The sequence below is a fragment of the Sphingomonas sp. SP4 genome (genome assembly GCF_058313375.1).
Genome location: NZ_JBZFLE010000001.1, coordinates 958101 through 1013545, shown reverse-complemented (window position 1 = coordinate 1013545; position 55445 = coordinate 958101). Strand labels below are relative to the sequence as shown.

Sequence of the window (55445 nt, the reverse complement as noted above, 5' to 3'; positions counted from 1 at the left end):
GAGCAGACCGGCAAGGATCCGGCTCGAACTATCACTTATCTGCAAGTCGGATGCTCCTCGGTACGCCCACTAATCCGCCGCGCGATCTTGTCCGGTGACAGAACCGCGCAGGCGAGACCTGCTTCGAGCACTGCCCTCGGCATGCCCCACACGGCACTGCTCGCCTCGTCCTGCGCGATCACTGAGCCGCCGCACGCAACCATGCGCGAGGCGCCCTCGACGCCGTCACGGCCGATACCGGTCAGGATGACGCCCAGCGCACCGGTGTTGAAGACTGCCCCGACCGAGGCGAACATTGGATCGACAGACGGCATGCAGCCGCTGACGCTGCGGCCATGAGTCAGACGCACCGCCATGCCCTTGCCCGCCGGTTCGACGGTCAGGTGCGCGTCGCCCGGCGCGAGCAGGATGACATCGGGCCGAAGCCGCATGCCATCCTCGGCCACAACACATTCGCGGTTCGCGATCACTGCGAGCTGCCGCGCAAACACCGGCATGAAGGGGGGCGGAAGATGCTGCGTGACCAGGATCGGAACGCCGATCCGCTTGGGCAGGCTGTGAAAAAGTACGCCAAGCGAATGGATTCCGCCGGTCGATGCGCCGATCGCGAGAATGTCGATCGGATCGGCCGGCATTGCGCGCAGCACGGGCTTCGCACCAGGCTTCGACGCAGCTGCGCGCCCGATAACCGGCGCGGTCGCATAGCCGAGCGCCTTGAGCTTGCTCAGCAGGATTTCGGAAAAGCGGCCGTTGAACTGGCCTTTACCCGGCTTGGGCAATGTATCGGCCGCGCCCTGCGCAAGTGCGGCGATGGTCTGCTCAGCGCCTTCCTCGGCCACTGACGAGACGATCATGACCTTCGCACCGCCCGCAGCGGCAATGATCCTAGGAATCGATTTGAGACCGCCCGCACCAGGCATCTCGAGATCGAGAATGACGATGTCGACCCGGACCTGGTCGAGCGCGTCGATCGCGTCTTCAGCCGTACCGGCAACGGCGCAAATCTCAAACTCAGGGTCGCTTTCGACCATCCGCGACAAAACTGCCCGTGCGACCGTTGAATCGTCGACGATCATCAGGCGAATTCGCCTTCGTGACGGTCGCGGGTCCTGGAAGGGGTCCCGCGATCTGGCGAGCGCCCGATCCATCTTCAGCAGCTCAGGCTACGCCGACCAGCTGAAGCTTGATGTGAAGCGTCTCGCGATCGAAGGGCTTCATGACATATTCGTCGGCGCCTGCTTCCAGCGCCGCACGGATGTGCGCCATGTCGTTCTCCGTGGTGCAGAAGACGACCTTCGGTTGATCGGAATGACCGCGCTGGCGGAGGAGCTTCAGGAATTCCATCCCGCTCATGACCGGCATGTTCCAGTCGAGCAGCACGACGTCGGGCATCTTGGCTTCGCAGCGGGTTAGTGCTTCCTGACCGTCGCCGGCCTCTTCAACCTCGAACTCCAACGTTTCGAGGATGTGACGGGCAACCTTTCGGATCACCTTGGAATCATCGACGATCAAACAGCTCTTCATGCTTCGGCTTTCCGCTTCAATGGCGATGTCATTAAACTCGAAGGGTAACGAATAACTTAAGCTGCAGCCTTGGCCTCGACGCCGGCGACCAGGGCGCCCACATCGATCAGCAGCAACGGTCCCGTCTCGGTCTCGACCATGCCGAGCGAGACGCGCTCCCAGCCCTCGCCCATGGCTGCGCGGACGGCTTGCGGTTCGGAAACGGCTTCGACCACGTCTTCAACCAGGTCGACGATCAGGGCGTAATGATGACCGTCCAACTCGACGACCGCAGCTTCGCGAATGCCGTCCGAGCAATCGGTCTCGCCGAGCTCCAGGGAACGCATGCAATCCACGACCGTAAGCACGCGGCTGCGGAGCGCCGAAAGGCCGGCGATATGCGGCGCGGCGCGCGGAACCGGGATCAGGGTGTCGAGCTCCACCACGGACTCGACGGCGGCGGCCGGAAGGGCGACGCGTTCGCCCGCGATGGTCACGACCAGCAGAAGCTCGTTCACTTGCCCCTCCCTCCGCTGACCGACTTCAACGCAACCAGGAGGCCGGCGCGGTCGTAGCGATAGATGCTGTCGTCCGCCTTGCTTGCCGCCTCCGGCTCGGTGCGTAGCCAGATGGTTTTCTGGTTCGCCTCGTCCGGAAGGTCTTCACCCTGGCAGGCGATGACGATGTCCGCTTTCTCACTCTCGGTCTCATCGTCGATCACGCGATAGCCGACGGCCTCGACCAGCGGCCGCAGCATGTTCTGCATCCAGGGATCCCAGACCGGAACGAGACAAACGAGCTGCTCGGTCTTCCGGGCAGAAGCGCCGATGTGGCTCGAGAAGAGCCAGTGCGCGTCGACCAGCTCGGCCGGCTCGCCGTTGACGAGCGATACGCCACTGACCTCGCCCGGCCGCTCGGCATGAATCACGTCGTTGTCGATGGCGGCGAAGTCGATGACCTCGGCGAAGGCATAGCCGATCTCGTGCGCTCCATCGTTCAGGCGGAAGAGTCGAACCTTCTCGCCCTTGAGCTGATCCGGCTGAGCACCCGCCAGCGGCAGAAGGACGTCGCCCACCTGCACCCGGAGCTGACCGGCGGCCTCGCGGATGGCCGTCACCGGGACCTCCTCGATGCGGTCGACGACCGCCAGGCGAAGCGCGCGGCGTCCGCCGTCCAAGCCGCGGAACAGCAAGACGGGTGTGGCGAACGTTTCGTTCGACGTCGCGCTTTCCGCAATCCTCGCTGACCTCTCTTGCACCTCCAGACGAACGCCGCCGACTTCCGCCAGACCGGCAGGATCGAACAACAGAATTGGACTTCCGTCGTCAGCCAACGTCGTGCCGGCATAAAGCCCAGTGGCCATCACGGCCGGGGCAGCTGGCTTCACGACCAGCTCCTCGTGGTCATGGATGCGATCGACGGAGAGCGCGTAGACGTCGCCGCCCGCGGGACGGAGCACGATGAGCGTGCGGTCCTTCGGCTCAACGCGGCTCTCGAGGCCGAGAATGGTTGCCAGCGAGACCTCCGGGACGCGGCGGCCGCGGATGGTGGCTACCCCTGCCCCGCCAAGATGCTCGAGCGTCACCGATTCACCGTTGGCGCGAACGATCTCGTCGATTGCGGAGCGCGGGATCGCGAAATGCTGGCCTGAAATCGAGACCGTCAGCGCGGGGATGATGGTCAGCGTGAGCGGAACACGCAACGTCATGCGTGTCCCCTCGCCCGGCCGGCTATCGACCTCGACGATGCCGCCAATTCGTTCGACGTTTGAACGGACCACATCCATTCCGACGCCACGGCCGGAGATTGATGTGACCTGCTGCGCCGTCGAAAGTCCGGCCTCGAAGATCAGCGCCAGCTGCTCGCGTGGAGAAAGTTGCGCCGCGTCCGCCTTGCTGATGACGCCATTGGATACCGCCTTGTCGACGAGCCTCTTGCCGTCGATCCCGCGCCCGTCGTCCTGGATATCGATCAGGATCTGATTGCCCGACTGACGCGCCGAAACGGACAGAAGTCCGATCTCGCGCTTAGCTGCCTTCAGGCGTTCTGCCGGCGTTTCAATACCGTGATCGACTGCGTTTCGGATGATGTGGGTCAGCGGATCGCGGATCATCTCGATCATCTCGCGATCGAGCTCGACGTCGCCGCCCTCGATATCGACTAGCACCTGCTTATTCAGCTCGGCGCTGAGGTCGCGGACCATGCGCGGAAGACCGACAAAAAGATTCTCTATCCGCTGCATGCGGGTCCGCGTAATCGCGTCGCGCATTTCCGCGATGATCGTCGAGAGCCGCTCGAATGCGCCGTCCACGGGAACATCGGTCGCCGATTCACGAAGGCGGCGAGCCAGCTCGTTTCTGGCGAGCACCATGTCGGACACAGTGCTCATGACCCGATCGAGCAACTCGACGGAAAGCCTGATCGTACGTGGAGCGGAAGATGCTTTCCCCTGCCCTTCGACGGCGGTCACGACATGCGGAGCCGCAGCACCTTCAGCGCCGGGAGCCAGCGCCGCAATCAACGCGCTGTCGTCGCCGGCTGGCATGTCCTCGCCAGCCTCGATTGCACCGACCATCTCCGAGATGCGGTCGATGATGCCGAGCACCGCGCTAACCAGCCCGGCATCGGGAAGCCGGCGGCCCGCGCGGCAATCAGCCAGCGCATCCTCGGCAGCGTGGCTCAACGCCTCAAGCCGCGGGAATTCGAAGAAGCCGCAATTGCCCTTCACCGTGTGGACAAAGCGGAAGATGCTATCGAGGCGCGCGCGGTCGTTCGGCTCCGCTTCCCAGGCGACGATCTCGCCGCCCAGCGCTTCGAGCATTTCGCGGCATTCGGCTACGAAATCGGCAATCAGATCGTCCATCGGCGTAGAAAGCCCTCAGCGCTGCAACGCAGAGGCTTATGCCGAGCAGGTGTTAATGCCGCGTTATCCCTGTCAGTCGCGCAGAATGATTACCCCGACGCGATGCTCGCAGCTCTGGCGGACCTCGGCATCGCTAGGGGCACCGGGGTCCGCGAAGGCCGTGTGAAAAACATTCTGCGGCCTCGCGTCCGGTCGATCCTTCCAAAACTCGTTCAGCTTGAAGGCGATCAACTCGTCGCCCGTCACTTCCGGATAATAATACCACCGTTGGCCCGCATCGAACTTCAGCGACAGGTGGTTGCTGACACGCCCTTCGGGAGCAATGCCGGTCATGGCGCTCGGTAGGATGTCCGATCGCTTGATGCTGTTCGGCTCGCATAAGGCGAGCGGCATATGACGTAGCGGCTCCGACATGTTCGTGGTTCGCCAGAAGTCGATGGACATGAAGCCCTCGACCTCGTGGCGCTCGTATGACTTTCGCCACCAGGCCTCTCCCTCTTCTGAAGCGAAGGCACGCACGTTGAGCGCATAAGCTTCGGCGGTTAGCGGGCCGTCTGAGTGGACACCCGTCGCATAAAAGGGCGTCGTCGTGTCGCGACCGCGACGGGTAATCCGCGGGAATTGCTGAACTTCGATACGGCGGCCCGGAAGCAGACGCTCGCGAACGATCGTCTCAATCTCGGCGAGATAGATCGACGCGATATCGTTGTCCCAGTCCCTAACCGCAGTCGCATGGGGAAGCATAACGAAGCCATGGTCGGCGAAGAACTGCGCCTCGGACTCCGCCGTCGATTGAAGATCGCGCGCATCGCGGATCTCGAAGGGCGGATAGCTGCGCCTGTGTTCCGGCAGAGGCGCCGCGGTGACGTCGATCAGGGGCGCTGCGTCACCTTGATAATCAGGAGGTAGGAAGCCGTTGAGCTGAACCTGCACCATCAGGTCAGGATAATGGCGGAAGCGTCGCTCCGATCAAGAGTATCGGGCTGGAAGCGTCGGACAGCTGGATCGAGCCACCCGCCTCGGCCGCCAAGCTATGCGCAAGCCAAGCACCAGCTGCGCGCGGCTCAACGCCGCCGCCGTTGGCGCCACCGCGCGTCAGCGTTTCGCGAAGCACCGGATCGAGGAGGATCCGCGGGCCTTCGGCCCGGATGACCAGCTCGACAACACCGTCACGATTCTCGGCACCGACGTCCAAACGGCCGCCGCGAACCAAAGCGTCACCGGCCAGCAGGGCCAGGTTGAGCAGCAGCTTCACCGCGCCCTTCGGCAGCTTGCTCTCGCTGACCACCCAACCGAGTTCGATCCGCCGCTCCGGTCCGAAAACGCCTTCCAAGGCCACTTCAGCCTCGTGCGTGTCGATTTCTTCACCGAAGCCGCCCGCCGCGCCGAACGCCAGGCGGAAGAACTTCAGCTTGTTCGCGGATGCGCGCGCGCTGTCTTCCAGCAATTCCAGGCACTTCTCGCGCATTTCAGGATCTTGCTCGTCGGCGAGCAATTCGATGCCGTTATTGAGCGCCCCGACGGGCGACATCAGGTCGTGGCAAAGCCGCGAACATAGCAAGCTGGCGAGGTCGACCGCGTTCATCACTTCCGTGTCCATGGGGCAGACTTAAACAGCAAACAAGGTTAAGAGTTGTTTACCAACCACGGCATTGAAACGCCGGCGTTCCAACCCATATTATTGTTCGTGGGGGGTAGTCAGACGATCGACATTCGCCTGCAGCCTGCCCATGCAGGCTGGCGCCTGGACCGTGCGCTTGCCGACGCGGTCCCAACGCTCTCGCGTGAGCGCCTAAAGGCATTGATCCGAAGCGGAGCCGTTGAGAGCTCTGGCAAGTTGCTTCGCGACCCTGCTACGAAGGTCGCCGGCAACGAAAATTTCCGAGTTGAGATCCCGGAACCGGAACCCGCGCACAACGAGCCGCAAGATATTCCGCTGAAGGTGGTATTCGAAGACGAGCACCTTCTGGTCGTCGACAAGCCAGCGGGCCTGGTCGTCCACCCGGCAGCTGGCAATTTGGGTGGCACGTTGGTCAACGCCCTGCTCCACCATTGTGGGGGCAGTCTGTCAGGGATCGGTGGCGTGGCCCGCCCGGGCATCGTCCACCGGATCGATAAGGACACTTCGGGCTTGCTCGTGGTCGCTAAGACCGACGTGGCGCACGAAGGTTTGGCAAAGCAGTTCGCGGCCCACTCGATCGACCGGCGCTATCTGGCGATTCTAACCGGAGTTCCGAAGGCGAGCGAAGGAAAGGTCGACGCTCCGCTGGCCCGTTCGGCGACGAATCGCAAAAAGATTGCCATCGTCGAGGGCAGCCGCGGAAAACGAGCGGTGACGCACTGGAAGAGGCTTAACGTTCTGAAGGATGCCGCGCTGGTTGAATGCAGGCTGGAAACGGGCCGTACGCACCAGGTTCGGGTGCACATGTCATCCATCGGCCACCCTCTTCTGGGCGATCCAGTCTACGGCCGTTCGGGAAAGACGCACGGCAAACTGCTGAAGGATTTAGGATTTCATCGGCAGGCCCTGCATGCGGCGGAGCTTGGGTTCACGCATCCTGTGACGAAGCACAGGTTATCGTTCTCAAGTCCCATGCCGCCTGACATGCAGGAACTGTTCAATGCGCTTGGTGTATAGGAATTAACTCGCTAGGGCGGATCCCCAGTCTTATTGGGCCGCCCTTCGTAAGGGAGAAGACGGAAGAAAATGGCTAGTCAAAAAGGGATTGTCTCGCTCCCGGCGTCCGGCGGGGAGGCCGGACTCAACCGCTATCTCGCGGAGATCAAGAAGTTTCCGATCCTCTCCCCCGAGGAAGAGTACATGCTCGCCAAGCGTTGGCGTGAGCATGGCGATACCGAAGCGGCGGCGAAGCTCGTCAACTCGCACCTGCGGCTCGTGGCGAAGATCGCCATGGGCTACCGGGGTTATGGCCTGCCGGTCAGCGAGTTGATCAGCGAAGGCAATATCGGGCTGATGCAGGGCGTGAAGAAGTTCGAGCCCGATCGGGGCTTCCGCCTCGCCACGTATGCGATGTGGTGGATCCGCGCTTCGATCCAGGAATTCATCCTGCGCTCGTGGAGCCTCGTGAAGATGGGCACCACGGCAGCGCAGAAGAAGCTGTTCTTCAACCTTCGCCGCATGAAGAACCAGATCGACGCCTTCGAGGAAGGCGACCTCAAGCCGCAGGATGTTACCAAGATAGCGACCGATCTCGGCGTCAGCGAGGAAGAGGTCATCTCGATGAACCGCCGCATGGGAATGGGCGGCGATACGAGCCTCAACGCTCCTTTGAAGGGCGATGAAGGCGCGGAGAACCAGTGGCAGGATTTCCTTGTGGACTCAGGTCCGCTGCAGGACGAGCTGCTCGCCGAGGACGAGGAGAGTCAGGTTCGTCACGACCTGCTCGTCTCCGCCCTCGAGAGTCTCAACGATCGCGAGAAGCACATCCTGATGGAGCGTCGCCTCGCCGATGAGCCGAAAACTCTCGAAGAGCTGAGCCAGGTTTATGGCGTCAGCCGCGAGCGTATTCGTCAGATCGAAGTACGTGCCTTCGAGAAGCTGCAGGCCGCTCTGCTGCGACTTGCCGGTGAACGACGGCTGCTTCCTGCAGCTTAGGCCTGTAGGTTCTCCGAATAGACTTCCGACAGTGTGTGGGCGTTGCTGGTACCCGTACCAGCAGCGTTCATCGCCACTACTGTGGCAGCGAGGACCAGCAGCGTACTGATCATTGAGCCTAAGGTTCGAATGGTTGGGTTTCGCATCGGTTGCCTCGCATTTCCCCAGCAACAATATTATAGTCCGCTGCTCGCGAAATGATTTTGCGGAGTCAGGGCGTTCGCCGCACTCGGCGCAAGATCTATGCTCGAAAGCGGGCAAATGGACGCAATGATTGACGAGGCGGATCGGCGCATCCTTCGGGAGGTGCAACGCGACTCGTCACGGCCGGTCACCGAACTGGCCGGTGCGGTAGGCTTGTCCCACGCACCATGCTGGCGGCGCCTTCAACGGCTCAGGAGTGACGGCCTCATTCAGCGCGAGACGGCTGTACTCGATCCGACCAAGTGCGGCTTCGGCGTTGAACTGTTCGTGTTCGTTCGCATGAGCGCCCATGGCCGCGGGCGGATTGGAGAGTTTCGCGAGGAGATGACCGCGCATCCGCAGGTGATCGGCGCTTACATTCTCCTCGGCAGCATCGATGCGATGCTCCACGTCGTTGCCCGAGACATGCGAGACTACGAGCGCTTCTACATGGAGCATTTGGCGCAGTCGCAGTCGCTGGCCGAGATCAACAGCATGACCGTGCTTTCCCGGCTGAAGAACGGCGACCTGCCGATTTAGCCCTTCTCCTCAGCGACCTTCGGGGCTGCCTGGGTCAGCTTCTCCCCTTCCCTTTGCTCCTCCGGCCGATCCTGGACCGTGTCGTCGGTCGCCACATTATCTGCAGCCCACGCGCCGCGCTTGCCCAAGGGCTGCGGCGAGCCCGTCGTGCTGTCCATCGCCGTCTGGTGCTCGATCTCACTGTTGAGTTCTGCGCCCACGATGAACGTATAGGCTGAGAGATACATCCACGTGAGAAGCGCAACGACCGCGCCCAGCGATCCGTAGCTCGCGGCATAATTCGAGAAATGGCTGACGTAGAAACTGAAGGCGGCAGTCAGCAGCAGCCAGATCACCGAGGCGAAGGTCGAACCCGGCGTGATCCATTTCCACTTCGCATTCTCACGCGACGGCCCGAAGCGATAAAGGATCGACGCGATCAGCGCCGTGAAGAAGATGAGTAGCACATAGCCGAGGACCTTGCCGGCAAACACGATAGTCGGATCGACGTGAGGAAACAGCTTCTGCAGGAAAGCCAGCGCTGCCACTGCCGCCAGCGCGAGCAGAGCGACCATCAGTGCTGCCAACGTCAGGCCGATCGCGAGCAGATAGAAGCCTACGAGGCTTCGCGTCTCCTTTTCCTCGTATGCAATATTGAGAGCGGTGATCACTGCAGCTGAACCGTTCGTGCCGCCGTAGGTCGCGACGATGAACGCAACGACCAGGGCGAATCCCTTGGCGCCCTCCGATGCCTTCACGGCGGTCATCAGCTGCTCGCCGATGATCTGAGCGACATCCCTCGGCAGCACCGCGGTCAGCGTTTGCATATGCTCGATCACGGTCATGGGATCGGCGAAGAAGCCATAGGCAAGGACGATGAGTCCAAGCAGCGACAGCAATGCGAAGAAGCCGTAGAAAGCGACGCCGGCCGCAACGAGGCCGACATTGTCATCCCACACTCTCTTGTACGTGCGCGCCGCAATATCGAGCCACGCGCGCCGCGGCATTTCCGCGGGAGAGTGTGCTTGATGACCTTTTGCATCGACCATCCGGCCCTAACCTCCGCTCGCGCGACCGCGTTCCACGACGAACCGCACCGGAAGCGTAACGAGACCTCTTGCCAACAGTCAAAAACAGTCGGACGGTGGAAGTTTCCAGATAGGCGCCCGAGCGCCTCTGAGAGAGCGACTCGCGCGCCCGTGAACCGGACGAAGGGAGAGTCGCATGGCTGGAGAATCTGCAAAAGGCACCCGAGTAATCGCGCTGGTGGGACCCGCCGGCGCGGGAAAGACCAGCCTTGCCGAGGCTATGCTGTTCGCAGCCGGCGCCACCGACCGATTAGGATCGACGGCCAACGGCTCCAGCATCGGCGACTCGAGCCCCGAAAGCCGCCAGCGCGGCGGCTCGACCGAACTCAATCTCTACAACTTCCAATATCTGGGCGATGATTTCGCCATGCTCGACGTGCCCGGATCGATCGGCTTCGCCGCCGACGGCGCACGTGCCTTGGCAATCGCCGACGTCGCGATCGTAGTCGTCGATCCCGACCCCTCCCGCGCTCCACTCGCCGCTCCGGCACTGCGCGCGCTGGATGAGTTGGGCATTCCTCACCTCGTCTTCGTGAATCGCATCGATCAGGCCCACGGACGCGTCCGCGATCTGCTGTCAGCACTTCAACCGATGAGCGTCTCTCCCCTCATCGCCCGGCAGATTCCGATCTGGGACGGCGAGAAGGTCAGCGGCTTCGTCGACCTCGCCCTGGAACGCGCGTTCAAATATCGCGCCGGTCAGGAATCAGAGCGCATCGAGATCCCTGCCGAAGTGCAGGAGCGGGAGATTGAGGCGCGGACGCACATGCTCGAACAGCTCGCGGACCATGACGACGAGCTTCTCGAGCAGCTGTTGATGGACGAAGCCCCAACGCCCCAGAAGGTCTTCCAGGACCTGGCACGCGAAACCGGTGAGAGCCTCGGTGTGTCAGTCCTGTTCGGCTCCGCGGTCTCATCGTGGGGCGTGCGGCGTCTCCTCAAGGCTCTCCGACACGAAGTTCCGTCGGCTCAAGCTGCAGCTAACCGGCTCGGCGTGAGCGACCCTGCGATGTACATCTTCAAAGTCCTTCATGGATCGATCGGCCGCCTCGCGTTGGCGCGGGTGCTGGGCGGATCCGTTCGCGAAGGGTCCGACATGAAGACCGAGAGCGGCGAGCACGCGCGTGTCGGCTCGATCTTCAAGGTCCAGGGGGAGAAGACTCAAAAGATCAGCGAGCCGCGAGCCGGAGATGTGCTAGCCGTCGCGAAGATCGACAATGTGAAAGCGGGTGAATGGCTCGGCGCTGGTAAGCTGCCCTCAGCGGTTGAGATCGAATATCCTGCCCGGAATTGCGCGATCGCCATCCAGCCCGCTGACCGAAAGGATGACGTGAAATTGTCCGGGGCGCTACAGCGCCTGCTGGAGGAGGACGGCGGCCTGATTGTCGAGCATGACGACGCCAATCACGAAATCCGCTTGAGGGGCGTCAATGAAGAGCATCTGAACACGGTCCTTGCGCGGCTGAAGCGTCGCTATGGCGTGGAGGTCACCAGCTCGGCACCGACGGTCGGCTACCGCGAATCGATCCGCAAACCGATCCGTCAGCATGGACGACACAAGAAGCAGTCGGGCGGCCATGGGCAATTCGGGGACGTGATCATCGAGATTCGCCCACTCAGCCGTGGAGACGGCTTCATCTTCGAGGAGAAGATTCACGGCGGCTCGGTGCCGAAGCAGTGGATCCCTGCCGTCGAGGAAGGCGTCCGAGAAGCGATGGTCAAAGGCCCACTGGGGTTCCAGGTCGTCGACTGCGCCGTGACCTTGGTCGACGGCAGCTATCACAGCGTCGACAGCTCCGAACTGGCGTTCAGGCTGGCAGGGCGCATAGCCATGCAGGAGGCGCTCGCCGCGGCCCAGCCGCATTTGCTTGAGCCCATGCACAAGCTCACCGTAGTCTCGCCATCGAGCGCAACCAGCCGCATCACCTCAGCCGTCGCTGGCCGTCGCGGTCAGATGCTGGGGCTGGGCCCGCGCGATGGATGGACCGGCTGGGATCGTATCGAAGCGTTGATCCCTGAAGCGGAGCTCAGCGGCCTCGAAGCCGAGCTTCGTTCGCAGAGCCAGGGTCTTGCCACCTACGAGGCTGAGTTCGACCATTTGGCCGAGCTCAATGGCCCGCTCGCGGACAAGGTGATCCAGCAGCGGGTGCCCGAACCCGCGTGACAAGCGGGTAATTTGTCAGCCTAGCAGCGACCGTCTACGCCGACGGCCGTATGAAGCACTGGTTCAAAGACCAGCATTTCCGGTCGCTGCTAAAGAACAGCAGCTATCTCGCGATTTCGCGCGTGGTGGCGGCGATCGCGTCGCTCGCGACGGTCTCGCTCGCCGCCCACGGCCTCGGCGTAATGCTGTTCGGCGCACTGATCCTTATCACCAGCTACGCGAAGGCCGCGAGCGGGATCAGCAAGTTTCAGTCGTGGCAGCTGATCGTCCGCTACGGCGGCCGCGCGCTTCACGGCGAGGTCGAAGCCTTCAAGACGTCAACGGGTTTCGCGTTCGCGCTCGATGCGGTGAGCGGTGTCGGGGGGATGTTGGTCGCAGCGGCGATCCTCCCGTTGATCGCGCAATGGGTCGGCATCCAATCGGACCAGCTGTGGCTTGGCATGTTCTATTGCACGCTACTGCCGACCATGGGAGCCGCGACACCAACGGGAGTCCTACGCGCTCTCGACCGGTTCGACCTGATCAGCTGGCAGAGCACCGTCCAGCCGATCACCCGCGTGATCCTGGTGATCTTCGCCTATTTCGCGAACGCTCCCTTCGGCGTCTACGTCGCGGCCTGGTACGTCACCGATCTGGCCGGCGACCTTTACTTGTGGTTCCTTGCCTGGCGTGAGCTGAAGCGGCGCGGGCTGCTCGAAGGCATTCGCCCGACCCTGAAACCTGAGACATTGCCGGGCGCTTGGCGCTTTGCGATTCACGTCAACCTTAACGCGAGCGTACAGGCGGTTTGGGGACCGATTGCCCGCCTGGTCGTTGGCGGTTTGCTGGGGCCCGCGGGCGCGGCGCTGTTCCGGGTAGCATCGAGCCTCTCCGACAGCGCCTCCAAGCCAACCGATCTCCTCGCCAAAGCCTTCTATCCGCAAGTCGTCCGCATGGACCTGAAAACCAAGAAGCCGTGGAACCTCATGCTGCGCGGCACCGCCCTCGCCAGCATCGTAGCCGCCATTGCCATTCTTATACTCCTCTTCGGCGGAAAGCCGCTGGTCGGCTTCCTGTTCGGCAAGGAATTCCTCGGCGCTTACGAAGCCCTGATCATCCTGATGATCATCCCGTTCATCAACGTCTTCAGCTTTCCGCTCCCGCCGATGCTCTACGCGCTCGATCGCCCTGATGCGCCGGTCACGGCGCGGCTCATCGGAAGCCTTGTCTTCTTCATCGCCATTGCACCGCTGTGCTGGACGTGGGGCGTCATCGGAGCAGCGATCGCACTGGTCGTGGGAAACATCGCGATGGTCGCGATCATGATCGTCCAGCTGTGGCGCGAATATCGCCGAGTACGGCCGTTTCGCCCTGTGAGTTCGAACTAGGCCAGGCCCTCCACAACGCCAACAGGTTCCCAGCTTGGCAGTCCGTTCTTCTCCCCGAAGTCCTCCGGAAACGGCTCACCCGCGTGAATGCCGCCGGTCACGAAGACCGTGTCGAAGCCCATCCGTGCGGCACCCAGAATATCGGTCTGGAGACCGTCGCCAACGGCAAGCACCTCGTCACGCGGTGGGTCGCCAGCGTGGTGGAGCGCGTGGTGATAGATCGTGTCGTGCGGCTTACCGTACCAGGTCACCCGCCCACCCAACATCGCATAGAGGTCGGCGATCGCGCCCGCGCAGGCCTCCGGCACACCGCCTCGGATGACAATTCGGTCGGGATTGAGGCAATGCATATGGACGTCGCGCTCAACCCAGCGCTCCAGATCAGTGCGATAGTCCTCTGCACGCGGGCGCTCCTGCCTGACGCCCGTACACGCCAGGTCGGAGAAGCTCTCGTCCTCTGCGATGACGACGCCACGGCCTTCGAGGATCTCGCGATCTCCCGCAGTTCCGACGAACCCCACCGGCTTTCCGAGCGCCAGCAATGCCTCAATCCCGGCCTCACCGCTCGTAGCGACAAAGTCGTACGCATCCCGCGGTAGTCCGATGCGGGCAAGTTGCTGCTCGACAGCTTCGGCCGTGCGCGGAGCGTTGGTGAGGAGCACGACGCACCGACCCTCATCCCGCCATTGCTTCAGGCGTTCCGCAGCACCTGGATAGAGATTGACCCCATCATGCACGACGCCCCACACGTCACACAGGATCAGCCGGTATTTTGGATCGAGCGTGTCCCAGAAGGTCATTCGAGGCCGGCTTCGATCAGCGCCTCCTCGATCGGCGCAACATCCTCGGGATTGTTGAGCTCGCGCAAGGCGAACGGCGGCGTCGCCACATCGACAACCGCCAAGGGAACACCGGCAACCAGAAAGCGCAGCTGCTCCAGCCCTTCCAACGTCTCCAACTCGCTGACGGGCGTCGCGACGTACAGATCGAGTGCGCTCGGCCGATAGGCGTACACACCGACGTGCAACCGCACCGGCGATAGCTCGGCGTCGAGCGCTCCTGCCGGCAAATGAGGGATCAGCTTCTTCGAAAAGTACAGCGCGTGCCCCTGCCCATCGCGAACCACGCTGGTACCTCCGACGCGGCCCGCGGCCTCCTCGGCCTGCAAAGCTCTGACCTCGTCAGGACGCAGCTGCATGGCCGGGGTCGCAACCATCGCATCTTGGTCTTCACGCATGCGCTCGATCAGCGCCTCCACGAAACCCGGCGGAGTCAACAGCGCATCCCCCTGGAAGTTGATCACCAGATCGGGATCATGAAGCTGCGCCAGCGCCTCGGCGCAGCGCTCCGTACCGTTACGGCATTCGGGAGAGGTCATGATGACTCCGACGCCCGCTGCCGTGCACGCATCCGCAATACGGTTATCGTCGGTAACGACAAAAACGCCGGATACACCCCCCACTCGCCGGGCCGCCTCCACACTGCGCAGGATCAGCGGCTTCGCTGTCCCGCCCGCGCCCTTCAGCTCGACCAGCGGCTTCCCCGGATAGCGCGACGATGCGTAGCGCGCCGGAATCAGGATGACGCTGTTCATCGGACCGGCGGGCAATCGTGGATGTGAAGAACGCCGACCGGCTTCAAGCCACGTTCGTCCTGATTGACGACGAACAGCGCGGTGATCTTATTCTCCTCGAACAGGGTCAGCGCATCGTCGATCAACGCGTCAGGGGCGATCGTCTTCGGGTTCGGAGTCATGAACTCGGCGGCCGAATGATCGAGGCCTTCTTCCATGTGACGGCGCAAGTCCCCGTCCGTGATCGCGCCGAGGAGATAGCCGTTCTCGTCAACCACACCGATGATGCCCAGACGCTTCGCCGACATCTCGACGATCGTATCGTGCATGTCGCTGTCGGCCCGAGTTAGCGGCAGGGCTTTTCCTGAATGCATCAAGCGCCTGACCGGCTTCAGTCGTGCACCGAGCGACCCGCCAGGGTGTAGGCGACCGAAGTCGGTCTTTGTGAAACCCTTTTGACGCATCACCGTCATCGCCAGCGCATCGCCGAGGGCCAATGTCATGGTCGTGGAGCTAGTAGGTGCAACCGCCTCCGGTCCAACTTCTCGCCAATGCGGAAGCACCAGCGCCGCGGTCGACGCTTCAGCGAGCATCGACCCCGCGTTCCCAGTGATGGCGATGACCGGAATGCCGACGCGCGCAAAATGGTCGATGACCGGTTCGAGCTCGGCCGTCTCTCCGCTCTGCGAGATCAACATCGCGACATCGGCGTCGGCCGCCATTCCGAGGTCGCCGTGAATTGCTTCGGCAAGATGCAGGAATGTCGCGGTGGTCCCTGTCGACGCGAAGGTTGCCGCGATCTTACGCCCGATGTGTCCGGACTTGCCGAGCCCGCTAACGATCAGCTTGCCGCGGCAATCGAGGATAAGCCGAACGGCGCGCTCGAATGATTCTCCGAGGCTATCGGCAAGCGCATCGAGCGCCCGCGCCTCGTCGTGCAGGATCTCCCGCCCAAATTCCAAAACATCAGCAGTCATATGGCGCGCCCTAGCCGAAGCTTTCCTCTCCTGTGAAGCTTGACGCCGCCCTGCCCGCCGGCTTGGGTCGCCGCCGAAGGGATTTCGAATGGCGAAGAAACTGACCAGGTTCATCCTGCTGGCGCTCGTGCTCGGCCTCATTGCCGGCTGGGCGATCAATGCGGCGATCGATGACGGCACGCCTGAAAGCGCTGCGCAACTAAAGCAGATCGCCGATTACCTCAGCATCGTCACCGCCCTCTTCCTTCGCCTGATCAAGATGATCATTGCGCCACTGGTCTTCTCAACCCTCGTCGCGGGTATCGCGCACATGGGCGATGTCGCCGCACTCGGCCGCGTCGGCGTGCGCTCCTTGCTTTGGTTCATCGGCGCCAGCCTGGTCTCACTGACGCTGGGCCTTATCCTGGTGAACGTGCTTCAGCCCGGCGTCGGTCTGAACCTTCCCATGCCCCCAGCGAATGCGAGCAGTGGCGTAGAAACGGCAGCCTTCAACCTCAAGGACTTCGTCTCGCACCTCGTGCCGCAGTCGATCTTCGAGGCGATGGCCAACAACGAGATCCTGCCGATCGTTATCTTCTCCTTGTTCTTCGGGATCGCGCTCACGGCGGTCGGCGATAAGGGCAAGCCGATCGTTCACGGGGTAGAAGCGCTCGTAAAGGTGATGCTTCAGGTCACCGACTATGTGATGCGTTTCGCCCCCTTCGCGGTGTTCACTGCCGTTGCGAGCGCGCTTGCCGAACGCGGTCCGCAAATCATCGCGACCTTGGGCAAGTTCGTAGGCAGCTTCTACTTGGGACTCGCGGTTCTGTGGCTGCTTCTGATCGGCGCGGCCTTCGTGATTGTGGGGCCGCGGACTCGTCATCTGGTTCGCTATATCCGCGACCCGGTCGTTCTCGCCTTCTCGACCGCGTCCAGCGAGGCGGCCTACCCCCGCACGCTCGAAGCACTGGATCGCTTCGGCGTGCCGCCGCGCATCGCGAGCTTCGTGCTTCCGCTCGGCTATTCGTTCAACCTCGACGGTTCGATGATGTACATGACTTTCGCCACGATCTTCATCGCGCAGGCCTATGGCATCGACCTCAGCCTCGGCCAGGAGATCACCATGCTCCTGGTCCTGATGATCACGTCGAAGGGAATGGCAGGCGTTCCGCGTGCGAGCCTCGTCGTCATCGCTGCGACAATGTCGATGTTCCGGATTCCAGAAGCAGGATTGCTGCTGATCCTGGCCGTCGACCATTTCCTCGATATGGGCCGCTCGGCGACCAACGTCGTCGGCAATGCTGTGGCTGCTAGCGTCGTTGCTCGCTGGGAAGGCACGCTGGACGCTGAAAAACCGGCGGACATCGAGCCGCCGCATGCGCCGTCACATGTGAAGCTCGCGAAGCCGGTCGACGACCACTTCTGATCAGCCGAATGGCCGATCGATGCTCGGCGGCGGCTGGGTGAAGAACTTGGGGCCGCTCTCGGTCATGTGCCAGCAGTCTTCGAGGCGAACGCCGAACTTGCCTGGCAGATAAAGCCCGGGCTCGTCTGAGAAACACATGCCTGGCGCCAACGGCGTGGTCTCGCCGTGAACCAGATAGACTGGCTCGTGCACTTCCATGCCGATGCCGTGCCCGGTTCGGTGTGAGAGCCCCGGCAGACGGTAACCCGGACCATAGCCCCAGCTCTCATATGCCTTCCGAACGGCGTCATCGACTTCGCCCGCGGCCAATCCAACCTTCGCGGTTGTAATCGCGATCTGCTGTCCGCGATGCACCTGGTCCCAGACCTTGCGCTGCTCCGCGGTCGGATCGGCGTCGTAGACGAAGGTTCGGGTGATGTCGGCCTGGTAGCCATGAACCGAACAGGTGCAGTCCATCAACACGACCTCACCCCGGCGAACGCGCTGCGGCTTGTGACTGCCGTGTGGATAGGCTGAGGCTTCTCCGAGAAGGATCAGGCCACCGTCATAATCCCCACCGAGCTTCTTCTGAGCCGCGCCAATCATCGCGTCGATGTCGGCGGGCGTCATGCCCGCGCGAGTCCGCTGGCCGGCATAGCGCAACGACGCGAGCATGATGTCGTTCGCAGCCTGCATCAGGACCAATTCGGTCGGCGATTTGATAAGCCGCTGCGCGCGCACCACCGGGTTGGCGCTGACGATCCTCACGCCGGGAATTTGCCTCTTCAACCGATCCTCGATGAAGAAGCGGTTGGTCTCCTCGAAGCTGACGGGCTCGTTTGCGACGCCGCGCTCCTTCAAGAAATCCGCGATGAGCTTCAGTGGCTCCTCGTCCTCCTGCCAGGTGCGGACTTCGGCGGGGACTTTGAGGCTTTCCTTGACGCTCGGCGATTCGAAGAAGGGCGTGACGATGATCGGTTCGCCATGGGCCGGCACCACGACCCCTGTCAGTCGCTCGCTCCGCCACCATTGAACGCCCGTGAGATAGTCTAGGCTCGGGCCGGACTCGACGATGATCGAGCCAATGCCGTTGCGCTGCATCAACTCTTGCGCCCGCCGCAGCCTGCCGATGCGTTCTGCACTTGAGATCGGCGGCGGGACCGGGATCTTCGGAAGCTCAGCCGCCGCCTGAGCCATCACCCGCTCCAATGGAAGGGTTAACGTGGCTGCCAACGAACCGGCACCCTGAAGGAAGCGGCGGCGGCTAATGGGGGCGTGAATCATCGAATAGGTTCCTGAGTTCGAGGCCACTGTTGCACGCCAAGCCTGCATGGGCCAGCAGGCGCGCTCCCATGTTCGAATCGGCCTTTCAGGAGGGCGTGAAGCGCCCCGGCACAAGAGAGATGACGGCGATGCTCGCCGGCCTCATGGCGCTCAACGCCTTCGCCATCGACGCGATGATCCCTGCCCTGCCCGACATAGGACGGTCGCTGAACGTCGCCCAGGAGAACGATCGCCAATGGGTGGTGATCGCTTACTTCCTCGGCTTCGCGTCCACGCAGCTCTTATGGGGGCCACTTTCTGACCGCTTCGGCCGCAAGCCAATCCTTGCTTGCGGCGTCGGTCTCTACGGGGTCTTTGCGCTCCTATGCGCATTCGCAGGAAGCTTCCCGCTGCTGATTGCAGGACGCGCTGCAATGGGGGCATCGGCAGCGGTCACCCGAGTGCTGGTCATCGCCATGGTGCGCGACCTGTTCGAGGCAGAAGCCATGGCTCGCGTCATGAGCCTCGTCTTCATGGTCTTCATGCTGGTGCCGGTACTGGCGCCCAATCTCGGCCAGCTAATTCTGCTGTTCGCTCCTTGGCGGGCAATCTTCGTCGTGCTTGCGATCTATGCGATGCTGATGCTCGCATGGTCGTGGAACCGCCTGCCGGAAACCCTTCATCCCGAATTCCGGCGCGGCCTCGATTGGCGGGAGCTCAGCGGTGCTGTCGTCGAAACCATCCGTGACCGGCAGTCGCGCGGCTACACGCTGGCGCTGACGATCAGCTTCTCGGCACTGATCGCCTACATTTCATCGATCCAGCAGATCGTATTCGACGACTTTCACCAGGGCCGGCACATCGGCTTGGTCTTCGCATCGATCGCGGCGCCGATGGGGCTTGCTTCCTATCTCAACTCACGTGTCGTCGAGCGCTTCGGATTGAGGCGCGTCGGCCATACCGCGGCTGCAGCATTTGCGGTCGTCACCGCGATCCACGCCGCCATCGCGCTTGGCGGGCACGAGAGCCTGACCACCTTCATCATCATGCAGGGCCTGACCATGGCCTGCTTCGCCTTCACCTCGTCCAACCTTGGCACCCTGGCGATGGAGCATATGGCGCCGATCGCAGGCACCGCGTCGTCGGTTCAGGGCGTCGTGAGCACGATTGGGGCGTCGCTCATCGGCTTCGTCATCGGGCAGCAATTCAACGGCACCGTCACACCCTTCGTGATCGGCACGGCGCTGTGCGCTTCAGGAGGCTTCCTGATGATCGCGCTGACCGAACCAAAACGGCTCTTCGCGAAGATCCAGTCCCGCGAAGAGCCGCCCTGTATTCCTGAGGATCTCGGCTGACTTATTCGCCCAGGTCGTCGTCCGCGCCGGGGCCGACCATCAGCGCTTCGCCGACCTCTTCGGTCTTGCCGCGGATCGCATTTTCGATCCGCTGCGCGATTTCGGGATTTTCCTTCAGATAGACCTTGGCGTTCTCGCGGCCCTGACCGATGCGGATGCTGTCGTAGCTGAACCAGGCGCCAGACTTCTCGATCAGTCCAGCCTTCACGCCGAGGTCGAGAATCTCGCCGACCTTTGACACGCCTTCGCCGTACATGATGTCGAATTCGACCTGCTTGAACGGCGGCGCGACCTTGTTCTTCACGACCTTCACGCGGGTCGCGTTGCCGACGATATCGTCGCGGTCCTTGATCTGGCCGGTGCGGCGAATGTCGAGACGCACCGAAGCGTAGAACTTCAGCGCGTTGCCGCCCGTCGTCGTCTCCGGGTTACCGTACATGACGCCGATCTTCATGCGGACCTGGTTGATGAAGATCACCATGGTCTGCGAGCGGCTGATCGAGCCGGTGAGCTTGCGCAGCGCCTGGCTCATCAGTCGGGCCTGGAGGCCGACGTGGCTGTCACCCATCTCGCCCTCGATCTCGGCGCGCGGAACCAGCGCAGCGACCGAGTCCACCACCAGCACGTCGATGGCGTTGGAACGAACGAGCGTGTCGACGATCTCGAGCGCCTGCTCGCCGGTGTCCGGCTGCGACACAATCAACTCGTCGATGTCGACGCCCAGCTTCTTGGCATAGACCGGGTCGAGCGCATGCTCGGCGTCGACGAAAGCCGCCGTGCCGCCGTTCTTCTGCGCCTCGGCGATGGCATGCAGCGCCAGCGTCGTCTTGCCCGAGCTTTCCGGCCCGTAAATCTCGACGATGCGGCCGCGCGGCAGGCCGCCGACGCCGAGCGCGATGTCCAGCCCGAGGCTGCCGGTCGAGATCGTCTCGATCTCAATCTTCTCACGGCTGCCCAGCTTCATTGCCGAGCCCTTGCCGAACGCACGATCAATCTGGGCAAGCGCCGCTTCAAGCGCCTTTTGCCGGTCCATTCCTGCAGATGCCATTTCGCTACCGATGACTTTCAACTGGGCTGCCATGTCCCCTGTCTCCCTCGTCTTTGCAAGCGATCATTCGCCAAATCACCAGCGGCCAAGCTTCCGCCTTCGATAACCTTGCGTATCCTATTTGTTCACATGGAACAAGAGGAGAACATTTTTGGAGCCACCGAGCGCAGCGCAGCCGACGCGAAGCGGCGCCGAAGCAGGGCGTAGAGATGGCGAAGGCCGGCCAGCCTGCCGCGAAGCGGACAGGACTGACGTCATGCGATTCACTCGCATGACGGCCCCTCCTCTCCAACAATCTTCACGAAGTTGACGGCATCAATCGTGGCGCGGGTTCCAGACAAGGCTGCCTCATCCTCGAGATCGCCGACATGCCAGTCGAGCGCGCCCACCGACTCGTCGGGATCGGGGCCTTCATTTTCGCATCCGGGCACGATCAGCGGATGCGCGATCTTGGGGATTTCCGCAAAGCGGTGCGGGCGGCGGAAGCGCAACAGGAACATGGTCAGCCGCTCGTCATAATGACGATATTCGCCGACCTGCTCGCCCTGGTAGAAGATGGGCCGGGCAACGCCGTTGATCGCCCGCGACCAGGCCTCGTCCTCCACCATGCGCAGCGAACAATCGAGCGCCGCGTCCCAGGCACGGCGAAAGGCGGCGGCGGACGGGCGGTTGTAGAGCTGATAGGCGGACTCGCGGCTCAAGCCGACCGAGCGGCAGGCGTGCGTCACGCACCCGCACGCTGCCAGCGCTTTGAGGAAGGCTTCCTGCCGTTCGACGGTCCAGCCGTCATGGCGAGGCCTGCGAGCGGGGAGGTTTGGGGGTGCTGTCATTGTCGTCCTTCTGCTCAGGGCGACAGACCAGCTATCTCAAGCAGTGGGTGTAGGACAGATATTTCGAGCGCCCAAGCATAAGGGAGCGGTTGCGAGAGCAATCGTGAGCTTATGTCGAAGAGAGCGCGAGAGCCGGCCGACTGGTGCGAAGCGACCGGATCGACGTCACGGGATTTACTCCCGTGACGGATTGGCCAGAACTGCGTCTCTGATTTTCAATCTCACAGCGTCGTCGCTGGTCATCTCACACTCCCACAGCACAGCGACCTTCCAACCTAACTCGCGCAGCATCGCCATGGACTGGATATCTCTCGTGCGCGTTCGCTGGATCTTGGGACCCCAGTACTCTGTATTTGATTTTGGCCCCTTTCCGCCGCGCTTGCAGCCGTGACCGTGCCAAAAACATCCGTGAACGAAAATGGCGAGACCGTGCCGAGGAAAGACTAGGTCGGGGCGACCCGGCAAATCCTTTCTATGGAGTCTGAACCGTAAGCCCATCGCGTGTGCGATGCGCCGCGCGCGCATCTCGGGTTTGGTGTTCTTCGAGCGGATCGCGCTCATATTCGCAGAGCGACTGGCGGAGACGTCGTTCAATGTGAGTCCTTCGAGCCACAGTCGATGAACATCTGTCCGAACCGGATCGAAAGGTTATCCACAATGTTCTTCATATGTTCTAAGGCAGGTCTATGGCTAGTCAGCACACGCTTTGGCTAAACATCCGCAAGGGATTGGCCGCGATGAGCACGAAAACAGTCATTGATCTCTTTTGTGGCGCTGGGGGCCTGAGCGAAGGATTCCGCCAAGCGGGTTATCACGTTCTTGCTGGAAATGATCTCTTTGAAGCTGCTGGCGAAACGTACGCGGCAACGCATCGTGAAGCCAAATTTCTTCCCAATCCTATCGGCGATTACACTGCAGACGATTTTTTGAAAGCCGCGGGTCTGAAGGCAGGTGAACTCGATGTCTTGGTGGGGGGCCCGCCATGCCAAGGTTTTTCAGTCTATAACCATCAGCGCGGTTTACATGATGAACGCTCGTCACTTTATCGCGAATATCTTCGGATTGTTGATGGCTTACAGCCGAATTGGGTCGTGCTCGAAAATGTGACCGGCATGACTTCCGCGGGCGGCGGAGCAGCAGTTCATGCAATCATCCAAGGGCTAAATTCGCTCGGTTATGACGTTCGAGCCGAGATACTGCGTGCGGAGGAGTATGGTGTTCCGCAAGAACGTCGCCGGATCGTCTTCATCGGGAACCGGCTCGGACTGCCTATAACGTACCCTGAGCCGTCTCACGGCAGTGGCCTCCGGCCCCTAGTCACTGTGCGTGATGCTATCGCTGACTTGCCAATTCTCGAAAATGCTGAGGATAAAGGCGTACAGGCCTACTCGTTCGAAGCGCAGTCTGACTTTCAGCAAGAAATGAGAGCTGGATCAAACTCCGTAACCAATCACGGCGCGGCAACCCTGTCGAAGATCAATCTCGATAGATTACGTCACATTCCGCAAGGTGGGTCTTGGCGAGACATTCCGTTCGAGCTCCTTCCTCAGGGCATGAAGCGGGCGAAGCGTTCCGACCACACGAAACGTTATGGTCGTCTAAGCTGGAACGGTCTTGCCTCCACAATCCTTACAAAATGTGATCCGCATTGGGGTGCGTATTTCCACCCAGACCAGGATCGTACGCTCACAGTTCGCGAGGCCGCGCGACTTCAATCGTTCCCAGATTGGTTCGAATTCAAGGGTTCTAGGACAGACCAGTACGTTCAGGTCGGGAACGCCGTTCCGCCTCTACTTGGGCGAGCGATCGCCAAAGCAATCTCCTCACTAACGGTTGATTTTGAGCCTCAGGTCCTGGTCGCCGCCGAATAGTTACTTAGCGGCCTTTCTCAGTGCCTTCAGAACTGCCCGCTCGTAAACGCCCATGTCTGGCAAGTTAACTGGCGAAACGAAAGCATAAGCTACCTGCTCGACAGTCGTCGTGAAGGTCTCTCCTCTTATTAGAGTTCGTTGCTGGCCCAGACCTGGATCGTCCCCGAGGCGATATGCTTGGAACGTGATGGTTCCTGAGGCGATCGGGTAATCGAGCATGTGGGTGCTGAGACGTAAGCGAATCTTATCCAGGACCTGTTGCGGGCATACAAAAAACATCCCCTTTTCGCACAGGCGTTCCCTTCGCAGAACATACCCTTTGTAAATCAGCTGGGGCAGGATCCGCTTAGTAACGTTACTCCAATTCAACCCAGCTTTGGTCCAACCAGGATTGTTGCCCTTCCCATCTATGAAAGGTTTTCCCGCGAAGTACGCGGTTGATTGAGCTTTGTACGAATTCGTCGTGTCGATTGACTGAATCTCGACAGCCGTAAATGATTCAGGAGCGCCTGAAGGATCAAGCTTAGCTAGTATGTAATCAATGAAGAACGCGCCCTTGCCGATTAGCTCGGTGGCGAGACGAGGCTGGGGTATCGATAGCTCACTTCCAAAATACTTTCCGAAAACGACAACTTCGTTTCCGGTGATCGCGTTAGCGCCCTGCAATGCCTTCAGGTCCGACGCTTTAATTAGCCGCACGTTTGATCCGAATGCGTGCGCAGCTACGTCGAGCAAGACCTGATGATTATTTGCATAGAGGCGGTTTGGGCAAATTACGATCGGATCATTAGCGGTTTGTTCAAGCGAACACGCGCCATGCTTAGGTTTGATGCATTTGGCATCCACAAAGGGACAATGAATCTGAGAAGCTAGCGCAGACCCAATAGGGTCGAGTGGCTTATATCCAAAAAATTCGACGATTCTCGACGCCACGTACACCCCCCAACCCGAGCAGCCGCACCTTGGCGAGCGGGCACCCAAAAGAAAAGGGCCGCCGAAGCGGCCCTTTGATCTGATTGTTGGACTGGACCCCGGCCTGCGCCGGGGAACTGCGGGTGCCACTACGCCGGCGTCACATCCCCCGCACCCGTACCAGCATCATCGCCAGCATCCGGGCGCTTGTCGAAGACCTCGTCGATGATGCCGAAGGCCTTCGCCTCGTCCGCCTCGAGGAACTTGTCGCGGTCCATCGCCTTTTCGATCTCTTCGATCGGCTGGCCGGTGTACTTGGCGTAGAGCTCGTTGAGGCGCTGGCGCATGCGCAGGATCTCGCGCGCCTGGATCTCGATGTCCGCGGCCATGCCCTGGGCGCCGCCGGACGGCTGGTGAACCATGATGCGGCTGTTGGTCAGCGCCACGCGCATGCCGGGCTCACCCGCCGCAAGCAGGAAGCTGCCCATCGACGCGGCCTGGCCGATGCAGACGGTGCTCACCTTCGGGCGGATGTACTGCATGGTGTCGTGGATCGCGAGGCCGGCCGTCACCACGCCGCCCGGCGAGTTGATGTACATGAAGATGTCCTTCTTCGGGTTCTCGGACTCGAGGAAGAGCAGCTGGGCCGTGATGAGCGAGGCCATGTGGTCCTCGATCGCTCCCGTGATGAAGACGATCCGTTCGCGCAGCAGCCGCGAGTAAATGTCGAAGCTGCGCTCGCCCCGGTTGGACTGTTCAATGACGATGGGAACGAGCTGCGAGACGATGTCCTGATGATCAAGCACGGGAAGCGGATCCTTTGTTCTTAGGTCCGTCCTACATCGGCGCGAACTGCGGGGAGTTCAAGCTAGGGCCTGACCTGTCCTGTCCCGCGAACGACATATTTGAAGGTGGTCAGCTGTTCCGGCCCGACGGGTCCGCGCGCGTGGAGCTTGCCGGTGGCGATGCCGATCTCGGCGCCAAAGCCGAACTCGCCGCCGTCGGCATATTGGGTCGAGGCGTTCCAGATGACGATGGCGCTGTCGACCTTATCGAGGAAGCGCTCGGCGGCGGCGGGATCTTCGGTGACGATCGCCTCGGTGTGGCCGGTGCCGTAGGTCGCGATGTGCTGGACCGCCTCGTCGACGCCTGAGACGGTGCGGATGGCGAGGACGGGCGCGAGATATTCCGTGGTCCAGTCCGCTTCGGTCGCGGGCTGCATGGGCACGATGGCCTGGGCGGCCTCGTCTCCGCGAAGCTCGCAGCCTTCGAGCGCCGCGGCGATCTGGGGGAGAAGTCGAGGCGCCGCGTCGCGGTCGATCAGGAGCGTCTCGGTCGCTCCGCACACGGAGACGCGGCGGAGCTTGGCGTTGCGGACGATCTCGGCGGCCATTTGCGGATCGGCGGCGGCGTGGACGTAGGTGTGGCAGACGCCTTCGAGGTGGCCGAGGACGGGCACGCGCGCATCTTGCTGTACGCGTTCGACCAGGGCTCTGCCGCCGCGGGGAATGATCAGGTCGATCACGCCGTTCAGGCCGTTGAGGAGGAGGCCGACTGCGTCGCGGTCGGGCGTGGCGATCATTTGTACCGCAGCCTCGAGAAGGCCCGCCTCGGCTAGGCCACGGACGAGGGCGGCGTGGATGGCGAGGCTGCTCCGAAGGGCCTCGGAGCCTGAGCGGAGGATGACGGCATTGCCCGAGCGCAGGCAGATTGCGGCAGCGTCGGCGGTCACGTTGGGCCGGCTCTCGTAGATCATGCCGATCACGCCGATGGGCGTGCGGACGCGAGCGATGTCGAGGCCGTTCGGACGCTGCCAGCGGGAGATCTCGGCGCCGACGGGGTCCGGGAGGTCGGCGATCTGTTCGAGGGCAACGGCGATTGCTTCAAGGCGGTCGTCGTCGAGGCGGAGGCGGTCGTGATGCGCCGTGGCGGCGGCCATGTCCTGTTCGTTGGCGGCGAGGGTCTCGGCGCGGCTTGCTCGAAGCGCCTTCGCCATTGCGCGGATCGCGGCCGTGCGTTGCTCGGCAGACGCCGAGCGAAGCTCGGCTGCGGCGGCCCGCGCCTTCCGGCCCATTTCCATGAGGTCACTCTCAAGGCTCATCGCAGCACCAGATCGTTGCGGTGGATCACCGCGTCGCCGCGATTGTATCCGAGCCGTGCCTCGATGTCGCTTGCGCGCAGGCCGGCGATGGCGCGGCTTTCGTCGGCCGAATAGCCGGCGAGGCCTCGCGCGATCTCGCGGTCCTCGGGGTCCGTGACCGAAACGCATTCGCCGCGGCCGAACTCGCCTTCCACGGCGCGAATGCCGGCTGCGAGCAGGCTGCGACCGTTGCGCAGCGCTTCGGCGGCGCCGGCGTCGATCCCGAGCCGGCCCTTCGGGGCGAGCGCGGCGGCGATCCATTGCTTGTAGGCGCTGGCTGGCGAACCCTGTGCCGCGATGACCGTCGCGCGTGCTTGATCGTTGAGCAGAGCGCGGAGCGGATGATCCCCCTGCCCGCTCGCGATCACGGTTGCGCAGCCGAAGCCGCTGGCGATCCGTGCCGCTTCCAGCTTCGTGCGCATTCCGCCCGAGCCGACACCCTCGCGGTGTGCGGGTTTGGCTGCTTCCAGCAATTGGGAGGTCAACTCGCTAACGTACGGAATATGTTCCGCATCTCGCCGCGTCCGCGGGTTGGCGGAATAGAGCCCGTCGACGTCCGAAAGCAGCACCAACACGTCGCTGCGCACCATCTGAGCGACGCGAGCGGAAAGGCGATCATTGTCCCCGTAGCGAAGCTCTTCGGTCGCGACGCTGTCGTTCTCGTTGACGATCGGGACGGCGCCCTTGTCGAGCAAGGTCTCGATGGTCGCGCGTGCGTTGAGCCAGCGGCGTCGCGATTCCGTGTCACCGAAGGTCACCAGCAGCTGGGCTACCGGCACGTCATGGCGGGCGAATGCAGCTGCCCAGCTTTCCATCAGCAATGGCTGGCCGGTCGCTGCCGCCGCTTGCTTCATCTCGAGGCGCGCCGAGCGCGACAGGCCCAGGCGCTTGCGACCGAGCGCGACGGCACCGGACGATACGATCAGCAATTGCTTGCCATCCGCGCGTAGTGTGGCGAGATCCTCGGCAAGGGTACTCAGCCATTGGGTGCGCAGCCCATCGTCGCCGACCAGCAGCGACGAGCCGATCTTCACCGTGACGCGCTTGGCCCGCCTCAACAGCGCTCCGGCTGTGAGATCGGTCATCGGATGTTCGTCAGGGCGCTGCGTGCGCGAGGTAGGCGAGCCGTCGCACTTCGCGACGCCCGCGCGTAACCGTGTCGAGGATCAGCCCGGCGAAAAAGCATAGCACCGCGATGATTATCATACCGGTGATCAGAATGGCTGTCGGCAATCGCGGAACCAACCCGGTATTTAGATAAGTGACGACCAGCGGAACGGCGAGCACGAGCGCTGCGAGCACCAGAAGCAGCCCAATACCGCCGTAGAAGAGCACGGGCCGCTCGACGCGATAGAGGGTGCCGATGGTCTTCAGGATCTTCCAGCCGTCGGAATAGGTCGAAAGCTTGGACTGAGAGCCTTCCGGGCGTGCGCCGTAGCTTGTCTCCACCTCGCCCACTGGCATTCGGAGCTCCAGGGCGTGGACGCTCATTTCGGTCTCGATTTCGAAACCCGCCGAAAGAACCGGGAAGCTCTTCACGAAGCGGCGCGAGAACACTCGGTAACCGGAGAAGATGTCGCTGAAGCTGCGGCCGAAGAGCTTGGACAGTAGTCCTGTGAACACCTTGTTCCCGAGCACGTGGCCCCCGCGATAGGCCTCCGCCTGCTCGTGCTTGCGCGTGCCGACGACCATGTCGAGCTGCTCATCGACCAGCAAGCCGACCATCGCGGGCGCGGCCTTGGGATCGTAGGTCAGGTCGCCGTCGGCCATGACGTAAACGTCGGCGTCGATGTCGGCGAACATCCGCCGCACCACATGGCCCTTGCCCTGCTGGCGCTCGGTGCGAACCACGGCGCCAGCCCTGGCGGCGAGCTCACGCGTCCGGTCGCGACTGTTGTTGTCGTAGACGTAGATGGTGGCAGTAGGCAGCGCGGCCTTGAAACCGGCGATCGTCGCTTCGATCGCGGCTTCCTCATTGTAGCAAGGCAGAATCACGGCGACCCGGGGTTGCTTCTGACTTGCCACTCGTAACCCCCCGAACGTTTGCGCTGAGCCTGTCGAAGCGCTGCCCTTAACCAAGGAAGGTTAAGAACAAGAACAGCTTTTCGGCAAGCTCAGCGCGAACGCCTTATTTCTTCTTGGCGGGAGCCTTCTTTGGAGCCGGCTTCGCTTCGGCCTTTGCCGAAGGGGGCTTACTGCCCGGCTCGTCCTTCAGCGGCTTGGCTGGCTTCGGAGCCTTGGCAGCCTTTTCGACCGGACCCTTGGCCGGCTCTTCAGGCTGAGGCTCGGCCTCGGCCTTCTTGGCGACGGCCTTCTTCGCCGGAGCCTTCTTGGCCTTCGGCTTTTCAGCATGGTCGTGGCCGCAGCCCGGGCCGTGAACGTGACCCTCTTCGCTCTCGAGATCCGCCTCGAGCTCTGCGCGCGTTCCCTTGCGATCGCTGATGTCCGCCTTCGAGAAGAGGAAGTCGACGACCTTGTCCTCGTAGAGCGGAGCGCGCAGCTGGGCCGCGAACATCGGGTTCTGCTGAACCGCCTGCAGGAAGCGCTCGCGGTCCTGACCCTGATATTGCGACGCGGCCTGCATGATCAGGTTGCGCATTTCCTGCTCGGTGATCTCGACGCCATTCGCAGCGCCAATCTCCGACAGAAGCAGGCCGAGGCGGACGCGGCGCTCGGCGATGCTCCGATACTCGCCCGCTTCCTTCTCGATCTCAGCCAACGCCTCTTCAGGGTTCGCTTCGTGCTCCGCCTCGTGACGAAGCTGGGCGAGGATGTTCTGATGCTCGGCTTCGACCATCGATTCCGGAACCGGGAAGTCGTGGCGCTCCGCCAGCACGTCCAGAAGCTGGCGCTTCATGTGCGTGCGGGTGAGCTGGTTGAGCTCCTGGCTCTGCTGGTCGCGGATGAGGCCCTTGAGCTGGTCGAGGCTCTGCAGGCCGAGCGACTTGGCGAAGTCCTCGTCGACCTTGGTCTCGCCCGCGGTCTTCACGCCCTTCACCGTCACGGCGAAGAGCGCGTCCTTGCCCGCGAGATCGGCGACCGGATAGTCCGACGGGAAGGTCACCTTCACTTCGCGCGTATCGCCGGCCTTGGCGCCGACGAGCTGCTCCTCGAAGCCGGGGATCAGGCGGCCCGAGCCGAGCTCGACCGACATGTCCTCACCCTTGCCGCCGTCGAACGCCTTGCCGTCGACTTCGCCTTCGAAGTCCATGACGACGAGGTCGCCTGCGGCCGCGGCATGCTTCTTCGGCGCATCTTCCCAACTCTTGTTCGAGCTGGCGAGCTGCTTCAGCTGCTCGTCGATCGCGGATTCGTCCGCGTCGACCGTCAGGCGGTCGAGCGCGAGACCTTCGATCTGCGGCGCGGGAACGTCGGGCAGCGCTTCAAGGCGCACCGTGACTTCCGCATCCTTGCCCGGCTCGTACTTCTCGTCGAGCTCGACCTGCGGCTGCAGCGCCGGACGGATGTTCTTCTCGCTGAGCAGCTGCTGGACGCCGTCCTGGACCGCGCCGTTCAGCGCTTCACCCTGCAGGCTGTCGCCATGCATCTTGCGGATGAGGTTCGGCGGAACCTTGCCGGGGCGGAAGCCGGGCATGCGCACCTGGGGAGCGATCCGCTTCACTTCCTGATCGACCCGCGCTTCGATGTCCTTGGCGGGGATGGTCAGCATGAAGGCGCGCTTCAGGCCCTCGTTCTCAGTCTCGACGGTCTTGATGCTCACGTTTTACGTCCCAATGAATTTTGCTTGAGAGCCTGCCAGGAGGCTGGTGCGCGCGGAGGGAATCGAACCCCCACATCTTTCGATACTGGAACCTAAATCCAGCGCGTCTACCAGTTCCGCCACGCGCGCGGCTCAAGAAGGCGCGGCGTATAGCAAGGATCGGCCGCTGGGCAACCCGCCGCGACAGAGTTCGTTGTTCCAGCAGGAGAGCCACATGCAAGAGACACCCACGACACCCGAAACGCCGCCGCAGACGCCCGCCGAGCCGAGCCAGCCCGGCCAGCCGATCCAACCGCCGCCCGAAACGCCGCCGCAAGGGCCGGACGTGGACGTTCCCACCCCGCCCTCGCCGGGAACCACGCCTTCGCCGGGACCGATCTCGCCGGTCGGCTAGCCGAGCCGCTGCGCCGAAGCGACGATCGATTCGAAGTCGGGAAGCATCGCTTCGTAATAATGCGCCCGAGCGGCATCGAGCAGGATCAGGTAGAGTTTGCCGTCGATAACCACGCCGACGGCGCGGCCACGACGCCAGAGCTCATCCTGGTCGAGATGCTCATAGTCCCACTGGAAGCCGTTCGCGCCGAGGAACGGCCGCGGCTGCAATGAAACCGTCTTCAGCTCCACTGCCCCACCTTTGATGCGGTAAAGGCTTTCGAGCATCGCCGCGATCTCCGGCGGCGTCATGTCGGAACGGAAACGCGGCACCTGCTGGTCCGCGGTGCGACGCTGGCGGATCAGCTCGCGGTTATTCTTCATGCCGCTGACGAAGCTGATACCATCGAGGATCGGACCGTTCAGCGTCCAATCCTCCACGTCGCTGACGTCAGAGAAAAGGATCCGACGATGCCGGTTGTAATTGCGCGGAGGGACGACGCTCATCTGCCCGTCGCCGACGCGGACCCGCTTCACCTGCACCAGTCCATAGGGGCTTACGCCGGCCTCGCCCGTCCCGACGCCAGTGCAGCCGGAGAGGCAGGCCGCCGCGCTCGCAAGGGCGGCGAGGATGATTACGCGCTTCACTCTACTACCCTCCCCTAGCCGGCCATCTGCCGCACCCACGCGGCGTCCGGCGCATCCGGCTGAATCGTCAGATATCGCTTAAATGCCGCCTTCGCTTCGGAAGCCCGCCCTTGCTTCATGAGCGAGATGCCATGCCACCGCCATGCGTCTGCCGGAGCGTCAGGATAGACGACCGCGGCAGCGTAGCTTTGGGCTGCCCGAACATCGTCGCCAGGCCGATTCCGCAGCCGCCAGACTTCGCCTTCGTAGAAGCGCAGCAGGCCATTCCAGCCGTCCTGGGCGAGCGTCTGGATCAGATATTCGCTTGCGCCCGGGTCGTTCAGCTTCACCTGATCGTCGAGCAAGGTCGGCCTGATCTCGCCAATCATGGAGAGATATCGAGCGCGACCGCTGTCATAGACCTTGCCCGGTATGGTCAGCTCAGCCGCGTCGGCACGAAGATCGACCATGCGCGAACCTTCGGAAGGGTGCGTGTCGAAAATGGAGCCTGTACGGCGGTGCTTGCCGCGATAGCGCGCGCTCGCATTCTCCTCGCCGATAAGCTGCTCCCAGATGTTGGCCATCTCGATCGGAGGATAGCCGGTCTCGGCTATAAGCTTCGCACCCATCGCATCGGCTTCGGCCTCCATCGCGCGGCTGTACTGAAACAAGGTCAGCAAGGTGCCGAGTTGCGCCAGCTGAACGTAATTGCCGAGATAGACGCCGGCGCCGGCACCACCGACCCCGGCGAGCATTGCGCCGATCGCAAACAGGTCGGTCTTGCGCTTCATGTCGCGCCACGAGCGAATCATGTGGCGGCGCAGGAAGTGCCCCGATTCATGTGCAATCACGCCGGCGAGCTGCGCCTCGTTGCGCATGCGCAGCAGCAGCCCGGTGAAGACGACCGCGAAGCCGCTCGGAAACATCATCGCATTGAATTCGGGAATCCGCGCCAGATAGATGCGGAAATCCTTCGCGGCCGGACCGCCGACGGTCCCAATGATATTTTTGAGATAATTGGTCAGCTTCGGATCGTTGACCAGCAGGTTCGAGCCCGAGATTTCCTCCTCGGCTCGGTCCATCTCCTTCCACAGGCCGATCTCGTCGCGCTCAGTGGGCTTGTAGCCGGGGCCGACAAGCGGGACCATGTCCTGCGGTCGAACGCGTGCTTGGGCGACTCCTGTATGCAGAGCTGCCGTAGCGACCGCCCCGCCGACCAGCAGCGAGCGGCGGCTGATCTCGCAGCGGATGCACATCAGTGCGTAACCTGCGATTCAGGCGACATGACGACGCCCTTGCCGACGTCCTGCCCGGGCTTCATGCGGCCGAGGAGCCGATCGACCATCTGCGCGGCGCCCTTGGGCGTGCGGATGTCGCCGAAGCTGATGCCAGGCACCTGGCTGCTGGCGATGACGACGTTGAACCAGACTACCTTGCCGGTCTTGAGGTCGACCAACGAGGCATAGTCGAGCTGGGTCGCGCCGCCGATGTTGGGGGCGCAGAACCCCACGATGCAGCCGGCCAGTCCCAGGACGCCGAGGGCGATACGGCCGCTGGAAGCGACCTGATCCTCGGCGTGGAGGAACAGCGCATAATCGTAGCCGGTCTTTTGCCCGAGGCGGACCGCGTCCTGTCCGATGGTCCAGTCGAGCCCCTTGCCGCGCTTCGTCGGCAGATAGTCGCCGAGATATTTGTGGACGACGATGGATTCCGCGACGGCCGAGTTCAGCCGCTCGACATCGGCAAGTTCCTCGGGCGTGACGCCCGGCAGACCATTGCGCCGGTCCACGAAGGTCACCCTCCCGCCGTGCGTGCCCTGTTGATTGCGGATCGCATCGGTGATGCTGGAGCGTGCCTGATCAATCCAGTCGGCACGCGGCTCGACCATGCCGCCCGTCGTGATGGATCCGACAGTGACGTCAGGGCGCAGGACGAGCAATTTGTAGTCGCCCTGCGGCGGCGTGAACTGCACGTCCGCATATTGCTTCATCTGAACGCACGCGCTCGCCGACACGCTGACCGCCAGCGCAAGCGCCAGACCCCGGTTCCGCATAGCTACCCCTCCAACGGGGCACGCTCCCAGTGCCCCGCACTAACTATGCGGGTTATGCCTTAACGTCAGATGAAAGAAAAGTTCGTGTTTTTAGTGGCTTAGCGGTTAGCGCTAGTAGGAGGGCAAGTCGCGACTGTGCTGAGGCAGTGCCCGTCGATCGACCCTGTGACCGGCAGGCCGATCATCGCCGCGAGAGTCGGCATGATGTCCGTGGTCTCGACCGGATCCTGAGAAGCTACGGGCGCCATGCCGCGCCGCCAGAAGGCGATCGGCACGCGACGGTCGTAGTCCCACGGGCTGCCGTGGGTCGCGACATAGGTCGTCGGGTTCGGGATCGGCATGATGTGCTGCTTGAGCATCACGACGATGTCGCCGGAGCGCTCTGGATCGTAAGAGGCCCGGGCTCGCTGAAGTAGCGTCCATTGCACCGGATTGCCGGTCGGCATTGCGGTCCTCGCGATCTGCTCACGCGAGAAGGCCGCCTCGACTTGCGGGTGCGCGCGGTAAGTCGCCAGCGCTTCCTTCAGGACCCGGCCGCGCTCAGTCGGCTTGAGAGCCTCGTCGATGTAGATATCGCCAGCATAGTCGCCGATCAACACAGGCCCGGACAGGCCAAGCTTTTGTGCGATGACCTTGCCCAACGCCGTCGCGCCGAGGGCCGGATCGACCCGGGCGGCATCGCTCACGCCGTGCATCCGTAGCCGTTCCGGAATGTCCAAGCCGCCGTGGTCGGCGCTGAGAACCAAGGCGTAATCGATACCGGTTCTGTCGAGGAAGGTCAGAAAATCGCCGATCTCACGATCAAGCTCGAGTAGCTGGAGACACATCTCCTGCCCGCCCGGCCCGTAGGTGTGGCCGACGTAATCCGTCGCCGACAGGCTAATGGAGAGCACATCCGGACTGCTGCCGCGGCCGAGCTTCATATCTTGAACGAGGCCAGCCGCCAGCGCGAGCGTGGCACCGTCCAATGCCGGTGATGCGCGGAACCCGTTGGCATCGCCCGCGACCCGCGCCAGCGTTCCGTTTCCGACTACTTTCCCGCTCCCGTCGAGCGTAATCGGCTGCGCCCTCGACGCGCAGAAGGGGGTGGGCTGAAAGCCCTCGCCTGGCGAAGCAATTAGCTGCTGGACCGCTGCATTGGTGCGCGTCACCGACTGCGGCACCTGAGCGCCCGCGATGTCCGTGGAGTAGCGCTTGCCATCCCAATACCAGCGCTGGTCTGCGTGATGGCCGGACATCATCACCGCCGCGCGGTCCTTGCCCGAGACCGCCACATTGCGGGACGACGGCCATACCGCCTTCATCCGGTCGCCAAGCGTCGAGACCCGAAGGTGCAGGTCGGATACTTTGTAGGAGGTCGAGGAGCTGCCCGGTGCGTCCTCATTCTCGGCGCAGTAGACCGACTTGTCCGAACGGCTGAGCTTCTGATTCAGCCAATTGTTGGCGACGATGCCCGTCGTTGCCGGATGATCGCCAGTCATCAGCGTTGAGTGGCCCGGGCAGGTCTCTGTCGCGGCATGGCTCTGATAGCCGTTGTGGAACACCGTCCCGCTCGCGAAACGCGCCAGGCCGCCGGTGAACTGCGGGCGATACGTATCCCAAAGGTCTGCCGAAAACTGGTCAATCGAGATGGCCACGATCAGCTTGGGCGGAGCAGGCGTCTGGGCGGTGGCCTGGGTCGCGATAAGCGCCGCCGAGGCGGCCAGCAGGAACTTGCGCATAGGTGAGGCCGCTACTCCGCTTAGCGTGACTGGGTCATGACAGTTTCGCCCGCAGCCGCTCGTTGACGACCTGCGGATTGGCCTTGCCGGCCATGGCTTTCATCGTCTGGCCGACGAAGAAGCCAAACAGCTGCTCCTTGCCCGCCTTGTACTGCTCGACCTTGTCGGCATTGGCCGCGAGGATCTTGTCGATCTCGGCATCGATCGCGCCAGTGTCGCTGGTCTGCTTGAGGCCTTCACGCTCGACGATGGCGTCAGCGGGATCGCCGCTTTCCAGCATCTTTTCGAACACCGTCTTGGCGATCGTTCCGCTGATCGTTCCGTCGCCGACCAACTTCAGCAGCCCCGCGGCATGGGCGGGTGAGACTGGGCTTTCGGCGATCGACACGCCGAGACGGTTGAGAGCGCCGAACAGTTCGGCGACGGTCCAGTTCGCCGCCTGCTTGGGGTCGACATCATTATCGATGAGCGCGTCGAACCAGCCGGCGGTCTCGACCTCGGCGGTCAAGACGGATGCGTTGTAGGGCGAAATGCCCATGAGTTCGTAGCGCTTGCGCTTTGCGTCGGGCAGTTCGGGGATCGACTTCCGGCAATCCTCGAGGAAGGCATCGTCCAGCTCCAGCGGAAGCAGATCCGGATCCGGGAAGTAGCGATAATCGTGCGCATCTTCCTTCGACCGCAGTGACCTCGTGACGCCCTTGTCGGGGTCGAACAGCCGCGTTTCCTGCGAGACCTTTCCGCCGCCCTCGATGAGCTCGACCTGACGCTTCGCTTCGTGCTCGACGACCTGCATGACGAAGCGGACGCTGTTGACGTTCTTCGTCTCGGTGCGCGTCCCGAAGTCGTCACCCGGCTTGCGAACGCTGACGTTGACGTCGGCGCGCATCGAGCCCTCTTCCATATTGCCATCGCACGAGCCGACGTACCGGAGGATTGCCCTCAGCTTCCGAAGATATGCCCCTGCTTCCGCAGGCGAACGCATGTCCGGGCGCGACACGATCTCCATCAGCGCGACGCCGCTGCGGTTGAGGTCGACGTAACTCTTCGTTGGGTGCTGGTCGTGCATCAGCTTCCCCGCGTCCTGCTCGACGTGGATGCGCTCGATGCCGATGCGCTTGGCGGTGCTCTCGTCCTTCTCGTCGGTCAGGATCTCGATTTCGCCTTCGCCGACCAGCGGGTGGTAGAGCTGGCTGATCTGATATCCCTGCGGAAGGTCCGCGTAGAAGTAATTCTTCCGGTCGAACCGGCTCCAGCGGTTGATCTTCGCGTCGATCGCCATGCCCGTGCGCACCGCCTGCCGGATGCACTCCCGGTTCGGCACCGGGAGCATGCCGGGCATCGCCGCGTCGACCAGGCTCACCTGGGTATTCGGCTCGGCACCGAACGCGGTGGCTGCACCGGAGAAGAGCTTGGCGTTGGACACGACCTGCGCGTGGACTTCGAGGCCGATCACGACCTCCCATTCGCCGGTTTCGCCCTTGATGCGGAAAGGTGCTGCAGCGTCAGCCATGATTACCACCACTTGTCCGGTTTCGCCGTGAAGCCCGCGCGTTCTTCGATTGCGAGGCCGGCGTTGAGCACCGTCTGCTCGTCCAGCTCGTTCCCGATCAGGTGCAGTCCGAGCGGAAGCCCCTGCTCGTCCAGACCTCCCGGCACGCTCATCGCGGGCAGACCGGCGAGGCTCGCCGGAACCGCGAATACGTCGTTGAGATACATGGCCAGCGGATCGGTTGTCTCACCGATACCGAATGCGGCCGAAGGCGCGGTGGGCGTCAGGATCACATCGCACTGCTCGAACGCCTTGCGGAAATCCTGCTTGATCAGCGCCCGAATCTTCTGCGCCTTAGTGAAATAAGCGTCATAGAAGCCGGCCGACAGCACATAGGTGCCGATCATGATGCGGCGCTTGACCTCGTCACCGAAGCCGTCTTCGCGCGTCGCCGAATACATCGCATCGAGATTGCCGCCGGGAGGCGTGTCACGAAGCCCGTATCGCACGCCATCATAGCGGGCGAGGTTCGACGAAGCCTCTGCCGGAGCGATGATGTAATAGGTAGGCAGAGCATATTTGGTGTGCGGCAGGCTGATCTCGACCGGTGTCGCGCCCGCGTCCTTCAACCACTCAATGCCGCGGTCCCAAAGTGTGTTGATCTCAGCGGGAACGCCGTCGATGCGATATTCTTTAGGAATACCGACGCGCTTACCCCTGAGATCGCTCGATAAATTGGCTTCCCACTGCGGAACGGGAAGGTCGAGCGACGTGGAATCCTTCAGGTCGAACCCAGCCATCGCCTCAAGCAGGATCGCGCAGTCGGGGACCGTCTTGGCCATTGGTCCCGCCTGATCGAGCGAACTGGCAAAGGCGACGACGCCCCAGCGCGAGCAGCGGCCGTAGGTCGGCTTGATGCCGGTGATGCCGGTAAAGGCTGCAGGCTGGCGAATCGAGCCGCCCGTGTCCGTGCCAGTGACGCCAGGAGCAATATCCGCCGCCACAGCCGCGGCGGAGCCACCTGAGGAGCCGCCCGGCGTCAGGCCCACGTTGCTTCCCTTGCGACGCCAGGGACTGATGACGGGCCCGTAGGCGCTCGTCTCGTTCGACGAGCCCATGGCGAACTCGTCCATGTTGAGCTTGCCGAGCATTCCTGCGCCAGCCTTACGAAGGTTGGCGGTGACGGTGCTCTCGTACGGAGGCCGGAAGTTCTTGAGGATGCGACTACCCGCGGTCGTATCGACGCCCCGCGTCGCGAACAGGTCCTTGATACCAAGCGGAATGCCCGCCAGCGATCCAAGGTCTCCCGACCCGCGGGCATTGTCGGCTGCTTCAGCCGCGGCGAGCGCGTCTTCAGGCGTCTCGACCGTATAAGCGTTCAGCGACTTCGACGCCGCAACGGCAGCGTTGAAGCTCTCGGCGATCTCGCGCGCGCTGAACTCGCCCGAACGGAAGCCGTCGCGGAGTTCGGCGATCGTCTTAGCGTTAAGCTCGCTCACTCGATCACCTTCGGAACTGCGAAGAAGCCGTGCTGGGCCTCCGGCGCATTGGCGAGGATTTCGTCGCGGATATTGCCGTCGTTCACGACATCGTCGCGCAGGCGCTGCTTCTGCTCGATAACCGCGGTCAGCGGCTCGACGCCGTCGGTGTTCACTTCGCCAAGCTGCTCGACCCAGCCGAGGATATTGTTGAGCTCCGGCACCAGGCGCTCGATCTCCTCGTCGCTCATCGCGATTCGGGCGAGCCGCGCGATGTGGCGGACCTGTTCGTTCGATACTGACATGATGTCGCGCCGATAGCCCCGCCCTCGGCGAGCGGCAAGCTTGGTCGTCCGATGGAAAACCGCCGGTTAAGCGAACTGATTCGATCAGAGGATGCGCCGCCGTGAACCGGGATTCGCAACGATCATCGTTACTACGACGCTAACTATCCGCTTTCCCCTTCGGTCGCGGGTGCTTGGCTGGAGGCTATGACTGACGAACAGGGTTAAATTCACCTAAACCCCGTCTTTTCAATACGTTTTGACGCGCCGTTGGCATCTTGTCCGCCTCAGTTGAATTGTGGGGAATCAAGATGCGTTACACCAAGTTTCTCGCGGCCATTGCCGCAACAATCGCTGCGGCGAGCCCGGCTTCGGCCCAGCTGGTCACGGCAACCGGCAATCCAGTCGCGAAGGGCGTCGTCGTCCTTCCCCTGACGCTGGCTAAGAACACGGACCTCGATTTCGGTACCGTGGTTGCGAACCCGACCGTCGCCGGCACTGTAGCGATCAGCGCCGATGACGGCAGCCGTTCCGTTACGGGCGGCGTAGTCGGCGTTCTGTCGGCCACCGGTGGCCGCGCGCTGTTCACGGGTGCAGGCACGGCGAACCAGAGCGTCGTCCTGACCCTTCAGGCGCCGGCAGTGCTGACGAGCGGTTCGAACACCATCACCGTTCAGGGCATGACCTTCGACACCGCTGCCGCGAGCACGGTCGTCGCTGGTAACCAGACCACGACGCGCGTGATCGACGGGAGCGGATCGTTCACGGTCGGCGTCGGCGGCGTGTTCCAGATTAAGGCGAACCAGGCCAACGGCGTTTACAGCGCACCGTTCGTGGTGACCGCTGAATATCAATAAGCCCTAGGCTTATGGGAGGGGGCGGCCGCGGGAGCGATCTCGCGGCCGCCTTATTCTTTTTTAGGGGAAGAAAACCAGGCGCTGGGTCAGACGCGGCGTGGTGAAACGTTCGTCACCCTTGATCCAGTCGCCGACGATCTCGCCAGTGTGCGGCACGAAGCCCGGGTAGACAGCGAGGCGGTTGAAGAGGCCTTCGATCTTGCCGACCGGCGCATATTCCTCGCTACCTTCGACAAAATATCCGGCATGGTTTCCGTCCGGCTCAACGCCCGTTCGGTTGAAGAACAAGGTGCCACCGCGTTCGACAGGATTGAGATAAACCAAGCCGAAGATCGGAACCGGATCGACATGGGGCTTCCGCTGCTCGTCCGAAAGATCGTCCGGATGCACATCGGTAATCGCGAAATCGGAGAGCACTCGACGGAACTGGGAGATGGGCCGCCCATTCTCGGAGATCGGCGGTATCCGCGGAATATACTCTCGGTTCACTATGCTGAGCACCGTCGTGAGAAATGTCCGAAGTGACGGCTCATCCTGGTCGTGGTCGCCGAGCTTGCCCGGGTAAGGATAATTGGGCGGACGATAGTCGAGTTCGAGCGCCCTGTTTCTCAGCGCTTCGGGTCGGTCGAAAACGTCTTCGATCAGCAACACCGGGATTTGGCGGCCAATGATCTGAATATGAGCTCGCGCCTTCGGATTGATCCGGAAAAGCTCGCCGCTACTGAGATCCTCGTCTGCCATCTTCCTGCGAATTCCTAGGCGAAAATCGCCTCTGCGCAACGAGAGGCAGCGACCTTGCGGCCATTCCGAGCGTCACCTAGGGCGCCCGGCAATGTGCGCGCGACGATTCCTGATGGCGATCTTCATCCTCATCCTGCTCGTCGTCGCGGGAGCCTTCGCGATCTATCAATGGGGTGGCAGCCTGCTGCTGAAGACGCAGGGCACGCCGCAGGGCCACTTCGTCGCGGCCAAGGCGGGCGCAGGGCCTGACTATAATCTGCCGCAAAACTGGGTTGCCCATCCCGGACTACCCAATGACCCATCACGCTGGCTGCCGGACGGCATGGGTGCGGATCACTCAGGAAATGCGGCAGTCTTCTACATCCACCCGACGACCTACCTCTACACGGATCGCTGGAACGCGCCTCTCGAACCAGGCGGAGATACTGAATTTCGGACGCGCCTCTTCACGCAGAGCCAGGCGAGCGCGTTCAATGCGGCGGGTCAGGTCTGGGCGCCGCGTTACCGACAGGCGGCATACGGCGCGTTCCTGCTGAACAGTGCCGATGCGCAGAAGTCGCTGGACCTCGCCTACGCCGACGTGTCGGCGGCCTTCGACCAGTTCGTGAAGGAAGTCGGCGACCGGCCGATTATCCTTGCAGGGCACAGCCAGGGCGCACTTCACCTCGAGCGGCTGCTCAAGGAACGGATTGCGGCTAAGCCAATCGCGAACCGCATCGTTGCGGCCTATGTCGTTGGCTGGCCGATCAGTGCCACTTCCGACCTCCCCGCTCTTGGCCTGCCGGGCTGTCGAACGGAGCAGCAGACCGGCTGCATTCTATCGTGGCTGAGCTTTGGTGATCCGGCGAACGCCGACCTGGTTCTGGATCCGTACGAGCATAGCTCGGGCTTCTCGGGGGCTCCGCGGCGACGCGAAGACCTGCTGTGCGTCAACCCGATCAGCGGAACTCAGAACGGCGTCGCTGCTGCCGATGCCAATCCGGGCACGCTCGTTCCGACCGCCAACCTGCAGTCGGCCACGATCCAGCCGGGCACCGTCGGAGCGCATTGCGACAAGGGACTGCTCATCCTCGACGGGCAGATTCCGCCCCTCGGTCCCTACGTGCTTCCGGGCAATAATTATCACGTCTACGACTATGCACTCTTCTGGGGCGCAATCCGCAGGGATGCGGAGCGGAGGCTCGCTGCATGGCATCGGTGATCACAAACAACGCTGCGGAGTTCGCATCGGGGATGCCGGATGGGGGCAAGCTCGCCGCTCTCGATGTCGGCACGAAGACCATCGGGCTCGCCATATGCGATGCGGGCTGGCACTTCGCCGGCCCGGTCGAGACACTGCGGCGCGGCAAGTTCACGCAGGATCTCGAGACTCTCAGGACCTTCATCGGGCGTGAAAAGGTCGCTGGCTTAGTACTTGGTTTGCCGTTGAATATGGACGGCACGGACAGTCCCCGGACACAGTCCGTTCGAGCATTCGCGCGAAACCTTGCGCCGCTCGAACTTCCCATTCTTCTATGGGATGAGCGCTGGTCGACCCAAGCCGTTGAACGAGCAATGATTTCTGCTGACGTGAGCCGAGCCAAACGAGCGGAGAAGGTGGACGCCCTTGCTGCGGCTCACATTCTTCAGGGCGCCATCGATGCGCTAGCCAATCTTCCGGGTCCGCAATAAGCCGCCTGCTTGTGGACCTGCTTTCCGTCGATTCGCTGACTGACGCGCAGATCGCGACCCTTTTGGATCGCGCCGACGATTTCTTTACCGAGAATCGGAGCGGCCGTTCGACCGATGTTCTGGCCGGCCGGATTGTCTTTAATCTCTTCTATGAGAACTCGACCCGCACGGCGATGTCCTTCGCCACGGCCGCGCACCGGCTGGGCGCTTCGGCCATTTCGCTCTCCGTGGAGCATTCCTCGGTCAAGAAGGGAGAGACGCTCGAAGACACGGCGCGCACGCTGAACGCGATGCGGCCTGATGCTCTCGTCATTCGCCACCGCGAGAATGGTGCTCCAGCGTCAGTCGCGCTGATCATGGACGCGCCGGTAATCAATGCCGGCGACGGGACCAACGAGCATCCCACCCAGGCGCTGCTGGATGCAGTCACCATCCGCCAACATTTCGGGCGTTTGGAAGGACTTAAGGTCGCTATTTGCGGCGACATCAAACATAGCCGTGTCGCAAGATCCAACGCCAAGCTGCTGCCGCGCCTCGGCGCAGACGTACGGCTTGGCGGCCCGCTGGAGCTTCTTCCGGACGGGCTCCCTCGCCTCTCGATCGACGATGCAATCCAGGGCGCCGACGTCGTGATGATGCTCCGCATCCAGCGCGAGCGGCTTGACGAAGACCTAGGCGACAAGCCGGGAGAATATCTTCAGCGCTACGGCCTTACGCCGGAGAGGCTCGCGAAAGCGGCACCAGGCGCCGTGGTCATGCACCCCGGCCCAATGAACCGCGGCGTAGAAATCGATTCGCTGGTCGCCGACGATCCGGAACGCTCGCTGATCACGCTCCAGGTTGAGCTGGGCGTGGCGATGCGGATGGCGTGCCTGGAGCTTCTGGTCGGAGCTTAGCTGACCGAAGCGATGTTGACCGGGGCGTCGCCCGCAACGTTCCGGACGAAGCAGCTGCCTCCGGCGCGACGGAGCGACGAGCAAAGTGCGAGCGCCTCGTTGACGCTGCCGAAGCCCTTCACCGACAGGCGATAGAAGGTCCCCTTCCCCGTCGAGAAGCGAGCGCTCATCGGGGTATATTCCTGGAGCGAGCGGAACTTCCGCGCCTTGGCGTTCCAGGCCACTAGCACTCGGTCGGCGTTGCTGTACGAGCCGAGCTGGACCACCGCGCTCGACTTACCGCGAGCAGCCATGCGGACTGCTGCCGGCTTCGAGGCCGCGCGGGGTTTGGACTGCCCGGCGGTCGCCTTGGCGACCTTCGCCGGAACATTCACGTACGGCAGCGGCTCCGGTGGCGGAGCTGCTTCGGCAACGGCAACCGGCGCGGGGGCCGGCACGGCCTGCACAGGCGCGGCCACCGGGGGCGCAACTTGAGCAACTTGCGGTGCCGGAGCAGGCGCAGGAGCCGGCTGCGGCACAGGAGCGGCTTCAGCCATCATCGTGTCGGTCTTGCGGAGCGCAAGCTGGACCGGCTGACCCCGATCCACCGCCGCCGGCGTAATCCCCACGAGCGATGCAACCGCGGTCGACTGGCTGCCCGGCGTCGCCATCTGCATCCACTGCTGGATACGGGCGTCGAGCTGATCGCCCGGGACGTCCTGCGCCGCAACGGTGCGGGCATTGGTCCAGTCCCCGCTGAGAGCGTAGGCAAGTGCAAGATTCTGACGGACGCGAGCGTCAGCGCCCTCGGCACGAGCAGCAGGTTCAAGCACCGAAACCGCCTCGGCCGCACGACCAGCGAGAGCGAGAGCAAGACCGTAGTCAGCCGGATCGAGAACGTCGCGGCCAGCGTCAAGGAACGAGAGCGCCTCATTGTTCTTGCCTTGCGCGATCTCGACCAGCGCAAGCTTCAGGACGACCTGAGGCTGGTTCGAATAGAGAGCCAGCGAATCCTTATAAGCGGCCTCGGCAGACTTGAAGCGGCCGCCCGCGAAATAGGCGCTGCCGAGAAGAGCACGGAAACCCGCGTCGTTCGGCGTCTTCGCCACGGCACGCTCAGCGAAGTCGATCGCGGCTGGCACGTTGTTCGAGTTCAGCGCGGCCATCGCGCGGGTGGCGAGGCCGATTTCGCCGTTCGCTTTGCCGCCGAAACCGGCGCTGCTCACATGGTTCTGCGGAGATGCGCAGCCTGCGGTCAGTGATGCGAGGGCGATGAATGAGATTGCAGAGCCGAAGCGAAAAGCTCTTGCCATTGGATTACCCCTTCCGTTTGGCCTTTTGGGCCAGGGTATCCAGCTCCGGCATTGCAGCCAGAAGCTGGTCGACCGCGTCCGTGACGATCTGCTGGGCAGATCGGCCACCGACAGCGCACGCGAGTCGCAATTTGAGATGCCGCTCTGGGTCGAGTCGCAGCGTGAAAGCCGCCTTCCCCTTGCTGCCTGCGGCAGCTCGAGGCCTAGGCGCACGCCGACGAACCGGCTCAGCAGCGCGGACAGCGACTGGAGCAACGATCGTTCGGGTTTCTGGCTGAGCTTCTGGAACATAGGGCTCAGCAGTTTCATCGAACTCTTCGTCGCCGTCGTCAATGTTGAAACGGTCTTCAATTTCAGCCTGCTGCGAATGAACAGGCGAACCGACCGGAGTAAGACCAGTTGGATGAGCGCGCGGATGCTCGACAACGTCGTCGCCGAACGCGTCGTGATCCTCGTCGCGCGGTGCAGCCACGACCTTCGGCGGCTCGAATCCCATGTCGTTCCAACCGAGATCCTCGAGATTGCCGCCAACCTGGCCGAAGCCCTGCGGCCGCATCGCCGGGCGCGCAGCGCCCTTGCGTGCAAGGAGACCGGAAGAAAGAGAAGCGAAAGGCTTGGGCTCGTTCACTGGGGTCGGCTCCTTACTGACCGACGACGCGGCGACCGAAGCCGCCGACCGGACGCGGACTGGCCGGCGCGATGCCCGGCGCCGCACCCGGCGCAGCGAACACCGTCCGGCGGAAATTCTTTTCCAACCGATCTGAAATATATTCCCAAAGCTCTTGAACTTCCTTGGCCGAGCGGCCGTTCGGTTCGATCTCCATTACCGTCCGGCCGTCGATCATCGAGGCCGCGAAATCGGTGCGATGGTGGAGAGTGACGGGAGCAACGGTACCATGCTGCGAAAGCGCAACCGCTGCTTCATAAGTGATCTTAGCTTTCGGCGTTGCCGCATTGACAACGAAGATCAAAGGCTTGCCGGCGCGATCGCACAGGTCGACGGTGGCTCCGACGGCACGAAGATCGTGGGGGCTCGGGCGAGTGGGAATGACGATCAGCTCAGCGACCGCGATGACGCTCTGGATCGCCATGGTGATGGCCGGGGGCGTATCGACGACGGCAAGGCGGAAGCCCTGCTGACGAAGGACCTCAAGGTCAGAAGCAAGACGAGCGACGGTGGTCTGGGCGAATGCCGGCATATCTGCCTCCCGCTCGTTCCACCAATCTGCAAGGCTGCCCTGCGGATCGATATCGATCAGGCAGACAGGCCCGGCGCCAGACATTTGCGCCTGCACCGCAAGATGACCGGACAAAGTCGTTTTACCCGACCCGCCCTTCTGCGATGCTAAAGCCAAGACGCGCATGAAATTCCCCTCGACCAATGACGTCGTTCACCGGCTGAGTGGCACCACTTCCTCTAAAATCTGGTTAACACTGTTACGACGCTGTTTGAGGATAAGTCATGCCGCGCTACACCGGCGGCGAGTAGGAATAGGGATGATTCTGAGACACTTAGTAGTCGCTGTTTTGTTGAGCGTAATGGCGTCACAAATTTCTGCGCAGACCGTCCGGGCCGGCATCCAGGCGTGGCAACAGGCGGATTACGAGGGTGCCGTTCGCATCTGGAGACCCCTTGCCGAGAAAGGCAACAGCGACGCGGCCTTCAACCTCGGCCAGGCTTACCGCCTGGGGCGCGGCGTGCCGACGAACCTCTCTGCTGCGCAAACCTGGTTCGAGCGCGCGGCTGCAAAGGGACATATCGACGCGCAGACGACGCTGGGCCTGATGCTATTCGAGAACGGTAATCGCCCGGCGGGCCTCCGCTGGCTCAAGCTGGCAGCAGATCGGGGAGAACCGCGTGCGTTGCTGATCTACGGCACCGCGCTCTTCAACGGAGATGGGATAAAAAAGGACCCAATTCTCGGCTATGCGCTGGTCAGTCGGGCGGCGGCTCAAGGACTGCCGCCGGCCCAGGCCACGCTCGATCAGCTCAACCAGATTCTGCCAGTCGAAGCGCGCAAGAAGGCTTTGGCAATTGCCATGGCAAAAGCGAAACAAGCGCCGCCGCCGAGCTCAAAGCCGGCTCGTCCTGCGCCAAAGCCAATCCAAACCGTGACGGACAAACCTGCGAAGCCAGTTGCTGCTCCCGCGCCCTCGACTGCTCCAGTCCAAACTGCGACGGGTGGCGGCTGGCGCATCCAACTTGGAGCATTCTCGCAGCGCGGGTCGGCTGAGGCGCTGTTCCGTAAGCTGTCTGGGTCTCTCGGCGGAAAGCAGCCGGCTTATGTTTCGGCCGGTCCGGTGGTCCGCCTGCAGGTCGGGCCCTACCCTAGCCGCGCAGCCGCAGCTTCCGCGTGCGCATCCCTGCATGGACAGGCTTGCTTCCCAGTAGCCGCTAAATAGTCAGCCGCGAAACCAGTCGCGCCGCCTGACGCCTTGCACCCAGAGCAAGGCGTCGAGGCCGTGATACTTGAGTTCGGCATCGGCCACTTCGGCGAGCGCCGGCTTGGCGCGAAAAGCGACGCCGAGGCCCGCCTCCTCAATCATGAGCTTGTCGTTGGCTCCGTCACCGACCGACATGACATCTTCACGACCGAGCCCCAGCTCATCCCGCGCCTCGATCAGCGATTCGCGCTTGGCCGTAGCATCTACGATCGGATCTCCAACCTCCCCGCTCAACTTCCCACCCGCGAAGACCAGCCGATTCGCTTTGACGCGGTCGAACCCCACGGCTTTGGCGACGGGCTCCGCGAACGAGAGGAAACCACCCGAGACCAGGAGGCAGCTCGCCCCTCCTGCCCTCATCGTCTGGATTAAGGTTTTGGCGCCAGCGGTGAGTTCGACACGTTCATCCAGGCATCGGCTCAGCGTGCTTTGATCCAGCCCGGCAAGCAGCCGCACCCGTTCACGAAGCGCGCCAGGGAAGTCGAGCTCACCCTGCATCGCGCGCTCGGTGATCCGCGCCACCTTCTCCTTCAGGCCCGCGTAGTCTGCGAGCTCGTCGATGCATTCCTGGCCGATGATCGTCGAATCCATGTCGGCGACGAGCAGCCTCCGCCATCGAGGCTCGTCGGCCTGAACGACCACGTCCACACGATCCAGCGCGGCAAGCGCCCAACGAGCGATCTTGAGATCGCCTGAGAAGCTCAGGTCCGCCGCGTCCCCTTCGTCGATCCAATGACGAAAGCTCGCCTTAGGATCGATCTCTCGCAGCAGTCCCAGTGCGCGGTCGATCAGCCTGTCATCCAGTCGTCCCGCTGCTATCAGCGTCGCAATCGCCATGGCTTCGAAACCCAAACCTCCTGTCGCCTTAATTGCGGGACCGACCGCGAGCGGCAAGTCGGCATTGGCGTTAGCGCTGGCTGAGCAAACAGGCGGCGTCATCGTCAATGCCGATAGTGCGCAGGTGTACCGAGACCTTCCGGTGCTGAGCGCCGCACCCAGCTTGGAAGAACGGCATCGCGCCCAGCATCGACTCTACGGGTATCTAGATGGGTCCATGGCGTGCTCCGCGGCGGACTGGGCGAGTCGAGCCCGCGAAGAGATCGCGGAGATCCATTCGAGCGGGCGCATTCCGATCCTTGCGGGCGGGACTGGCCTCTACTTGCGCACATTGCTTGAAGGTATCGCGCCCGTCCCGCCGATAGACGAGACTATTCGACAGGAGGTCCGAGCGTCCCCTGTCGCCGTGAACCGTGAGAGGCTCGTCCACCTCGATCCGGAAGCTGCGGGAAGGCTCGGTCCTACTGATACGGCGCGCATTGCACGTGCGCTCGAAGTTGCACTTTCGACGGGCCGCCGCCTGGCCCATTGGCAGCAAGAAAGAGAGGGCGGAATTGGACGGGAGATCAACCTCCGCCCGATCATCCTGCTTCCGCCAAGGGACTGGCTCTACGGCCGCTGCGACGAACGCTTTTCGCAAATGGTTCGGCAAGGCGCGATCGAAGAGGTCCAGTTGCTTCTGGCCCGCAATCTCAATCCCCACTTGCCAGTGATGAGAGGGATTGGGGTGCGCGAGCTTGCCTGCCTCCTATCGGGTGACGCAACAGTGGAAGAGGCGGTCGCGGCCGGGCAGCAAGCCACCCGGCGGTATGCCAAGCGCCAATATACGTGGTTCGCGCATCAGCCCCCAGCTGAATGGCCGCGCTTTACCGAACCCATGGAGGATGCGTCCCTACCCCGGGCGCTGGAACTGCTTTCAACAACGGCCTAGTCCACGGCCATGGAACTGCTGCGCGACGCCGATATCGATCCCTCTGCGCTAAGGGGGAAGCGCGTCGCAATTCTCGGTTACGGCAATCAGGGGCGAGCGCAGGCGCTGAACCTGCATGATAGCGGCGTCGACGTGGTGGTTGGGCTTCGCGGTGGCTCAGGAAGCATGATCGAGGCTGAGGCTGCCGGCCTCGAGACCGCCCTGCTCGAAGATGCTGTTCGATCCGCGGATGTGGTGATGATGCTGGCCCCGGATGAGATCCACGGCTCGCTCTACGCCGAGGTGGAACCGCAGTTGCGGCGAGGTGCAGCGCTGGGCTTCAGCCACGGCCTGTCAATTCGGTTTGGGTTCGTTGAGCCGCGTGGGGACCTGGATGTGTTCCTGATCGCGCCAAAAGGGCCGGGGACGGCGCTGCGATCGCTCTACCAGCAAGGCAAGGGCATGATCGCCCTTTGGGCCGTCGAGCAGGACGCAACCGGAAACGCTCGAGACATCGCCCTCGCCTATGGGAAGGCGATCGGCAGCGGTCGTGCCGGTTTGATCGCGTCGAGTTTTGCTGAAGAAGCCGAAGCCGATCTGTTCAATGAGCAGGCGGTCGTCTGGGGCGGTGTTCCGGAATTGCTGATGGCTGGCTTCGAGACGCTGGTGGGCGGCGGCATCTCGCCTGAAGTCGCTTATCTCGAATGCGTAGGTGAGCTGAAGCTAATTGCGGAGCTGATCGAGGCGCGCGGGATCGCAGGCATGCGTGAGGCGATTTCCAATACTGCGGAACTGGGTGCCACGGTCGGCGGCAAGCGTATCGTCGACCGAGGCGTGAAAGCCAGAATGGAGGCGATCCTGCAGGAAGTTCGCGCCGGACGGTTTTCAGACCAGCTGAAAGACGAAGAAGCGCAGGGCTACCCGCGCTTGCGAGCCGCCCGCGATGAAGCGCGAGCTGCAATGATCGAGCAAGTGTTCGAGCGGCTACGCTCGATCTCCTGACGCGCCTCAACAGTTCACTGAACAAAGAAAAAGGCGCTGCGGCTGAGCCGCAGCGCCTTCCCCTTTTTGCACTTACCGTTCGGCCTTAGCCGCGCTCTGGCGCCGGCGGAGGCGGCGGAGGCGGAGGCGGCGGTGCCGGGCAGGTATCCGTCGCCAGGATCACCGAACCGTCCGGGCACGTCTGCGTCGCCGGAGGCGGCGGAGGCGGCGGGGGCGGCGGAGGCGGCGGAGGCGGCGGAGCCGCGTGGTTGAAGTGGTAACCCAGCGACAGGACGCCCTGCCAACGGGTCACACCTTCGTTGTAGTGCGAGTAACGGACTTCACCGCCGGTGTAGAAACCACCGCCGAGACCGACCTGGGCACCTGCACCAAGGCGCCAGCCGTGAAGCCAGCGCGAGCTGCCGTAGTTCGGAACCGGAGTGAAATCGACGAAATCCGGATCGAAATCGGTGGCCGGATTGAGGCGATCACCGGTCTCGCTGTCGTTGAAGACAACGCTACGGTTGACCTTCAGGCTCGTGTAGCCGCCCTTGATGTAGATATTGGCGTTCGGCGACACCGAGAAGCTGACGCGAGGACCGATGTACCAGTCCCACTTCGGCTTCATCTTGTAATGAAGATCCGCGTAATAATCGACGTAATATGTTTCGTCGTCTTCATCAACAAACGGACCAGCTCCGTTGTAGATGATCTGACCCGCAAAGCTCTTCGTCAGCTTGGCAGTGCTGCCGCTCACCTCACCGTCGATGCCGACGGCAATGGAGTTGCTGACCGGGAAGTCCCAGCCCACACCGAGGCCATAGAGGAAACCGGTGTTTTCCAACCGAACTTCCTGCCCCTCGACGATTTGGCCGAGCGGTGCCTGCGGAATGTCTTCACGAATATTGTCAAAGCCGCCGAAAATCTCGACGCGAGGCCCGGTTGGGGCCTCGGCTAGAGCGGGTGTCGCAGCAAGCGCAACCGCCGTAGCGATACCAGCATATAGAGTTTTCACTAGGATCCCCTTTCGATCGAAAACTAGTGGTCGCGGCCTACACCGGCTCGCGACCGCCCGACAATGCGCTGCGGCCATTTCGCAATGATTTTCCAGACGAGCGTTGTCGAACTGCAACATTTATCAAGGAGAGTTAATTGGCGATTCTTGCCTTCCACGATCCCCGTACGGGCACGTTCGAGATGACGCGCGCTGGAACTTACGATGCGCTTCCGCAACATCGCCCATTCCCAGCAGCTTGAGCCAGATCCTGCTCCTCAGCCTCACGTGCGCGACATGGATCAGGTTGCAATCCGCCATCTCCCAACTCCTGTTTTTGGTAGGCGCCGCGGCTAGTCAGAATTCGCGTTAAAAGTTTATGCGCCCGCTCCAGCCTTCTGCTGACGGCCGCGCTCAATCGCTTCGACAACGATGCGACGGGCATCTTCCGCATTGCCCCAATGACCCACGCGCACCCACTTCTCGGCTTCCAGGTCCTTATAGTGGGTGAAGAAATGCTCGATCTGGGCAAGGACGATCGACGGCAGGTCCTGCCTCTCGCCGACATCCGAATAATAAGGGAAGGTCGAATCCACCGGCACGCAAATCAACTTCTCGTCCCCGCCGTGCTCGTCCTCCAAGTTGAGGACACCGATCGGTCGCGCACGGACCACGCAGCCAGGAACGAACGGAGAGCGAGCGATGACCAGTGCGTCCAACGGATCGCCGTCGGGCGAAAGGGTGTGCGGAACGAAGCCGTAGTTGGCGGGATAGCGCATCGGCGTGTGGAGAATACGATCGACGAACAAGGCGCCCGACTTCTTGTCGAACTCATATTTGACCGGCTCGCCGCCGACCGGGACTTCGATGATAACGTTGAGGCTCTCGGGCGGGTTATCGCCGACGGGAATCAGATCGATATTCAAGGTAATGGAATCCTGCGTTCGAAAATGGCCAGCCCAAAGAAGAAGGCTGCAATACCCGCGCCCACCGAACCGATCACATAGCCGGCCGCGAGCGCGTAGCTGTTGCGCTCGATTAGAAGAGCAGTGTCGAGTGAGAAAGTGGAAAATGTCGTGAAACCACCAAGAATTCCGGTGGTGAGGAACAGGCGGACGTGCTGCGAGATTCCCGGGCGCAGAGCGAAATAGCCTGCGAGCGCCCCCATCACGAATGATCCGACGACGTTTACGATCAAAGTGCCGTAGGGAAGATTGTAGCCTAGCAGGCGCGCGGCAGCAGTGTTGGCGCCATGACGTAATGCCCCGCCAATTCCTGCGCCGACGAAAACGAGAAGATAAAGCATGTTCCTCCTACTGCATCACGAATGAGCCTGTAGGAGCCATCAGCCGATCGGCGGTTATAAGGGAGACCCCATTCCCTGAGCTCGGCATCTAACAATGAGTCGGCGCCGATCAAGTCTCACTTGCGGCCGAAGAGTTTCTCAATCTCTGAATGGCCGAGCTTCACCCAGGTAGGCCGTCCGTGGTTGCACTGGCCGGAGCGCGGAGTGATCTCCATTTCCCGAAGCAGAGCATTCATTTCGGCGACGGACAGTATGCGTCCGGCTCGGACGGATCCGTGACAAGCGATCGTGGCCGCCACCAGGTCGAGCTTGTCGCGCAGGCTCAGGGGGCCGCCGAGTTCCGCGATTTCCGAAGAGAGGTCCGCCAACAGCTCTGCAGCATCGGTCTTGCCCAAGGCGGCCGGCACCGCACGGACGATCATCGCCATTGGGCCAAAGCGTTCCAGCTCCAGGCCCATATCCGCCAGCTCGTTGGCGGCACCTTCGAGCCGGTCGCAGTCGGTCTCCTCAAGCTCGACAACTTCGGGGATGAGCAAGGCCTGGCGCGAGATTGTGCCCCCTTCCCTCGCAGCGCGCATGCGTTCAAGCACCAGCCGCTCGTGAGCCGCATGCTGGTCGACGATGACCAGCCCGTCCTCCGCCTCGGCCACAATATAAGTTGCAGCCACCTGCCCGCGCGCAACGCCTAATGGGTAGCTGGGGACGGGCTGCGTCGCGGGCTCGGCGCGCGCCAGAGGCGCGGGCTCGAACAGGCGCTTGGCCTCCGCGACGACTGCTGGGCCCGTTGAGGGGACCGGCCAGTCTGTCGCTCCCATCACACTATTAATTGGATGGCCATTGATCGCTTCGTCGTAGGTCGCGCTCGTCGTCCACATGACCGGAGTCGCGGCTTGCTCGCGTGCGGCGCTACGCTGGCTTTCGTCGTCCAGCGCCCGGCGGAGACCGCCAACGATGAGGCCGCGCACGGCTGCGGGATCGCGGAAGCGGACTTCGGTCTTCGCCGGATGAACGTTAACGTCGACCTCTTCGAGCGGCACCTCGAGAAACAGTGCTGCGATGGGGTGGCGATCCCGGGCGACAAGGTCGCGGTACGCGGCGCGAAGCGCGCCAACGAGCAGACGATCTTTCACTGGCCGCGAGTTGACGAACAGGAACTGCTGATCAGCAATGCCGCGGTTGAAGGTCGGCAGGCTGATGACGCCGGTCAGCCGCAATCCGTCGCGGGCGCAATCGATGCCCACCCCATGCCGATCGAGTTCGTGGGCAAGCAAAGCTGCCACGCGTGCAGGTGCCTCGGACGGCTGGAGCGTCAGGATCCGCCGTCCGTCATGATCGAGCGTGAAGCTTACGTCGCTCCGCGCCATCGCGAGGCGCTTCACCGAATCGAGGCAGGCCGCATATTCCGCGCGGGGCGAGCGCAGGAATTTCCGCCGCGCCGGCACCTTGTCGAACAACCGCTCAATGCGAATGCGAGTCCCGGGCGGGAGTGCTGCAGGTCCCTCCGCTATTTTTTCACCATGATCGACTTCGATGCGCCACCCGTCGGAACCTCGCGTTCGGCTTTCAAGGATGAAGCGCGAAACGCTCGCGATCGATGGCAGGGCCTCCCCTCGGAACCCGAAGGTCGTGACTCGATCGATGGCTTCGTCCGGCAGTTTAGAGGTAGCGTGTCGCTCAAGCGCGAGCCGCATCTCCTCAGGCGCCATTCCACAGCCGTCGTCGGCCACCTCGATGAGCTCGAGTCCGCCGGCCGACAGACGTACCGCGACCTGATTCGCACCAGCGTCCAAGCTGTTTTCAATCAATTCCTTAAGCGCGCTGGCGGGCCGTTCGACGACCTCGCCAGCGGCGATGCGATTGATGAGTTCCGGCGGCAGCCTTTTTATTGACATGTTAACCATTCCTAGCCCATCGAAGGGGCGCCGGCGAAGCACTGATTTTTCGCGGAAATTCAGAGCGTATTCAACGGAAAGAGTTCAATGGGAAGTTAAGCTGCGGACAGGGTGTCCGCCGCCTTCCGGGGATTAGGCGAAAGACGGGGAAATCAATGTTCTGGACGCGCTGGTTCAAGTGGATGTCGCACGATATGGCGATCGACCTGGGGACCGCTAATACACTCGTCTATGTCAGAGGCCGCGGAATCGTCCTGAACGAGCCGTCGGTAGTCGCGATCGAAACGATCAACGGCGTCAAGAAAGTTAAGGCTGTCGGCGACGACGCCAAGCTGATGATGGGCAAGACGCCCGACCAGATCGAGGCCATCCGGCCGCTGCGCGACGGTGTCATCGCCGACATCGATGTTGCCGAGCAGATGATCAAGCACTTCATTCATAAGGTCCACGGCGGCAAGATGCGCGCCTGGCGCTTCCCGGAAATCGTGATTTGCGTTCCGTCGGGCTCGACCTCGGTCGAGCGCCGCGCGATCCGTGACGCGGCTTCCAATGCCGGCGCCAGCGCCGTTTTCCTGATCGAGGAGCCGATGGCCGCCGCGATCGGCGCGGACATGCCGGTGACACAGCCGATCGGATCGATGGTCGTCGATATCGGCGGCGGCACGACCGAAGTCGCGGTCCTCTCGCTCCGCGGTCTCGCCTACACAACCTCGGTGCGCGTCGGCGGCGACAAGATGGATGAAGCGATCAGCTCCTACGTCCGCCGCAACCACAACCTGCTGATAGGCGAAGCCACCGCCGAGCGGATCAAGAAGGAAGTCGGAATCGCCAAGCCGCCCGTCGACGGCATCGGCAAAACGGTCCACATCAAGGGCCGCGACCTCGTCAACGGCGTGCCCAAGGAAATCTCGATCAACCAGGGCCAGATCGCTGAAGCGCTCTCCGAGCCGGTCGGCACGATCGTCGAAGGCGTCCGCATCGCGCTCGAGAACACGGCGCCGGAACTCGCCGCCGACATCTGCGATCAGGGCATCGTCCTGACTGGCGGCGGCGCGCTTCTTCAGGGACTCGACGAGGTCCTGCGCGACGAAACCGGCCTCCCCGTCACCGTCGCCGACGATCCGCTCACCTGCGTTGCGCTCGGCACCGGACGCGCGCTGGAGGAAGAGCAGTTCCGCGGCGTGCTGCAGACGGCCTAGCGGAGTAACGCCCGGTGGCGACCGCGCGTCCCGGCTGGTCGCGGCGAGCCCAGTACGGGCTCTTCTTCAGCTTTCTGGCCGTGATGGCCGGGATCATCGTAGGCGTCTTGCTGCTCGTCCTCTCGCTGGTCGCGCCGAAGACGTTCAATGGGGTCCGTGGGGCCGCGCTCGATGTGACTGCTCCAGTGACCGGCGCACTTCACGAAGTGACGGCAACCATGTCTGGCGTCTTCACGGGCGCAGGCGACTATTGGGACGCAGCCAACCAGAACGGCAAGCTGAAACGGGAGCGTCAGGCGATGCTTCGGCGGATGGTCGAAGCCAGGGCCATCTTCCAGGAAAATCAGCAGCTCAAGGCCACGCTCAACCTTCGGGAGCATGAGGAAGACACGGTCGCGACCGGACGCATCGTGGGCTCGTCGTTCAATAGCCCACGCCGCTTCGCCATACTCTCCGCAGGTACTACCGACGGCGTTCGTATCGGAATGCCTGTACGCTCGGCCGACGGTTTGGTCGGACGCATCATCGATGCCGGCGCCCTAGCCTCCCGCGTCCTCCTAGTTTCCGATCGCGCCAACATCGTCCCGGCTCGTTTGCTTCGAGGGGGAATCCCAGTGATCGCCCAAGGACGGGGCGACGGCACGATCGACGTCCGTCCGCTCGAAGTCGGCCGCAATCCGTTCAAGCGCGGCGACATCATTATCACCTCCGGAACCGGCGGCCTCTATCCGCCCTTGGTGCCGATCGCTCGCGTTGTGAAACTCGATGACGACGGCGCCGTCGCACTCCCGCTCGCGGACCCGTCAAACATCAGCTTCGCCATCGTCCAGCCACCCTTCGAACCTGTGGCCGTGGCTGCCGAATCTGCACCAGCCGCCGAGGAAGCCCCCTGATGGTCCGCGCGGCGCTGACCGGCAGGACCCGCATCGGCCGCGAGCCAGCGCCCTACGCACCTTATGTCCCTGCGGCATCGGTGATCGTGGCGTCGCTTCTTGCGGCGCTGCCCATCATTTCAAACAATGG

General features: G+C 62.7%; 56 protein-coding genes, 1 tRNA gene and 1 riboswitch (2 of these 58 cut by a window edge). Of the genes, 19 read left to right on the top strand and 38 right to left on the bottom strand.

The window, feature by feature from the left end; all coding sequences use genetic code 11:
• The 7 genes from AC4GYV_RS05045 to AC4GYV_RS05015 all read right to left on the bottom strand — a co-directional run.
• A protein-coding gene (locus AC4GYV_RS05045; protein WP_491099565.1) for a CheR family methyltransferase crosses the window boundary here: on the bottom strand, window positions 1–45 show its start. Its footprint begins 831 nt before the window's first position; only the first 45 of its 876 coding nucleotides appear in the window; its start codon is at window positions 43–45; its stop codon lies off the left edge, out of view.
• Entirely contained in the window at window positions 36–1076 is a 1041-nt protein-coding gene (gene cheB, locus AC4GYV_RS05040; RefSeq protein WP_491099564.1) for a chemotaxis-specific protein-glutamate methyltransferase CheB, read from the bottom strand. The genes AC4GYV_RS05045 and cheB overlap by 10 nt, the downstream gene beginning before the upstream one ends.
• An 82-nt stretch (window positions 1077–1158) precedes the next feature.
• Window positions 1159–1524, bottom strand: a complete 366-nt coding sequence (locus tag AC4GYV_RS05035; protein WP_116861842.1) for a response regulator — start codon at window positions 1522–1524, stop codon at window positions 1159–1161.
• Window positions 1525–1580: 56 nt separating this feature from the next.
• Window positions 1581–2021: a chemotaxis protein CheW gene (locus tag AC4GYV_RS05030; protein WP_491099563.1), complete on the bottom strand. Its 441-nt coding sequence runs from the start codon at window positions 2019–2021 to the stop codon at window positions 1581–1583.
• The gene (locus AC4GYV_RS05025) at window positions 2018–4366 is read right to left on the bottom strand and encodes a chemotaxis protein CheA (RefSeq protein WP_491099562.1); all 2349 of its coding nucleotides are present in this window, start codon (window positions 4364–4366) and stop codon (window positions 2018–2020) included. The genes AC4GYV_RS05030 and AC4GYV_RS05025 overlap by 4 nt, the downstream gene beginning before the upstream one ends.
• A 72-nt stretch (window positions 4367–4438) precedes the next feature.
• Window positions 4439–5302: a CmcJ/NvfI family oxidoreductase gene (locus tag AC4GYV_RS05020; RefSeq protein ID WP_491099561.1), complete on the bottom strand. Its 864-nt coding sequence runs from the start codon at window positions 5300–5302 to the stop codon at window positions 4439–4441.
• A 4-nt stretch (window positions 5303–5306) separates the two neighbouring features.
• Window positions 5307–5966 carry a histidine phosphotransferase family protein gene (locus tag AC4GYV_RS05015; RefSeq protein WP_491099560.1) on the bottom strand — a complete coding sequence of 220 codons (660 nt, stop codon included), beginning with the start codon at window positions 5964–5966 and terminating at the stop codon, window positions 5307–5309.
• 87 nt (window positions 5967–6053) lie between these two features.
• On the opposite strand from AC4GYV_RS05015, the gene AC4GYV_RS05010 reads away from it, so the two are divergent.
• The 3 genes from AC4GYV_RS05010 to AC4GYV_RS05000 all read left to right on the top strand — a co-directional run bounded on the left by AC4GYV_RS05010 (window position 6054) and on the right by AC4GYV_RS05000 (window position 8705).
• Window positions 6054–7004 carry an RluA family pseudouridine synthase gene (locus tag AC4GYV_RS05010; protein WP_491099559.1) on the top strand — a complete coding sequence of 317 codons (951 nt, stop codon included), beginning with the start codon at window positions 6054–6056 and terminating at the stop codon, window positions 7002–7004.
• A 69-nt stretch (window positions 7005–7073) separates the two neighbouring features.
• Window positions 7074–7982, top strand: coding sequence for an RNA polymerase sigma factor RpoH (gene rpoH, locus AC4GYV_RS05005; protein WP_491099558.1), 909 nt, complete (start codon window positions 7074–7076; stop codon window positions 7980–7982).
• A gap of 261 nt (window positions 7983–8243) precedes the next feature.
• Complete coding sequence (locus AC4GYV_RS05000; protein ID WP_491099557.1) at window positions 8244–8705, top strand: Lrp/AsnC family transcriptional regulator; 462 nt, start codon at window positions 8244–8246, stop codon at window positions 8703–8705.
• On the opposite strand, the gene AC4GYV_RS04995 is transcribed toward AC4GYV_RS05000, so the two are convergent.
• Window positions 8702–9691: a YihY/virulence factor BrkB family protein gene (locus AC4GYV_RS04995; protein ID WP_491099556.1), complete on the bottom strand. Its 990-nt coding sequence runs from the start codon at window positions 9689–9691 to the stop codon at window positions 8702–8704. The genes AC4GYV_RS05000 and AC4GYV_RS04995 overlap by 4 nt on opposite strands.
• A 217-nt stretch (window positions 9692–9908) precedes the next feature.
• Here AC4GYV_RS04995 and AC4GYV_RS04990 point away from each other — a divergent pair, with 217 nt between their 5' ends.
• Window positions 9909–11936 (top strand): elongation factor G, encoded by a 2028-nt coding sequence (locus AC4GYV_RS04990; RefSeq protein ID WP_491099555.1) that lies wholly within the window; start codon window positions 9909–9911, stop codon window positions 11934–11936.
• Between the two features lie 50 nt (window positions 11937–11986).
• Window positions 11987–13303 (top strand): lipopolysaccharide biosynthesis protein, encoded by a 1317-nt coding sequence (locus AC4GYV_RS04985; RefSeq protein WP_491099554.1) that lies wholly within the window; start codon window positions 11987–11989, stop codon window positions 13301–13303.
• Here AC4GYV_RS04985 and AC4GYV_RS04980 read toward each other — a convergent pair.
• Genes AC4GYV_RS04980 through AC4GYV_RS04970 form a run of 3 tightly spaced genes read right to left on the bottom strand, consistent with a single transcriptional unit; the run spans window position 13300 to window position 15853 of the window.
• Window positions 13300–14103 carry a TIGR01459 family HAD-type hydrolase gene (locus tag AC4GYV_RS04980; RefSeq protein WP_491099553.1) on the bottom strand — a complete coding sequence of 268 codons (804 nt, stop codon included), beginning with the start codon at window positions 14101–14103 and terminating at the stop codon, window positions 13300–13302. The two genes, AC4GYV_RS04985 and AC4GYV_RS04980, sit on opposite strands and share 4 nt — an antisense overlap.
• Window positions 14100–14897 (bottom strand): 3-deoxy-manno-octulosonate cytidylyltransferase, encoded by a 798-nt coding sequence (locus tag AC4GYV_RS04975; protein WP_491099552.1) that lies wholly within the window; start codon window positions 14895–14897, stop codon window positions 14100–14102. The genes AC4GYV_RS04980 and AC4GYV_RS04975 overlap by 4 nt, the downstream gene beginning before the upstream one ends.
• Entirely contained in the window at window positions 14894–15853 is a 960-nt protein-coding gene (locus AC4GYV_RS04970) for a KpsF/GutQ family sugar-phosphate isomerase (protein ID WP_491099551.1), read from the bottom strand. Before AC4GYV_RS04970 ends, AC4GYV_RS04975 begins: the two co-directional genes overlap by 4 nt.
• An 88-nt stretch (window positions 15854–15941) precedes the next feature.
• Between AC4GYV_RS04970 and AC4GYV_RS04965 the strand changes: the two genes are divergently transcribed.
• Window positions 15942–17258 (top strand): dicarboxylate/amino acid:cation symporter, encoded by a 1317-nt coding sequence (locus tag AC4GYV_RS04965; protein ID WP_491099550.1) that lies wholly within the window; start codon window positions 15942–15944, stop codon window positions 17256–17258.
• On the opposite strand, the gene AC4GYV_RS04960 is transcribed toward AC4GYV_RS04965, so the two are convergent.
• Window positions 17259–18434: a M24 family metallopeptidase gene (locus tag AC4GYV_RS04960; RefSeq protein WP_491099549.1), complete on the bottom strand. Its 1176-nt coding sequence runs from the start codon at window positions 18432–18434 to the stop codon at window positions 17259–17261.
• Between the two features lie 155 nt (window positions 18435–18589).
• Between AC4GYV_RS04960 and AC4GYV_RS04955 the strand changes: the two genes are divergently transcribed.
• The gene (locus tag AC4GYV_RS04955) at window positions 18590–19855 is read left to right on the top strand and encodes a multidrug effflux MFS transporter (protein WP_491099548.1); all 1266 of its coding nucleotides are present in this window, start codon (window positions 18590–18592) and stop codon (window positions 19853–19855) included.
• Between the two features lies 1 nt (window position 19856).
• Here AC4GYV_RS04955 and recA read toward each other — a convergent pair whose 3' ends face one another.
• The 3 genes from recA to AC4GYV_RS04940 form a co-directional block, all read right to left on the bottom strand.
• Window positions 19857–20936, bottom strand: a complete 1080-nt coding sequence (recA, locus tag AC4GYV_RS04950) for a recombinase RecA (protein ID WP_491099547.1) — start codon at window positions 20934–20936, stop codon at window positions 19857–19859.
• Between the two features lie 230 nt (window positions 20937–21166).
• On the bottom strand, window positions 21167–21733 hold the full coding sequence (locus AC4GYV_RS04945) for a hypothetical protein (RefSeq protein ID WP_491099546.1): 567 nt from the start codon (window positions 21731–21733) through the stop codon (window positions 21167–21169).
• Between the two features lie 174 nt (window positions 21734–21907).
• On the bottom strand, window positions 21908–22327 hold the full coding sequence (locus tag AC4GYV_RS04940; protein WP_491099545.1) for a very short patch repair endonuclease: 420 nt from the start codon (window positions 22325–22327) through the stop codon (window positions 21908–21910).
• 92 nt (window positions 22328–22419) lie between these two features.
• Between AC4GYV_RS04940 and AC4GYV_RS04935 the strand changes: the two genes are divergently transcribed.
• Window positions 22420–23604, top strand: coding sequence for a DNA cytosine methyltransferase (locus AC4GYV_RS04935; protein WP_491099544.1), 1185 nt, complete (start codon window positions 22420–22422; stop codon window positions 23602–23604).
• Here AC4GYV_RS04935 and AC4GYV_RS04930 read toward each other — a convergent pair whose 3' ends face one another.
• The 7 genes from AC4GYV_RS04930 to AC4GYV_RS04900 form a co-directional block, all read right to left on the bottom strand.
• A complete protein-coding gene (locus AC4GYV_RS04930; RefSeq protein WP_491099543.1) occupies window positions 23605–24537 on the bottom strand; it encodes a NotI family restriction endonuclease in 933 nt (310 codons plus the stop codon). It abuts the gene before it with no gap.
• 128 nt (window positions 24538–24665) lie between these two features.
• A complete protein-coding gene (gene clpP, locus AC4GYV_RS04925) occupies window positions 24666–25322 on the bottom strand; it encodes an ATP-dependent Clp endopeptidase proteolytic subunit ClpP (RefSeq protein ID WP_491099542.1) in 657 nt (218 codons plus the stop codon).
• A 62-nt stretch (window positions 25323–25384) separates the two neighbouring features.
• Window positions 25385–26617 carry a glutamate-5-semialdehyde dehydrogenase gene (locus tag AC4GYV_RS04920; RefSeq protein ID WP_491099541.1) on the bottom strand — a complete coding sequence of 411 codons (1233 nt, stop codon included), beginning with the start codon at window positions 26615–26617 and terminating at the stop codon, window positions 25385–25387.
• Complete coding sequence (gene proB / locus AC4GYV_RS04915; RefSeq protein ID WP_491099540.1) at window positions 26614–27741, bottom strand: glutamate 5-kinase; 1128 nt, start codon at window positions 27739–27741, stop codon at window positions 26614–26616. The genes AC4GYV_RS04920 and proB overlap by 4 nt, the downstream gene beginning before the upstream one ends.
• A gap of 10 nt (window positions 27742–27751) precedes the next feature.
• Window positions 27752–28681: a glycosyltransferase family 2 protein gene (locus tag AC4GYV_RS04910; RefSeq protein WP_491099539.1), complete on the bottom strand. Its 930-nt coding sequence runs from the start codon at window positions 28679–28681 to the stop codon at window positions 27752–27754.
• Between the two features lie 103 nt (window positions 28682–28784).
• Window positions 28785–30371, bottom strand: coding sequence for a trigger factor (gene tig / locus AC4GYV_RS04905; protein WP_491100390.1), 1587 nt, complete (start codon window positions 30369–30371; stop codon window positions 28785–28787).
• A gap of 50 nt (window positions 30372–30421) precedes the next feature.
• Window positions 30422–30506: transfer RNA gene (locus AC4GYV_RS04900), tRNA-Leu, on the bottom strand.
• An 85-nt stretch (window positions 30507–30591) separates the two neighbouring features.
• On the opposite strand from AC4GYV_RS04900, the gene AC4GYV_RS04895 reads away from it, so the two are divergent.
• Entirely contained in the window at window positions 30592–30771 is a 180-nt protein-coding gene (locus tag AC4GYV_RS04895; protein ID WP_491099538.1) for a hypothetical protein, read from the top strand.
• Here the strand turns inward: AC4GYV_RS04895 and AC4GYV_RS04890 are convergent.
• The 7 genes from AC4GYV_RS04890 to gatC form a co-directional block, all read right to left on the bottom strand.
• Entirely contained in the window at window positions 30768–31397 is a 630-nt protein-coding gene (locus tag AC4GYV_RS04890; protein WP_491099537.1) for a hypothetical protein, read from the bottom strand. The two genes, AC4GYV_RS04895 and AC4GYV_RS04890, sit on opposite strands and share 4 nt — an antisense overlap.
• A 14-nt stretch (window positions 31398–31411) precedes the next feature.
• A complete protein-coding gene (locus tag AC4GYV_RS04885) occupies window positions 31412–32632 on the bottom strand; it encodes a M48 family metallopeptidase (protein WP_491099536.1) in 1221 nt (406 codons plus the stop codon).
• Window positions 32632–33429 (bottom strand): hypothetical protein, encoded by a 798-nt coding sequence (locus AC4GYV_RS04880; protein WP_491099535.1) that lies wholly within the window; start codon window positions 33427–33429, stop codon window positions 32632–32634. The genes AC4GYV_RS04885 and AC4GYV_RS04880 overlap by 1 nt, the downstream gene beginning before the upstream one ends.
• A gap of 98 nt (window positions 33430–33527) precedes the next feature.
• Window positions 33528–35150 (bottom strand): alkaline phosphatase family protein, encoded by a 1623-nt coding sequence (locus tag AC4GYV_RS04875; protein WP_491099534.1) that lies wholly within the window; start codon window positions 35148–35150, stop codon window positions 33528–33530.
• Between the two features lie 34 nt (window positions 35151–35184).
• On the bottom strand, window positions 35185–36660 hold the full coding sequence (gene gatB, locus AC4GYV_RS04870; RefSeq protein WP_491099533.1) for an Asp-tRNA(Asn)/Glu-tRNA(Gln) amidotransferase subunit GatB: 1476 nt from the start codon (window positions 36658–36660) through the stop codon (window positions 35185–35187).
• 2 nt (window positions 36661–36662) lie between these two features.
• Complete coding sequence (gene gatA, locus AC4GYV_RS04865) at window positions 36663–38138, bottom strand: Asp-tRNA(Asn)/Glu-tRNA(Gln) amidotransferase subunit GatA (RefSeq protein WP_491099532.1); 1476 nt, start codon at window positions 38136–38138, stop codon at window positions 36663–36665.
• Window positions 38135–38422, bottom strand: coding sequence for an Asp-tRNA(Asn)/Glu-tRNA(Gln) amidotransferase subunit GatC (gene gatC, locus AC4GYV_RS04860; RefSeq protein ID WP_491099531.1), 288 nt, complete (start codon window positions 38420–38422; stop codon window positions 38135–38137). Before gatC ends, gatA begins: the two co-directional genes overlap by 4 nt.
• A gap of 290 nt (window positions 38423–38712) precedes the next feature.
• Between gatC and AC4GYV_RS04855 the strand changes: the two genes are divergently transcribed.
• Complete coding sequence (locus AC4GYV_RS04855; protein WP_491099530.1) at window positions 38713–39258, top strand: DUF4402 domain-containing protein; 546 nt, start codon at window positions 38713–38715, stop codon at window positions 39256–39258.
• 60 nt (window positions 39259–39318) lie between these two features.
• Here the strand turns inward: AC4GYV_RS04855 and AC4GYV_RS04850 are convergent, their stop codons facing one another.
• On the bottom strand, window positions 39319–39999 hold the full coding sequence (locus tag AC4GYV_RS04850) for a DUF6445 family protein (RefSeq protein WP_491099529.1): 681 nt from the start codon (window positions 39997–39999) through the stop codon (window positions 39319–39321).
• Window positions 40000–40090: 91 nt separating this feature from the next.
• Here AC4GYV_RS04850 and AC4GYV_RS04845 point away from each other — a divergent pair, with 91 nt between their 5' ends.
• From AC4GYV_RS04845 to AC4GYV_RS04835, 3 genes are read left to right on the top strand one after another with little or no spacing between them, the layout of a single operon-like run.
• Window positions 40091–41200 (top strand): DUF3089 domain-containing protein, encoded by a 1110-nt coding sequence (locus AC4GYV_RS04845; RefSeq protein ID WP_491099528.1) that lies wholly within the window; start codon window positions 40091–40093, stop codon window positions 41198–41200.
• A complete protein-coding gene (gene ruvX, locus AC4GYV_RS04840) occupies window positions 41197–41670 on the top strand; it encodes a Holliday junction resolvase RuvX (protein WP_491100389.1) in 474 nt (157 codons plus the stop codon). The genes AC4GYV_RS04845 and ruvX overlap by 4 nt, the downstream gene beginning before the upstream one ends.
• A gap of 5 nt (window positions 41671–41675) precedes the next feature.
• A complete protein-coding gene (locus AC4GYV_RS04835) occupies window positions 41676–42566 on the top strand; it encodes an aspartate carbamoyltransferase catalytic subunit (RefSeq protein ID WP_491100388.1) in 891 nt (296 codons plus the stop codon).
• Here the strand turns inward: AC4GYV_RS04835 and AC4GYV_RS04830 are convergent.
• The 3 genes from AC4GYV_RS04830 to AC4GYV_RS04820 are packed head-to-tail and all read right to left on the bottom strand — an operon-like array spanning window position 42563 to window position 45222.
• Window positions 42563–43858, bottom strand: coding sequence for an SPOR domain-containing protein (locus AC4GYV_RS04830; protein ID WP_491099527.1), 1296 nt, complete (start codon window positions 43856–43858; stop codon window positions 42563–42565). The genes AC4GYV_RS04835 and AC4GYV_RS04830 overlap by 4 nt on opposite strands.
• Window positions 43859–43862: 4 nt before the next feature.
• On the bottom strand, window positions 43863–44486 hold the full coding sequence (locus AC4GYV_RS04825; RefSeq protein ID WP_491099526.1) for a hypothetical protein: 624 nt from the start codon (window positions 44484–44486) through the stop codon (window positions 43863–43865).
• Window positions 44487–44499: 13 nt separating this feature from the next.
• On the bottom strand, window positions 44500–45222 hold the full coding sequence (locus tag AC4GYV_RS04820; RefSeq protein WP_491099525.1) for an AAA family ATPase: 723 nt from the start codon (window positions 45220–45222) through the stop codon (window positions 44500–44502).
• Window positions 45223–45397: 175 nt separating this feature from the next.
• On the opposite strand from AC4GYV_RS04820, the gene AC4GYV_RS04815 reads away from it, so the two are divergent.
• On the top strand, window positions 45398–46261 hold the full coding sequence (locus AC4GYV_RS04815) for an SPOR domain-containing protein (protein ID WP_491099524.1): 864 nt from the start codon (window positions 45398–45400) through the stop codon (window positions 46259–46261).
• On the opposite strand, the gene serB is transcribed toward AC4GYV_RS04815, so the two are convergent.
• On the bottom strand, window positions 46262–47155 hold the full coding sequence (gene serB, locus AC4GYV_RS04810; protein ID WP_491099523.1) for a phosphoserine phosphatase SerB: 894 nt from the start codon (window positions 47153–47155) through the stop codon (window positions 46262–46264). It abuts the gene before it with no gap.
• Here serB and miaA point away from each other — a divergent pair.
• Window positions 47139–48071: a tRNA (adenosine(37)-N6)-dimethylallyltransferase MiaA gene (gene miaA / locus AC4GYV_RS04805; protein ID WP_491099522.1), complete on the top strand. Its 933-nt coding sequence runs from the start codon at window positions 47139–47141 to the stop codon at window positions 48069–48071. The two genes, serB and miaA, sit on opposite strands and share 17 nt — an antisense overlap.
• Before the next feature lie 9 nt (window positions 48072–48080).
• On the top strand, window positions 48081–49052 hold the full coding sequence (ilvC, locus tag AC4GYV_RS04800) for a ketol-acid reductoisomerase (RefSeq protein ID WP_491099521.1): 972 nt from the start codon (window positions 48081–48083) through the stop codon (window positions 49050–49052).
• Window positions 49053–49137: 85 nt separating this feature from the next.
• On the opposite strand, the gene AC4GYV_RS04795 is transcribed toward ilvC, so the two are convergent.
• The 4 genes from AC4GYV_RS04795 to mutL all read right to left on the bottom strand — a co-directional run bounded on the left by AC4GYV_RS04795 (window position 49138) and on the right by mutL (window position 53223).
• Complete coding sequence (locus AC4GYV_RS04795; protein ID WP_491099520.1) at window positions 49138–50046, bottom strand: outer membrane beta-barrel protein; 909 nt, start codon at window positions 50044–50046, stop codon at window positions 49138–49140.
• A 356-nt stretch (window positions 50047–50402) separates the two neighbouring features.
• A complete protein-coding gene (ppa, locus tag AC4GYV_RS04790) occupies window positions 50403–50951 on the bottom strand; it encodes an inorganic diphosphatase (RefSeq protein WP_491099519.1) in 549 nt (182 codons plus the stop codon).
• A complete protein-coding gene (gene crcB / locus AC4GYV_RS04785) occupies window positions 50948–51331 on the bottom strand; it encodes a fluoride efflux transporter CrcB (protein ID WP_491099518.1) in 384 nt (127 codons plus the stop codon). Before crcB ends, ppa begins: the two co-directional genes overlap by 4 nt.
• Before the next feature lie 23 nt (window positions 51332–51354).
• A riboswitch (Fluoride riboswitch) is annotated at window positions 51355–51416 on the bottom strand.
• A gap of 31 nt (window positions 51417–51447) precedes the next feature.
• The gene (gene mutL, locus AC4GYV_RS04780; protein WP_491099517.1) at window positions 51448–53223 is read right to left on the bottom strand and encodes a DNA mismatch repair endonuclease MutL; all 1776 of its coding nucleotides are present in this window, start codon (window positions 53221–53223) and stop codon (window positions 51448–51450) included.
• 155 nt (window positions 53224–53378) lie between these two features.
• On the opposite strand from mutL, the gene AC4GYV_RS04775 reads away from it, so the two are divergent.
• The 3 genes in view from AC4GYV_RS04775 to AC4GYV_RS04765 are tightly spaced (at most 14 nt apart) and all read left to right on the top strand, a layout consistent with a single transcriptional unit that may run on beyond the window.
• The gene (locus tag AC4GYV_RS04775; protein ID WP_344697747.1) at window positions 53379–54422 is read left to right on the top strand and encodes a rod shape-determining protein; all 1044 of its coding nucleotides are present in this window, start codon (window positions 53379–53381) and stop codon (window positions 54420–54422) included.
• 14 nt (window positions 54423–54436) lie between these two features.
• Window positions 54437–55315 carry a rod shape-determining protein MreC gene (locus tag AC4GYV_RS04770; protein ID WP_491099516.1) on the top strand — a complete coding sequence of 293 codons (879 nt, stop codon included), beginning with the start codon at window positions 54437–54439 and terminating at the stop codon, window positions 55313–55315.
• On the top strand, window positions 55315–55445 hold the 5' portion of the coding sequence (locus tag AC4GYV_RS04765) for a rod shape-determining protein MreD (protein WP_491099515.1). It continues 391 nt past the right edge of the window; only the first 131 of its 522 coding nucleotides appear in the window; its start codon is at window positions 55315–55317; the stop codon falls past the right edge of the window. Before AC4GYV_RS04770 ends, AC4GYV_RS04765 begins: the two co-directional genes overlap by 1 nt.

What these genes read in the sequence shown, in the direction of transcription:
- recA (WP_491099547.1), bottom strand. Translation starts at nt 20,936, where the DNA reads ATGGCAGCCCAGTTGAAAGTCATCGGTAGCGAAATGGCATCTGCAGGA.
- AC4GYV_RS04935 (WP_491099544.1), top strand. Translation starts at nt 22,420, where the DNA reads ATGGCTAGTCAGCACACGCTTTGGCTAAACATCCGCAAGGGATTGGCC.
- AC4GYV_RS04875 (WP_491099534.1), bottom strand. Translation starts at nt 35,150, where the DNA reads ATGCGCAAGTTCCTGCTGGCCGCCTCGGCGGCGCTTATCGCGACCCAG.
- AC4GYV_RS04815 (WP_491099524.1), top strand. Translation starts at nt 45,398, where the DNA reads ATGGCGTCACAAATTTCTGCGCAGACCGTCCGGGCCGGCATCCAGGCG.
- AC4GYV_RS04965 (WP_491099550.1), top strand. Translation starts at nt 15,942, where the DNA reads ATGGCGAAGAAACTGACCAGGTTCATCCTGCTGGCGCTCGTGCTCGGC.
- AC4GYV_RS04850 (WP_491099529.1), bottom strand. Translation starts at nt 39,999, where the DNA reads ATGGCAGACGAGGATCTCAGTAGCGGCGAGCTTTTCCGGATCAATCCG.
- AC4GYV_RS04880 (WP_491099535.1), bottom strand. Translation starts at nt 33,429, where the DNA reads ATGCGGAACCGGGGTCTGGCGCTTGCGCTGGCGGTCAGCGTGTCGGCG.
- AC4GYV_RS04920 (WP_491099541.1), bottom strand. Translation starts at nt 26,617, where the DNA reads ATGAGCCTTGAGAGTGACCTCATGGAAATGGGCCGGAAGGCGCGGGCC.
- AC4GYV_RS04945 (WP_491099546.1), bottom strand. Translation starts at nt 21,733, where the DNA reads ATGACAGCACCCCCAAACCTCCCCGCTCGCAGGCCTCGCCATGACGGC.
- AC4GYV_RS05020 (WP_491099561.1), bottom strand. Translation starts at nt 5,302, where the DNA reads ATGGTGCAGGTTCAGCTCAACGGCTTCCTACCTCCTGATTATCAAGGT.
- gatC (WP_491099531.1), bottom strand. Translation starts at nt 38,422, where the DNA reads ATGTCAGTATCGAACGAACAGGTCCGCCACATCGCGCGGCTCGCCCGA.
- AC4GYV_RS05035 (WP_116861842.1), bottom strand. Translation starts at nt 1,524, where the DNA reads ATGAAGAGCTGTTTGATCGTCGATGATTCCAAGGTGATCCGAAAGGTT.
- AC4GYV_RS04855 (WP_491099530.1), top strand. Translation starts at nt 38,713, where the DNA reads ATGCGTTACACCAAGTTTCTCGCGGCCATTGCCGCAACAATCGCTGCG.
- AC4GYV_RS05025 (WP_491099562.1), bottom strand. Translation starts at nt 4,366, where the DNA reads ATGGACGATCTGATTGCCGATTTCGTAGCCGAATGCCGCGAAATGCTC.
- AC4GYV_RS04995 (WP_491099556.1), bottom strand. Translation starts at nt 9,691, where the DNA reads ATGCCGCGGCGCGCGTGGCTCGATATTGCGGCGCGCACGTACAAGAGA.
- AC4GYV_RS04895 (WP_491099538.1), top strand. Translation starts at nt 30,592, where the DNA reads ATGCAAGAGACACCCACGACACCCGAAACGCCGCCGCAGACGCCCGCC.
- AC4GYV_RS04975 (WP_491099552.1), bottom strand. Translation starts at nt 14,897, where the DNA reads ATGAACAGCGTCATCCTGATTCCGGCGCGCTACGCATCGTCGCGCTAT.
- AC4GYV_RS04970 (WP_491099551.1), bottom strand. Translation starts at nt 15,853, where the DNA reads ATGACTGCTGATGTTTTGGAATTTGGGCGGGAGATCCTGCACGACGAG.
- proB (WP_491099540.1), bottom strand. Translation starts at nt 27,741, where the DNA reads ATGACCGATCTCACAGCCGGAGCGCTGTTGAGGCGGGCCAAGCGCGTC.
- miaA (WP_491099522.1), top strand. Translation starts at nt 47,139, where the DNA reads ATGGCTTCGAAACCCAAACCTCCTGTCGCCTTAATTGCGGGACCGACC.
- AC4GYV_RS04830 (WP_491099527.1), bottom strand. Translation starts at nt 43,858, where the DNA reads ATGGCAAGAGCTTTTCGCTTCGGCTCTGCAATCTCATTCATCGCCCTC.
- AC4GYV_RS04980 (WP_491099553.1), bottom strand. Translation starts at nt 14,103, where the DNA reads ATGACCTTCTGGGACACGCTCGATCCAAAATACCGGCTGATCCTGTGT.
- crcB (WP_491099518.1), bottom strand. Translation starts at nt 51,331, where the DNA reads ATGCTTTATCTTCTCGTTTTCGTCGGCGCAGGAATTGGCGGGGCATTA.
- ilvC (WP_491099521.1), top strand. Translation starts at nt 48,081, where the DNA reads ATGGAACTGCTGCGCGACGCCGATATCGATCCCTCTGCGCTAAGGGGG.
- cheB (WP_491099564.1), bottom strand. Translation starts at nt 1,076, where the DNA reads ATGATCGTCGACGATTCAACGGTCGCACGGGCAGTTTTGTCGCGGATG.
- AC4GYV_RS04820 (WP_491099525.1), bottom strand. Translation starts at nt 45,222, where the DNA reads ATGCGCGTCTTGGCTTTAGCATCGCAGAAGGGCGGGTCGGGTAAAACG.
- AC4GYV_RS04960 (WP_491099549.1), bottom strand. Translation starts at nt 18,434, where the DNA reads ATGGCTCAGGCGGCGGCTGAGCTTCCGAAGATCCCGGTCCCGCCGCCG.
- AC4GYV_RS04885 (WP_491099536.1), bottom strand. Translation starts at nt 32,632, where the DNA reads ATGTGCATCCGCTGCGAGATCAGCCGCCGCTCGCTGCTGGTCGGCGGG.
- gatB (WP_491099533.1), bottom strand. Translation starts at nt 36,660, where the DNA reads ATGGCTGACGCTGCAGCACCTTTCCGCATCAAGGGCGAAACCGGCGAA.
- AC4GYV_RS04985 (WP_491099554.1), top strand. Translation starts at nt 11,987, where the DNA reads ATGAAGCACTGGTTCAAAGACCAGCATTTCCGGTCGCTGCTAAAGAAC.
- AC4GYV_RS04990 (WP_491099555.1), top strand. Translation starts at nt 9,909, where the DNA reads ATGGCTGGAGAATCTGCAAAAGGCACCCGAGTAATCGCGCTGGTGGGA.
- AC4GYV_RS04845 (WP_491099528.1), top strand. Translation starts at nt 40,091, where the DNA reads ATGTGCGCGCGACGATTCCTGATGGCGATCTTCATCCTCATCCTGCTC.
- rpoH (WP_491099558.1), top strand. Translation starts at nt 7,074, where the DNA reads ATGGCTAGTCAAAAAGGGATTGTCTCGCTCCCGGCGTCCGGCGGGGAG.
- AC4GYV_RS04955 (WP_491099548.1), top strand. Translation starts at nt 18,590, where the DNA reads ATGTTCGAATCGGCCTTTCAGGAGGGCGTGAAGCGCCCCGGCACAAGA.
- AC4GYV_RS05000 (WP_491099557.1), top strand. Translation starts at nt 8,244, where the DNA reads ATGGACGCAATGATTGACGAGGCGGATCGGCGCATCCTTCGGGAGGTG.
- AC4GYV_RS04775 (WP_344697747.1), top strand. Translation starts at nt 53,379, where the DNA reads ATGTTCTGGACGCGCTGGTTCAAGTGGATGTCGCACGATATGGCGATC.
- AC4GYV_RS05015 (WP_491099560.1), bottom strand. Translation starts at nt 5,966, where the DNA reads ATGGACACGGAAGTGATGAACGCGGTCGACCTCGCCAGCTTGCTATGT.
- mutL (WP_491099517.1), bottom strand. Translation starts at nt 53,223, where the DNA reads ATGTCAATAAAAAGGCTGCCGCCGGAACTCATCAATCGCATCGCCGCT.